The organism is Achromobacter sp. 2789STDY5608621, assembly GCF_001299375.1.
Lineage (GTDB): Bacteria > Pseudomonadota > Gammaproteobacteria > Burkholderiales > Burkholderiaceae_B > Achromobacter > Achromobacter insuavis.
This window is the reverse complement of the sequence record NZ_CYTU01000022.1, coordinates 1-56,263: the sequence shown is the minus strand read 5'-3', so window position 1 is coordinate 56,263 and position 56,263 is coordinate 1. Positions and strand designations below refer to the sequence as shown.

Annotated in this window: 58 protein-coding genes (1 of these 58 cut by a window edge); 41 read left to right on the top strand and 17 right to left on the bottom strand. The window is 58.6% G+C overall.

All coding sequences use genetic code 11. The annotated features are described in order from the left end of the window. The 6 genes in view from AOZ53_RS19905 to AOZ53_RS33590 are tightly spaced (at most 35 nt apart) and all read right to left on the bottom strand, a layout consistent with a single transcriptional unit that may run on beyond the window. Positions 1-1,857, bottom strand: the 5' portion of a protein-coding gene (locus tag AOZ53_RS19905; RefSeq protein WP_054473460.1) for an ATPase, T2SS/T4P/T4SS family. 75 nt of this gene lie to the left of the window's left edge; the window shows 1,857 of its 1,932 coding nt (coding positions 1-1,857); its start codon is at positions 1,855-1,857; the stop codon falls past the left edge of the window. Between the two features lie 10 nt (positions 1,858-1,867). Continuing rightward, the gene (locus tag AOZ53_RS19900) at positions 1,868-2,677 is read right to left on the bottom strand and encodes a hypothetical protein (protein WP_054473461.1); all 810 of its coding nucleotides are present in this window, start codon (positions 2,675-2,677) and stop codon (positions 1,868-1,870) included. Between the two features lie 6 nt (positions 2,678-2,683). Beyond that, the gene (locus AOZ53_RS35210) at positions 2,684-3,352 is read right to left on the bottom strand and encodes a type II secretion system protein (RefSeq protein WP_054473462.1); all 669 of its coding nucleotides are present in this window, start codon (positions 3,350-3,352) and stop codon (positions 2,684-2,686) included. Positions 3,353-3,368: 16 nt separating this feature from the next. Then, on the bottom strand, positions 3,369-4,412 hold the full coding sequence (locus tag AOZ53_RS19890; RefSeq protein WP_054473463.1) for a hypothetical protein: 1,044 nt from the start codon (positions 4,410-4,412) through the stop codon (positions 3,369-3,371). Between the two features lie 8 nt (positions 4,413-4,420). After that, positions 4,421-6,280: a hypothetical protein gene (locus tag AOZ53_RS19885; protein ID WP_054473464.1), complete on the bottom strand. Its 1,860-nt coding sequence runs from the start codon at positions 6,278-6,280 to the stop codon at positions 4,421-4,423. Between the two features lie 35 nt (positions 6,281-6,315). Then, positions 6,316-7,989 carry a TcpQ domain-containing protein gene (locus tag AOZ53_RS33590; protein WP_165596088.1) on the bottom strand — a complete coding sequence of 558 codons (1,674 nt, stop codon included), beginning with the start codon at positions 7,987-7,989 and terminating at the stop codon, positions 6,316-6,318. Positions 7,990-8,316: 327 nt separating this feature from the next. On the opposite strand from AOZ53_RS33590, the gene AOZ53_RS19880 reads away from it, so the two are divergent. The 38 genes from AOZ53_RS19880 to AOZ53_RS35250 all read left to right on the top strand — a co-directional run bounded on the left by AOZ53_RS19880 (position 8,317) and on the right by AOZ53_RS35250 (position 44,731). Beyond that, a complete protein-coding gene (locus AOZ53_RS19880; RefSeq protein WP_054473465.1) occupies positions 8,317-8,667 on the top strand; it encodes a hypothetical protein in 351 nt (116 codons plus the stop codon). Next, a complete protein-coding gene (gene trbB / locus AOZ53_RS19875; RefSeq protein ID WP_082385700.1) occupies positions 8,664-9,698 on the top strand; it encodes a P-type conjugative transfer ATPase TrbB in 1,035 nt (344 codons plus the stop codon). Before AOZ53_RS19880 ends, trbB begins: the two co-directional genes overlap by 4 nt. Before the next feature lie 12 nt (positions 9,699-9,710). Beyond that, complete coding sequence (locus AOZ53_RS34305) at positions 9,711-9,878, top strand: hypothetical protein (protein ID WP_156333448.1); 168 nt, start codon at positions 9,711-9,713, stop codon at positions 9,876-9,878. A gap of 52 nt (positions 9,879-9,930) precedes the next feature. After that, entirely contained in the window at positions 9,931-10,254 is a 324-nt protein-coding gene (locus AOZ53_RS19870; RefSeq protein WP_054473466.1) for a TrbC/VirB2 family type IV secretion system protein, read from the top strand. After that, a complete protein-coding gene (locus AOZ53_RS33585; RefSeq protein ID WP_082385699.1) occupies positions 10,254-10,589 on the top strand; it encodes a VirB3 family type IV secretion system protein in 336 nt (111 codons plus the stop codon). Before AOZ53_RS19870 ends, AOZ53_RS33585 begins: the two co-directional genes overlap by 1 nt. A 46-nt stretch (positions 10,590-10,635) precedes the next feature. Next, positions 10,636-13,185: a VirB4 family type IV secretion/conjugal transfer ATPase gene (locus tag AOZ53_RS19865; protein WP_054473467.1), complete on the top strand. Its 2,550-nt coding sequence runs from the start codon at positions 10,636-10,638 to the stop codon at positions 13,183-13,185. Positions 13,186-13,298: 113 nt separating this feature from the next. Further along, on the top strand, positions 13,299-14,042 hold the full coding sequence (locus tag AOZ53_RS19860; protein WP_054473468.1) for a hypothetical protein: 744 nt from the start codon (positions 13,299-13,301) through the stop codon (positions 14,040-14,042). A gap of 11 nt (positions 14,043-14,053) precedes the next feature. After that, positions 14,054-14,212: a hypothetical protein gene (locus AOZ53_RS34300; protein WP_156333447.1), complete on the top strand. Its 159-nt coding sequence runs from the start codon at positions 14,054-14,056 to the stop codon at positions 14,210-14,212. Positions 14,213-14,676: 464 nt separating this feature from the next. Beyond that, positions 14,677-16,191 (top strand): type IV secretion system protein, encoded by a 1,515-nt coding sequence (locus tag AOZ53_RS19855; protein ID WP_165596089.1) that lies wholly within the window; start codon positions 14,677-14,679, stop codon positions 16,189-16,191. Positions 16,192-16,202: 11 nt separating this feature from the next. Beyond that, on the top strand, positions 16,203-16,868 hold the full coding sequence (trbJ, locus tag AOZ53_RS19850; RefSeq protein ID WP_054473470.1) for a P-type conjugative transfer protein TrbJ: 666 nt from the start codon (positions 16,203-16,205) through the stop codon (positions 16,866-16,868). Positions 16,869-16,981: 113 nt separating this feature from the next. After that, a complete protein-coding gene (locus tag AOZ53_RS19845; protein WP_082385697.1) occupies positions 16,982-17,746 on the top strand; it encodes a VirB8 family type IV secretion system protein in 765 nt (254 codons plus the stop codon). A gap of 13 nt (positions 17,747-17,759) precedes the next feature. After that, positions 17,760-18,656 carry a TrbG/VirB9 family P-type conjugative transfer protein gene (locus tag AOZ53_RS19840; RefSeq protein ID WP_082385696.1) on the top strand — a complete coding sequence of 299 codons (897 nt, stop codon included), beginning with the start codon at positions 17,760-17,762 and terminating at the stop codon, positions 18,654-18,656. Positions 18,657-18,658: 2 nt separating this feature from the next. Then, positions 18,659-20,056 (top strand): TraB/TrbI/VirB10 family type IV secretion system protein, encoded by a 1,398-nt coding sequence (locus tag AOZ53_RS33580; RefSeq protein WP_082385695.1) that lies wholly within the window; start codon positions 18,659-18,661, stop codon positions 20,054-20,056. Positions 20,057-20,121: 65 nt separating this feature from the next. Then, positions 20,122-20,472, top strand: coding sequence for an H-NS histone family protein (locus AOZ53_RS19825; RefSeq protein WP_054473475.1), 351 nt, complete (start codon positions 20,122-20,124; stop codon positions 20,470-20,472). A 451-nt stretch (positions 20,473-20,923) separates the two neighbouring features. After that, positions 20,924-21,283, top strand: a complete 360-nt coding sequence (locus tag AOZ53_RS19820; protein WP_131726790.1) for a hypothetical protein — start codon at positions 20,924-20,926, stop codon at positions 21,281-21,283. Between the two features lie 398 nt (positions 21,284-21,681). Next, positions 21,682-22,434 carry a ParA family protein gene (locus AOZ53_RS19815; RefSeq protein WP_054473477.1) on the top strand — a complete coding sequence of 251 codons (753 nt, stop codon included), beginning with the start codon at positions 21,682-21,684 and terminating at the stop codon, positions 22,432-22,434. Positions 22,435-22,474: 40 nt separating this feature from the next. Further along, entirely contained in the window at positions 22,475-23,719 is a 1,245-nt protein-coding gene (locus AOZ53_RS19810; RefSeq protein ID WP_054473478.1) for a ParB/RepB/Spo0J family partition protein, read from the top strand. 206 nt (positions 23,720-23,925) lie between these two features. After that, on the top strand, positions 23,926-25,416 hold the full coding sequence (locus AOZ53_RS19805) for a DUF5710 domain-containing protein (protein WP_131726791.1): 1,491 nt from the start codon (positions 23,926-23,928) through the stop codon (positions 25,414-25,416). 109 nt (positions 25,417-25,525) lie between these two features. Beyond that, on the top strand, positions 25,526-25,777 hold the full coding sequence (locus AOZ53_RS19800) for a hypothetical protein (RefSeq protein WP_054473480.1): 252 nt from the start codon (positions 25,526-25,528) through the stop codon (positions 25,775-25,777). A gap of 57 nt (positions 25,778-25,834) precedes the next feature. Beyond that, the gene (locus AOZ53_RS19795) at positions 25,835-26,374 is read left to right on the top strand and encodes a KfrB domain-containing protein (protein WP_054473481.1); all 540 of its coding nucleotides are present in this window, start codon (positions 25,835-25,837) and stop codon (positions 26,372-26,374) included. Positions 26,375-26,453: 79 nt separating this feature from the next. Continuing rightward, complete coding sequence (locus tag AOZ53_RS19790) at positions 26,454-27,803, top strand: KfrB domain-containing protein (RefSeq protein ID WP_054473482.1); 1,350 nt, start codon at positions 26,454-26,456, stop codon at positions 27,801-27,803. Between the two features lie 72 nt (positions 27,804-27,875). Next, positions 27,876-29,084 (top strand): LPD7 domain-containing protein, encoded by a 1,209-nt coding sequence (locus AOZ53_RS19785; RefSeq protein ID WP_054473483.1) that lies wholly within the window; start codon positions 27,876-27,878, stop codon positions 29,082-29,084. A 9-nt stretch (positions 29,085-29,093) separates the two neighbouring features. After that, entirely contained in the window at positions 29,094-29,354 is a 261-nt protein-coding gene (locus AOZ53_RS19780; RefSeq protein WP_131726792.1) for a hypothetical protein, read from the top strand. A 14-nt stretch (positions 29,355-29,368) separates the two neighbouring features. Then, positions 29,369-30,070: a hypothetical protein gene (locus AOZ53_RS34295; RefSeq protein WP_131726793.1), complete on the top strand. Its 702-nt coding sequence runs from the start codon at positions 29,369-29,371 to the stop codon at positions 30,068-30,070. A 372-nt stretch (positions 30,071-30,442) separates the two neighbouring features. Next, positions 30,443-32,755 (top strand): DUF5710 domain-containing protein, encoded by a 2,313-nt coding sequence (locus tag AOZ53_RS33575; protein ID WP_082385694.1) that lies wholly within the window; start codon positions 30,443-30,445, stop codon positions 32,753-32,755. Between the two features lie 12 nt (positions 32,756-32,767). Continuing rightward, positions 32,768-33,238, top strand: a complete 471-nt coding sequence (locus AOZ53_RS34290) for a hypothetical protein (RefSeq protein ID WP_131726794.1) — start codon at positions 32,768-32,770, stop codon at positions 33,236-33,238. Positions 33,239-33,363: 125 nt separating this feature from the next. Then, positions 33,364-34,176 carry a hypothetical protein gene (locus AOZ53_RS19770; RefSeq protein ID WP_131726795.1) on the top strand — a complete coding sequence of 271 codons (813 nt, stop codon included), beginning with the start codon at positions 33,364-33,366 and terminating at the stop codon, positions 34,174-34,176. 24 nt (positions 34,177-34,200) lie between these two features. Continuing rightward, positions 34,201-34,953 carry a hypothetical protein gene (locus AOZ53_RS19765; protein ID WP_109421663.1) on the top strand — a complete coding sequence of 251 codons (753 nt, stop codon included), beginning with the start codon at positions 34,201-34,203 and terminating at the stop codon, positions 34,951-34,953. Between the two features lie 2 nt (positions 34,954-34,955). Next, positions 34,956-35,405, top strand: a complete 450-nt coding sequence (locus tag AOZ53_RS19760; RefSeq protein ID WP_054473488.1) for a hypothetical protein — start codon at positions 34,956-34,958, stop codon at positions 35,403-35,405. A 27-nt stretch (positions 35,406-35,432) separates the two neighbouring features. Beyond that, positions 35,433-36,737 carry a hypothetical protein gene (locus AOZ53_RS19755; protein ID WP_054489031.1) on the top strand — a complete coding sequence of 435 codons (1,305 nt, stop codon included), beginning with the start codon at positions 35,433-35,435 and terminating at the stop codon, positions 36,735-36,737. A gap of 29 nt (positions 36,738-36,766) precedes the next feature. After that, positions 36,767-37,030, top strand: a complete 264-nt coding sequence (locus tag AOZ53_RS33570; RefSeq protein WP_082385693.1) for a DUF3717 domain-containing protein — start codon at positions 36,767-36,769, stop codon at positions 37,028-37,030. A 15-nt stretch (positions 37,031-37,045) separates the two neighbouring features. Beyond that, positions 37,046-37,375, top strand: a complete 330-nt coding sequence (locus AOZ53_RS19750; RefSeq protein WP_054489029.1) for a hypothetical protein — start codon at positions 37,046-37,048, stop codon at positions 37,373-37,375. Between the two features lie 530 nt (positions 37,376-37,905). Then, entirely contained in the window at positions 37,906-38,604 is a 699-nt protein-coding gene (locus AOZ53_RS34775) for a carbon-nitrogen hydrolase family protein (RefSeq protein ID WP_165596093.1), read from the top strand. 167 nt (positions 38,605-38,771) lie between these two features. Next, positions 38,772-40,922 (top strand): type IV secretory system conjugative DNA transfer family protein, encoded by a 2,151-nt coding sequence (locus tag AOZ53_RS19745; protein WP_131726799.1) that lies wholly within the window; start codon positions 38,772-38,774, stop codon positions 40,920-40,922. Then, positions 40,922-41,641: a lytic transglycosylase domain-containing protein gene (locus AOZ53_RS19740; RefSeq protein ID WP_082385690.1), complete on the top strand. Its 720-nt coding sequence runs from the start codon at positions 40,922-40,924 to the stop codon at positions 41,639-41,641. Before AOZ53_RS19745 ends, AOZ53_RS19740 begins: the two co-directional genes overlap by 1 nt. 30 nt (positions 41,642-41,671) lie before the next feature. Beyond that, the gene (locus AOZ53_RS19735; RefSeq protein ID WP_054473807.1) at positions 41,672-43,747 is read left to right on the top strand and encodes an EAL domain-containing response regulator; all 2,076 of its coding nucleotides are present in this window, start codon (positions 41,672-41,674) and stop codon (positions 43,745-43,747) included. Positions 43,748-43,758: 11 nt separating this feature from the next. Then, positions 43,759-44,118, top strand: coding sequence for a hypothetical protein (locus tag AOZ53_RS34770; protein WP_131726800.1), 360 nt, complete (start codon positions 43,759-43,761; stop codon positions 44,116-44,118). Beyond that, positions 44,027-44,731 (top strand): restriction endonuclease, encoded by a 705-nt coding sequence (locus tag AOZ53_RS35250; protein ID WP_082385689.1) that lies wholly within the window; start codon positions 44,027-44,029, stop codon positions 44,729-44,731. The genes AOZ53_RS34770 and AOZ53_RS35250 overlap by 92 nt, the downstream gene beginning before the upstream one ends. Positions 44,732-45,626: 895 nt before the next feature. Here the strand turns inward: AOZ53_RS35250 and AOZ53_RS19725 are convergent. Together AOZ53_RS19725 and AOZ53_RS34280 are read right to left on the bottom strand one after the other, a co-directional pair. Continuing rightward, entirely contained in the window at positions 45,627-46,919 is a 1,293-nt protein-coding gene (locus AOZ53_RS19725; protein WP_231690648.1) for a replication protein RepA, read from the bottom strand. Positions 46,920-46,932: 13 nt separating this feature from the next. Next, positions 46,933-47,277, bottom strand: coding sequence for a hypothetical protein (locus AOZ53_RS34280; protein ID WP_054473809.1), 345 nt, complete (start codon positions 47,275-47,277; stop codon positions 46,933-46,935). A gap of 1,319 nt (positions 47,278-48,596) precedes the next feature. Between AOZ53_RS34280 and AOZ53_RS19715 the strand changes: the two genes are divergently transcribed. After that, the gene (locus AOZ53_RS19715) at positions 48,597-48,866 is read left to right on the top strand and encodes a hypothetical protein (protein WP_054473810.1); all 270 of its coding nucleotides are present in this window, start codon (positions 48,597-48,599) and stop codon (positions 48,864-48,866) included. Between the two features lie 3 nt (positions 48,867-48,869). Here AOZ53_RS19715 and AOZ53_RS34275 read toward each other — a convergent pair whose 3' ends face one another. Next, complete coding sequence (locus AOZ53_RS34275) at positions 48,870-49,520, bottom strand: hypothetical protein (RefSeq protein ID WP_131726801.1); 651 nt, start codon at positions 49,518-49,520, stop codon at positions 48,870-48,872. A 196-nt stretch (positions 49,521-49,716) separates the two neighbouring features. Here AOZ53_RS34275 and AOZ53_RS19710 point away from each other — a divergent pair, with 196 nt between their 5' ends. Further along, a complete protein-coding gene (locus AOZ53_RS19710) occupies positions 49,717-50,079 on the top strand; it encodes an MbcA/ParS/Xre antitoxin family protein (protein ID WP_054473811.1) in 363 nt (120 codons plus the stop codon). Continuing rightward, the gene (locus tag AOZ53_RS33555) at positions 50,076-50,597 is read left to right on the top strand and encodes an RES family NAD+ phosphorylase (protein ID WP_082385688.1); all 522 of its coding nucleotides are present in this window, start codon (positions 50,076-50,078) and stop codon (positions 50,595-50,597) included. The genes AOZ53_RS19710 and AOZ53_RS33555 overlap by 4 nt, the downstream gene beginning before the upstream one ends. A gap of 530 nt (positions 50,598-51,127) precedes the next feature. Here AOZ53_RS33555 and AOZ53_RS19700 read toward each other — a convergent pair. The 8 genes from AOZ53_RS19700 to AOZ53_RS34760 all read right to left on the bottom strand — a co-directional run. Beyond that, entirely contained in the window at positions 51,128-51,421 is a 294-nt protein-coding gene (locus AOZ53_RS19700) for a hypothetical protein (protein WP_054473813.1), read from the bottom strand. Between the two features lie 160 nt (positions 51,422-51,581). Further along, positions 51,582-52,346: a hypothetical protein gene (locus AOZ53_RS19695; RefSeq protein ID WP_054473814.1), complete on the bottom strand. Its 765-nt coding sequence runs from the start codon at positions 52,344-52,346 to the stop codon at positions 51,582-51,584. A 219-nt stretch (positions 52,347-52,565) separates the two neighbouring features. Next, positions 52,566-52,889 carry a hypothetical protein gene (locus AOZ53_RS34270; RefSeq protein WP_131726802.1) on the bottom strand — a complete coding sequence of 108 codons (324 nt, stop codon included), beginning with the start codon at positions 52,887-52,889 and terminating at the stop codon, positions 52,566-52,568. A gap of 33 nt (positions 52,890-52,922) precedes the next feature. Continuing rightward, positions 52,923-53,591, bottom strand: a complete 669-nt coding sequence (locus AOZ53_RS19690; protein ID WP_054473815.1) for a helix-turn-helix domain-containing protein — start codon at positions 53,589-53,591, stop codon at positions 52,923-52,925. A gap of 191 nt (positions 53,592-53,782) precedes the next feature. Beyond that, the gene (locus AOZ53_RS19685) at positions 53,783-54,454 is read right to left on the bottom strand and encodes a hypothetical protein (RefSeq protein ID WP_054473816.1); all 672 of its coding nucleotides are present in this window, start codon (positions 54,452-54,454) and stop codon (positions 53,783-53,785) included. A gap of 97 nt (positions 54,455-54,551) precedes the next feature. Next, a complete protein-coding gene (locus tag AOZ53_RS19680; RefSeq protein ID WP_054473817.1) occupies positions 54,552-54,875 on the bottom strand; it encodes a hypothetical protein in 324 nt (107 codons plus the stop codon). A gap of 447 nt (positions 54,876-55,322) precedes the next feature. Beyond that, complete coding sequence (locus AOZ53_RS34265) at positions 55,323-55,892, bottom strand: hypothetical protein (protein WP_109421670.1); 570 nt, start codon at positions 55,890-55,892, stop codon at positions 55,323-55,325. A 31-nt stretch (positions 55,893-55,923) separates the two neighbouring features. Continuing rightward, a partial coding sequence (locus tag AOZ53_RS34760) for a hypothetical protein (RefSeq protein WP_054489025.1) occupies positions 55,924-56,263 on the bottom strand: 340 nt, incomplete at its 5' end.

Below are 56,263 nucleotides of genomic sequence, written 5' to 3'. Positions count from 1 at the left end.
ACGGAACCTAACCAGCTCGCTGTACCTGAACGTCCGACGCTCGAACATCTCATGCAGAAGATCCTTAACTTCGCGGGTCATCGAAAGGACCTCATTGATCGGCACCACGCCCACATAGCCGGTGTGATCACACTCCTTGCATCCCTCCGGATCGGCAAGGAAGCTGTTGCCCTGGAGCGCGGCATACTGTGCGTCGGTGGGTTGTGCAAGCCCATGCTTGCGGCAATAGTCTTCGATCTGCGCGTGTTGCGTGCGGAAGGCCTTCCGGTCTAGCGGCTTCCGGCAAGCGGGGCAGATGTGAGAGATCAATCGTTGAGCAGCGACAAGGTTGAGGGCCTCGATCATGTCGTGTTCGTTCACAACTGCTGCTTCAGCGTTATCGATCACCGGATTGTTGATGTAAGCCCGCAGGGTTGGGACCGCCATAATTGAATCACCGGCGTGTATCGTCGAGAGCATGAGTGAGCCTGTGCCACTGCCCCGGACCGCAGCAGCAGCCGAAGACCGACTTCGAATTTCACCGACATACACCGTGTCAGGATCCTGCCGCAGAATGGCCGCTGTCATCAGGTCATAGCCATTGCGCGCGGTCACGGCATGCTGGAGCACATCAGGAATGTTCCGCTCCTTCGGGTGTTCGATGGATAGACGATTGCGGCTCTTCCCGAACAGGTCATATTCAAGCGTCAGCGCGCCGGCGATCGTCGTGCTCTTGCCGGAGTTGGTCGGTCCTGCCAACAGGATGAGCCCTTTGGTCTCACGAAGCGCGCTCTCGATTGCCTTGATGACGCTGGTCTTGATCTTCATCTGGTCCAGCTGCACACGCGTTGTCTTTCGAGGGATAAGTCGGATTGAGATCGACTCGGGCGCAATGTCCAGGCCAGCCGAATCCATCGGAGTGAAGGCCAGTCTCAGGAAGACCTCGGCCTCTTGGGAGCGATAGATCAAGTTGCCATCGGCTGGCGCCAGCAGGCGCCCCTCAGCCGTCGCCTGGTCGTCCGTGTACTTGGCTTGGCTTATACGGTGCAGAAACTGGGCAAGCTCGTTGCCTTGGTCAGGCGAGAACGGCCGAACGACCGGGATATCGAACATGTGGGCAGCCCGCCGATAGCGCGCAATCACAATACCGTCCGCCTGAGGCTGCAAGGCAATATTGCTGGACTGCTTTTCATGTGCGAAATCCAGCATGCGCACGAACATGCGCTGCAGGTCGGTCGTCGCTTTCTCTGGAGTGAAGACATTGGTCTGGCTGTTGAGGTCGTTTGCAACGATCTCGCCGCCGTCCAGATTCGCCAGTCGATATATCTCTGCACGCTGACCTAGAGCCAGAATCGGGCCCGCGTGGTGGAGCCCATATAAAGCGTTGTTGGCTCGCATATCGCGGGCCATCTGCTCGAATTCCTTCAGGCGCCCGTTGTCGGTGAAGACCAAGCAAGGGCGCCCGCTCGGCGTGTCAATGAGAACCGACTCGTGCCCGCACGCATCACGGACTGCAGGATCGGCCATCATGGCACTAGGCGATTCGGGCAGTGTCGTGTAGTAGGGACGTTGTTCCGTCAGTGCAACTATCCGTTGGATACTGGGACGTAGATTGCTGATTTTGTCTGACAGGTACTCGAGAGTAAGCACATTCGCGGGCTTGCTATCCATCAGCACGTCCACCTGTCTCTGGGTCGCGAATTCCAGCTGAACGACGTAGTCGCCAGCGCGCAGCCCGGGGTTGGCAACGATCTGCGACGCTACGTCTGCGAGGTCTCGCGGCGCTGTCGCAGCGTCCGGGTAGCCCCATCCATCAAGAAGCGCCGCTAACGGTGAATGGACATCTTGGATGCGCGAGGCAGCGTCTTGCTGAGTCATTATTCGAATCCTATTGAGCAAAAAGACGCGCTCGCGCGTCGAGCTGGCTTGCCACGGGCACCTCTTTGCCTGTGGCATCCTTTATGGTCGAGGTCGTCAATATTGCGACGTAGTCCTCAGTCAAATAGTTGTAGACACGTGGCGTTCCCCAAACCGAAAACAAGTCAGTGCAGTCCAACGGCACACCGGCCCAGATGTAGGAGCCCGAGCAGGTGCCAGCAGTGCCACCGAAACCGGCAAGTGCGGCCAACGTGGCAGACGAGCCCGCCGGCTTGGGGAATACCTGCCGGTTGTCTATTACCTGTGAATAGGCGCGTGCGAACTTCTGCAGGATTCGCCGCTGCGCAAGCTTTTCGAGAGAGATCTCGTTCGCGTAATCGTTGCGGCTGTCGTAGAGCCACCAGTGGCTGCGCTTTCTGCCACACCAAGGGCCGGGGGAAGAGAAAGGCAAGGTGCCACATTCGTTATCTGCGAGGTACGCCGCGGAGTCGGTGGCATCACGGGGCAACTGCGAAAACACCACCGCGCGGCGGAACTGCCAGACACCATCCGTCATGATCGGGCTGACCTGATACCCCTGCCAAGCCCTGCCAGCTTCCACGCGCAGCTCTTGATAGCCGGCACGACCTGCGGCCTCCTCCAATGAGGCTGGCGGCACCCCAAAATCCATGATCTGGTTCTGGATTGCGCCAGCCACGAATCGTGTGGCCATGGCACGGGCTTGGCCGTCGATCGCTTGGGCTTGCCCGGCCGACGTGGCGAATCCCGTAAGCATAAAAGTCAGGAAGGCGAATCCCACGCCAAGGAGGAGCAGCGGCATGATCGGTCAATAAAAGATGGTCATGGTGCGATTACCGCTTCCACCTGCCGAGAACTGGATCTTCGGGTCCGTGGTATCCGCACCCGCAGGCAGAGCTGTCGCGTTCATCGCACCAGGCGTACTCGACAAGCGCTGATAGTTCGCCAACACCACCGCGTCCGTGACGGGCGCGAATTGGACGGCGATGACGTTTCGATTGTTGATAAAAGCATCGCTCAAAGACACGGTCGAGCCGCCCAGGCGATAGTTGCCGGGCGAGCCCTGAATGGACTCGTGCATGGGTAGCGCGTTCGTGTTCGCGTAGCAGGCTGCATACAGCGGGTTCACGTTGCTGCCGTCGACCAGCAATTGCAGCGCGCCGTTGGCCCCCGGCGTCGTCGGTACTGCTGACGTGGCCACCATGTTGGCGGTCCCGCACGATTGATTGATGATTCGGAAATTATTGGCAAGCCCCTGCGCGATATCTTGGTACGCGAGGCTTTTGACGTTGTCCGTGGAACCCAACAACTTCGGGGCGAACATCCAGGCGAGGATCCCAAGGATTGCAACAACAACCAGGATCTCGAGCAGAGTGAAGCCGGCCTGTTTGCGTCGGTACGCTCGCGCGCCCACAGCGCTGAGCAGGTAGCGGGGAAAGGGGGAGAGAGTACGATTACTGCGGTGAAGTTGTTTCATAGTTATCTCGGTGCTTTTAGAAGGTCAAGACGACGTTGTTGGTGGGGTTTGAAGAGTCCGGTGCGACCCCAGCTGACACGTTGGCGTTGAGGCGGATAGCACCGTAGTGAGGAACTTTGTTGGGCCCGACGGCGGTTGGCTTGTAGTCGCGGCAATACTGCAGGGGCCCGCCCCACTGGGTCTTCCCGTACCGGGCCTGATCCATACCGATTTGGGCTAGCACGTTGACCGAAGAGCTGGAGAGGTCATACCAGCCGTCGTAGCAACCTTGGTTTGTGGCGGGATTCTGACCAGCAAGACTTGTGGTGGCTGCGGGATACCAATTCGTCGTGTCCGTGGCGGACGCCAGACGCTGGCTTTCGCGGTAGTAGTTCTGGAAGTTGTCGCGCATGAGGTCGACGTTTGTCACGGTCGTCTGCATCATGGAGCGTTGGAGTTGCAGCGTGCTGAAGATCTGCACGCCGTAGTCAGGTTGCGTAGGCGCCCAAGTTGCCACATTCGCGACGGTGAGGGCGGCACTCGCGCCCGGAATCCCCGCCACGCCAGCGCATGCACCTGACGAGATCGGGCACCGGGTGCTGTACACCGCGCCAATTTGATAAGCGAGGGTGACGAGCGGCCCACTGCGGAAGTACAAGGGAACCTGCATCGAGATGTCCGGCGTCCGCTGATAGACGCGCGCGTTCTGCGCTGCAGTGCCGTCGCTATTGATATCACGCGGCAGCAGCCCAGATTGTGAGAACAGGCTCACCAGGTCAGAATCCAAGGGATCCAGAACAGCGTTGCGCAAGCCCCCGCCGCTGTACGGCTCGGGCAACTTTCCAAGCACCGACCGGGTCCGCGCCGCGTCAAGAAGCACCGCGGCAACGTTCTGGTTGCTCAGCGCTTGACGTCCATCGGCGGCGCGTACTAGAGCGCTGTATCCGTCTCGAACCGTGGGCGCCAGTAGGTACAGCAGCCATCCCAGCAGCGCGACGCACGACAGGATTTCGATCAGCGTAAAGCCGTCCTGGCGTGAGGCCTGTCGCTCGCTTGCGCGATATTGTTGACGTCGATTCATGTCGTGACCTAATTGCGTTTTGTAATGCCTACGCGCAAGACCAGGTACATCGAGGTCTTGGATCCGCTGTTGTTTTCGTTGCCAAACACAGCGCTCAGCACCGGCACATCTTTAAGGCCGGGAATGCCACTGCCAAGGTCGTTGGTGTTCTCCTGGCTCAAGCCACCCAGCAAGATCAAATCGCCATCGCGCAAGACCACTTCGGCATTGTTCGTTTGCTTGTTGATGATTGGGATGCGCTGGGGGATCTGTACGACCTTCTCGCCGGCGGTGATGACCTGGTTGGAGGAGTCCCATCCCACGACCTTTTTCAGCAACATGGAAACCTGGGCGCGCACGATTCCAGATGTGGAGTCGTAGCGCGGGTTAATGCGCAACCGCATACCGGTGCTGTAGGGCACGAGAATGTTCTGCGTTGCGGTGGCGGCCGCTCCCGTGTTAGTGCCGTAGGCGGCTTGCTGACTGTTGATCGTGTAGTGACCGGTGGTCCGGTAGTCGAACTCAGCGGGCGAGCCGCTCGTCGTGGAAACCGTCGGCTTCTGAATAGTGCGAGTATTTTCTTGCGTGTCCATGTAAGCGTTGAAGATCTGCAGCCCATCTGCGGCAGACGAGACGCCCAGCAGCGTTGTGGGCGTCGCCGCCAGCGACGTCGACGGAACATTGACGCTGGGAATTTGGCTCCCCCCGCCCGGGAAGCTGATCGTGGCGCCACCAAGGATGTTGTTGGTGACGACGGCGCCATAGCGGCCTTTCGCGAAGCGCGCGAAGCTCGCAATATCAAGACCGCGAGTTGACCTCTTGCTAGTCGTGACCTCAACGACCTCCACGTCGAAGGTGATCTGGGTGTTGTACTTGGCCTGAATGCTGTCCATGTAGGGGCTGATCTGCTTCATCAGCCAGCCGGGGGCCTGGATAGTGATTGCGCCCGTCTCCGGGTTCATCGAAGGCAAGCCAATGCGCGTAGCGGTGTAGAGCGAGTTGCCCCCAGCGCTCTGGCCACCACAAGAGGCGGCCCCCCCGCCGCCCGCGTCGGCGCCAACGCGCCCGCCGATTGCCATTCCGGGATTGATTCCCGGGACAATTGGCGAGCCGCCTTGGATCTGCGGCGCGGCATTCAAACTGACACCGTTATTGTTGGCCGCCGTCGGGATAAGGGTGGCGAGCCGGCTGCACAACTCGTTGGAGAGGCTTTTCCAGAAATTGTCCGTACTGGTGACGGTGTTCATGTTTTTGTTGCCACCGTCGCCGTCGGAACTATTGCGCCGGTTCGCCGCGCCCGTATTTCCGACTCCGCCCATGCCTGCGCCTGTAGGCGACCCATCCTCGTCATCGATGTCCGTCGTTGCCGAGCTGTAGCTGCTTGTACGGTTCCCGATGTTGATCGTCCACGTTTGCGAGCGCATGGGAATGATCTCTACGACCTTGGCCTGGTTGTCCAGCTGGTAGTCGAGGCCCATAGGAAGTAAGAGTGTCTTGAGGGCGGTCTCGCCATCCAGCTGGGTCACACCCAGCCCGCTGTAGAGATAGTTATCCAACGGCAATGAGGTGGCAATGTTGATGCCGTGGGCGCGCAGCACCTTGAGGATCTCCATGGCGCTGACCGCATTTTTGGGCACGTAAGTGACTTTCTTGGCGCGCAGCCAAGCGTGTTGCTTGGCCTCTTGCTCGGCCTCAGACAACCGCTTGAATTCCAAAGGGACCTCTCCCGCGCGGACAATCTCCTCTTGCTTGCGCTGCTGTTCCTTCACGTCGTCCAGGCCTTTGGTGGCTCCTTCATGGAACTCGCGCGCCTCCTTGTCGTAGTTTGTGGCGCACGCGACAAGCAAAGAGGAGGCCGCGGCGGCGATGAAAATGCGGTGAATGATCATTGGGTTGGTCCGTTGTTTAGATGGCGTAGAGCGTTCTATTGCGTGGCGTCGGAAACGCGGATCTCCGGAGGATTTGCGTCTGGATAGACCTCGATATGCACAAGCGAAGCGACTGCCTGACCAACCGACTTCACGACGCTCAGAAATTCGGTGGAGTAGGTTCGCGGCGTGACGACTTGGATGTAGTTGGAAGCGTCCCACTTCAACCTGTAGCCTGCTGTGGTCGCCCATGCTTCAAGGTTGTCGCGAAGCGTCTTTTGCGCATCCAGATGCCACGTTGGCAGTGCGGGGGTGGCCGCCTGCTCAGCAACGTCGCTGATGGCGGCGCTGGTACCGTCAGAATCAACACCTACATGCGCGCCGTCCGCGCCTGGCGCAGCGCGGCTGGAGGACGCAGTGCGTTTGGCCGTGCCCGAGGCGATTGCTTCCGCCGCGCCGCTGGGATAGTCCGCCAATGCCACCTCGCCTGCCAGACGCACGCTAGCGTGCACTGTCAGTGTGGGCATTCTTGCGGCGGTTGGGGCTTCATCGCCGGCGCGTGGCGGGGAATCCCTCGACACCTGTGGACCGGTTTGCTCGTTGGTCGCCAATGGGACGTTGGGTATCGCCATGGATGCAACGGCGATCGGCAGAGCGGTTGCAGGTGCCGCTGCAATTCCCTCCGGGGCCGTGGCTAATCCCCTTCCGCTCGATTGATCGACGCTGGCCGGGAACGAGAACGCCGGCCCCACCGCGACGTATCGCGCTGCGCTGAATCCCTCGTGGCGTTTGGGTGCAGTGGTAATTCCAAAAAACTTCTCAATGGACTCGAAAGATGTTGCGGACGCGCTAGCAGCCGCAATCGCTTGGGCGGGTGGCGCCGGCGGCGTCTCCACTCGCGATGCCACAGAGGGCGCTGTGGCCCGCGCAAATGCCGCGGTGACATCGGTTTCGCTGGTCGGAGCAAGTCTGAATGCCGATGCCGTCGTGGGTTGTGGCCGAGCCACCTCGGGCCTCGCGATCGGTGTGCGGGGAGAAGATGCGACCGCGCTATCAGATTCCCTCACAATAGGTAGCGCAGCCGCCAATGATTGGCCGTCCTGGCTTACGCGCTGGGATTGCGATTGCGCCTGCTGCTGTTGTGCCCGCGCAATCGGCGCTGCGGCAGGGAAACCATCGGCATTCCGCCAATGCGGAGCTACTTCCGCTGGCCGCGAGCCTACGGTCGCCGACTGAGCACGATCGGAACGGGCTTCGCCTGCTTGTTCGGGGCGTTGGCCTTGAGGTCCCAAAAAGTTCTGCATCAACATCAGAGCCGTTTGTGGCTCCAGCTTTCCAGACTGGCTGATGGCGATTAGTCGGCTGGCAATTTCGACCTGAACATCGGCGCTGGACAGGGCGGATGCAGCCGACGTGTTGGCCCCGGTGCGCGTCGAGGTAGACAGTTGGACGGCTTGAGCAGGCGCAAGGAACACGCGGACGTAGGGCGCGGGGAGGTCATCCTCGTAATCAGCAGTCACACCTAAGGAAAACCTGCTCGGGTCGACCCCGGCATCAATGAGTGCCTGCCTGGTCGCCGCAACTCGGGCGGACACAACCGACGCTCCCATGGAACGATCGCCCTTCACCACAATCACGTAGCTGGCATTCGTTGCACCATGCCTGACAAACTCAAACAGGCCCGTCTGTGAGTCACCAGTCAATCGGTTGCTCCGCGCATGAAATGACAAGACCACATTCGGGATGGGAGAGTACCGAGGCTCCATCGTGCTAGCACGAGAAGGCCCCTGGGTCTTTCCACTACCGTCCTCAAGCGCGCGAAAGCCAGCAGTTGCCATCGATGGGCAACAAGCAATAATTATTGACAGCGCTATTGGACTCAGGCGAGTTGGAGGAAACAGCATTGAACACCGGCAGAAAGGGTGATTTTGCGTAGATTATGCAAGCTATATTGCACATTTGCAAGGATGCATAGATAATTGTAAAAATAGTTCGCCGGGTCCTTTTTCACTGGTGAAAATCTTGCAAGAAGCGAATCTTCCTCTTCCGACACAGATATGACCATTTCCGTTGAACAATTCATTGAGCAAACGCCCGCGAAACGCGGGCGACGCCGTTCGTCGAAGGTGTGGATGCACATGGAGGAGGTCACGGAACTAAAGCAGCGCGGCTACTCCTATGACCAAATCAAAGACTTCCTCGCCAAGAATGGCGTCGAGGTGAAAAGGTCGACATTAATTTCCTTCGTCCGCCGGGCCGAACAGCGGGCGCAGCGAGAGGCGGAAGAAAAGGCAAGGTCGGGGACAGCGGTGGGAATTGCCACGGAAAGCGCTATCCCGGAGGCCAAGCCCGTTTCCAAGGCCTTGCCCCAGCAGGGCAAACGTGGCCCCACGCGGCGACAATCATGAACGCCCCGCTCAATGCAAGCGTCGCCGACGCGCTCGCTCTTGATGAAGGCTTGTCGCCAGAAGAGCGCGCGAAGCGGGAGCGATTGCTCGAATCGGTCAAGCGCAATCTCGGCAGTGAGGTACTTGCCGCTCTGCGCGACCCCATGGTGTTCGAAGTCATGCTCACGGTGAACGGCACTGTCCTTACGGATTCCGTGAATCATGGGTTGAAGACGCTCTGCCATGGTGGCGTTCCCGTGCGTATACACGCAACGGCCGCACGCAACATGATGTGGACTGTGGCGCAGCTCCTAGACACAACAGTCAGCGCCGAGAAGCCAATCTTGGAAGGCGAATTTCCGCTGGGAGGAGAGCGGTTCGAGGGGCTGCTGCCGCCAGTTGTTGAGCGCCCAATTTTCGCCATGCGCAAGCTGGCGGAGAAGATTTTTACCCTAGAGCACTATGTGCGCCAAGGAATCATCACCGTGGCGCAAATGGAAGTAATCCTTAATGCGGTTCGCCAGCGCAAGAACATCCTGGTGGTGGGAGGCACCGCATCGGGCAAGACCACATTGGTCAATGCCATTCTGCAAGCGATGGCCGCACACACTCCCGAACATCGCATCATCATCATCGAGGACACTCGCGAGCTGCAGTGCAAGGCGCCATTTGTTGAGTTCCTCAGAACTTCGCGCCACACCTCGATCCAGGATCTGTTGCGAGCCACCATGCGGCTTCGGCCGGACCGAATCATGGTCGGCGAAGTGCGAGGCGCAGAGGCGTTGTACCTTTTGAAGGCTTGGAACACAGGACACCCAGGCGGGATGGGGACTATCCACGCAGATGGCGCGCTGGACGGCCTATACCGCCTGGATGAGCTAATCCAGGAAGCAGGTGTTCCGTCGAAGCTCTCGCTGATCGGGCGCGCGGTCGACATTGTGCTGTACCTGGAAAAAGACCCGACTACGCCGGGCCGGCGCGTATTGAAGGAGGTATTAGCTGTCGATGGATATGACAGTCGCAACAACCAATTCATCGTAAAACCGCTCTGATATGGAGTGCCCATGCAAGATTTAATTTGTCATGCCAATGACTTTACCAACCTTCACCAGGCGCTTGCTGGTGGGGCATTGATCGCGGTGATCGTCACTGTGTGCTTCCTGAAAAACCTGGCCCGCATGCGAGCCCGTATCCACCGCTGGCGATCAGCCCCCGCCGCGGTCCGCGTCTAAACGGCGCAAACGCTTTCCCTTATGTTCAATATTTATTGAAGGATTTACGACCATGCATAGCGATATCGTACTTGCGAAGAAGCAGGGAGGGTCCCGATTCCTGACGCTCCTCATCATGTGCGTGTACACGGGCGCCGCGCAAGCGCAGTCTCTTCCCTGGGAAGGGCCACTCTGCACGTTCGCCAACGCCCTTACGGGCAAGACTGCATTCGCCCTCGCAGTCATCGTCTTCTTCGCGACCTCCGTCGCGCTCCTGTGGGGTGAAGAAATCAAGGGCGTCATGAAAGCCCTGGTCGTCGTCTTCATGCTCATCTCCGTCCTCATCGGCGGGTCTGCGATCATCCGCTGGCTCTGGCCTTCGGTAATTCCCTGCTGATGGCTAGCGAAAGCGAAGACCTGCTGCCGCTTAGGCCGATTTACACCAGCCTCGCGCGACGCATCATGGTCAAAGGAGGAGAACGAGAGCTGGTCTACATCGTGATTCTGCTGGGCATCATGGTGGGCTTCGTGGACTCGGTTGGCTTTGGTCCGTTTGTGGGTGTGCCATTGGGGGCCGCCGTTGGTCTCGGTGGGTTGTGGGTCGCCCGTAGGATGGGCAAGGCTGATCCTTTCATGACCGTGGTGGCACGTCGCGCACTTACTTATCGCCGCAGCTATTCCGCGCGCGGCAGAGCCTCGGCGAAAGTGCCCAAAGCAAAGAGTTATCGCTGATCAGAGGCCAGGCCGCGTGCCTGGCCAACGCGCTTGGATTGACGACATGATATTTGAACGAGAATTTCGCGACGAGCTCGAGGGCTACGCCGATCTACTTCAGTACGTCGCGGTTATCGACCGCCGGCGCGGGATTGTCATCGGAAAGGCTGGGCAGCTGATGGCGTCATTCGCGGTTATGGGGCGCGACGCAGATTCGAGTTCAGGCCGCGACCTGGAGGCAATCTCGCAGCGCGTCAATGCTGGTTTGAAGCGGCTCGGCCACGGCTGGATGCTGCACTTCAACGCGTTTCGCTTCGAGAGCCGGGGATATCCAAAGGCCGGCTACTTTCCGGACGCTGCTACGCGCGTTGTGGACGAAGAACGCCGTCAAATGTATGAAGGGGAGGGCCGCCACTTTGAGAGTCAACGCGTGCTGACCTTAACCTGGCTGCCGCCGCCGCCCTTGGAGAACAAGGTAAAGAGCCTCGTTCGCGAGGCCAGTGAGGACATGGTGCCCGAAAGCGTGCCCGCCGAGCAGAAGAAGCACTTCATCCAAACCATCGACGACATCGCCAGCGAATTGCGCCTAGAGTTCGTTACCGTCGAGCCGTTGGTTCCTCAGACCATAGAGTATCCGCATCTGGCTCAACGCACGGTTATCGACCCGCAGCTCGGCGTCTTCCATTGGTGCGCCACCGGCCTCCGCCAGCAGATTGCACTCCCGCCTCCCGACACGGCACCTTTTGCGATCGACTACCTGATTGGCAATCAGGATTTCGTTGGTGGCGATCAGCCGCGGGTGGGAAAAAAGCACATCAAGATCATCGCGGTCGATTCATTGCCTTCCGAAGGCACACATGCCGCTATCCTTGAAATTCTGAATCGCCTAGGAGTTGCATACAGATGGTCAACGCGGTTCATCTTCGTGGACGATGAGCACGCAGAAGCAGTGATGGATCGCCACTATGCGAAGTGGAACCAGCAGGTTCGTAAATTCCTCGACCAAGCTCTCAACAGGGTGGGCGGCAGGATAAACGAGGAAGCATTGCGGATGAGCAATGACGCTCAAGCCGCGAAGAACGAACTACGAAGCAAAGAAGTGAAGTTTGGGTACTACACCGGGGTAATCGTTCTGTATTGCGAAGACCTCGGCGAGCTGGAAGCCGATGCACAGCAGGTCATTGACGCTCTACGCCAGAAGCACTTCGTGGCAAGAGAGGAAAACGTCAACGCCGTGGAGGCCTTCCTTGGAAGCCTGCCTGGCCATGGTTGGGAGAATGTTCGGCGGCCAATGATTCACACGCTGAACCTGGCCGACCTCATCCCTACCACCGCGCCGTGGCAGGGCCTCGAACAGAATCCGTGCGACAAAATTAAAAGCCAGTATCCCGACCAGCACGCGCTCCATGTTCCCCCGCACTTCTACGCGGTCAGTTCGGGGAGTACACCGTTTCGGTGCTCGCTGCACGTGGGTGATGTCGGCCACACGTTGATGGTTGGCAGGACCGGCGGCGGCAAGAGCACCATGTTGGGATTCTTGATGGCTCAGTGGTTTCGCTACCCGAACGCCAAGGTGTTTGCCTTCGACAAGGGTTGGTCCGCATACGCATTGAACCAGGCGTGCGGAGGCACGCATTACAACATCATGGGCGAGGGCACTGACGTCGGCTTCTTCCCCTTGGGAGAAGTCCATAAGATCGGGGAACGCGCCTGGGCGGAGTCTTGGATAGAAGCCATGCTCGTGCTGAACAAGGTCGAAGTGACATCGTCGCGGCGCACCATGATTCGAACGACGCTAGCGGCCCTCGGGCGCGAAGATCGCGACCTCCGCACGCTTACTCATTTCGCAGGCATGCTGCAAGACACTGAAATGGCGCAAGCCCTGCGCTACTACACTACCGGCGTAGGGGCGGGAGGGATCCTGGACGGTACAGGAGACACCGTTGACCTGACGCGCTTCACAGTCTTTGAAATGGAAGCGCTGATGGAGCTAGACGACAAGCACGTCGCTCCCGTGCTGATGTACCTGTTCCGCGTCATCGAACGGCAGCTCGATGGATCGCCGGTCATGATCGTTTTGGACGAGGCGTGGCTGATGTTGAAGCACGCACTTTTTCAGGAGATCTTGCAGAAATGGCTCAAGGTTCTGCGCAAAGCGAATGCATTCGTTGTGTTTGCCACGCAGGAACTTGCGGACCTGGACCAGTCCCCGATCCGCGACACGATTTACTCGGCGTGCATGACGCGGATCTTCCTGCCCGACCGTGACGCAGATACCGATGTTTCCGTACCTTATTACCAACGCCTCGGTTTGACGGCGCGGCAGATCAAGCTCGTGACGAAGGGTGTCCAGAAGCGCGACTACTACTACACATCCCCCTATGGCTCGCGGATGTTTCAGTTGGGGTTGGGGCGTGGTGCTCTGTCCCTTGTGGGGGTGGCAGGTATCGAGAATACAAGGCGCATCCAGGACCTGCAGCGCGAGTGCGGTGATACCTGGATTTCACACTGGATGCGTGAATACGACGTAGCGGAAGAAGTTGTCCAACTGTTGGAGCGCTACCAGAGAGACGCCGGCACCTTTCGTCACGACCAGGTCAGGAGCATGGCGTGAGGCGGATAGTCCTTGCATAGCGCTTGACTATCCATCGTCAGAATTTTCACTAGTGAAAATTCTATAAAGATTGCATAATGCTATAACGTCAAAACTCAATTCTTGGAGCTGAGATGTCCTTGTTCTACATGTTCCTGGTGGGTTGCTTCATCGCACCCAAATTGACCATCGGTCTTCTTCAAACCGCAGTCAATCTGACCGTTGCGGTGGTGCATTCGCTGAGAATCTCCGTATTGCTCGTCGTACTCGCCTATCGACGCTGGGGCGCACGGCGCACCCTCGGAGCGGGAGTGGCGCTTATCGCCACAACCGCTATGGGGGTCTTGTTCATGCAACCAGCCCACGCCGCGGAAATCAAGTGCATTGGTGAAGCGCCATACTTGGTGGAAAACTATCGTCTTCCTACTCAAGGGCAGCCAGGAGCGGTATTCGTCGGTGCGCACGATCCCGGCGAGCGAATTGCCTACTTCTTGACCGGCAGCGGTTGGGAGCGCTACGACGGCGGTCTGTTCCCGATTTATCGTCGCTTTGACGGGGGCTTGCCTGCCGAGGTGCCCGTGCGGACGCTGCTCCCGTTAGCCAGCGACAATACCGCTCCTGTCGAAAACTGGTCGATCTACATCGGCTATGGCATTCTCACGCCGGCCGCTATGGACATGATCAAAACGCGACGAGAGGCCCTGAACGAACTACGGCCCCAACGAGTAGCCGAGGGAACTTGGAACCCGAGTTACGATAGCGATGACCAGTTCAAATGGGCGCTGGTTCACAAGAACTTGGTGGACAACAGCCAGTACCTGAAGGCCATCCCCCAGATACCGCTGATGTTTTGCCGACAAGACAATGGCAATAATTAGGAGTCGATGTAATGGGCATTTTCACGAAGGAAGAAGCCGACAGCATGGGGGCATTTGAGGAGACGGCGCTCGACACCGTCGACGCGCGTGCCGCAGAAGTAGCGTTGCCTGAGCACGGCGGCGCCACTGCCGTACCAACTGCACCTGGTGGCCCTGGAGACGGTCAATGAGATTCATCGGTAGCCTGATGCTTATCACGGCGGTCTTCCTGTCGGGATGTCAACAGGACGAGCCCCCCGCCCCGAAGCCACAGCCAAAAGACGACGTGCAACAGTTCATTCCGAAACAGGAAATGCAGTTCAAGCGATAACCCAATAAGTTAAGAAGGGCACGCTCTCGACTACGTTCCTCGAGAGCGGCATTCCAAATGTCGACAACGTAGGTCGACGATCGAACTGCAGACTTTTCGTACACGGCTACCCGCCAGAGAACGGCCGCGATTTTGTCCTGCCGATCCCAGGCGCCCGAGCGCCACGAACCAACCGCCGAGCGGTGGAATTCAAACCTAACGCCGTGCTTCATGAGCGTGTAGTAGCACTTAAGTAGCGGACACCAGGTACGCATTTCCAACACGTCGTCGATCGAGTAGCCGGTACTATGATTTATCGGGCAATAAATTATGCATGGTGAGCCAATGAAAAAGAATTTGCGCCGTTGTTTGTGCATTTCGGCCGCGCTAATAGGTCTGGGGGTATCGCACACAGCGTCAGCGGTGGACGATGTATTCCCAGCGATGGCAGCGCAAATGCAACAGTCCGCGAGCAACGTCGCGAACCAGTTGGTGCCATATGCGCTCCGCCTTCTCGGAGTGCTGTTTCTCATTCAGTTCGCGTTGCGGAATTACAAGACAGCGTTCTCGGTGGACGATCCCAAGCAACTGCTAGCCAAGCTCGTATTTCCGATGCTGTGGCTAGGGTTCTTGATGTACCTGATCGGCAACAGCTACAGCCTATTGAACGCGATCTTCAGTTCCTTCCTAGCCCTCGGGCGGATAGCGTCCGGGGGTGTCGACCTGCAGCCTGGCAACATCATGTGGAACGGCATAGCACTGCAGAACAATATGGTGATCGCCTACAACGAGGCTACAGGCGCAAGCGATGGCTTGCTGAACGCCTTCAAGTATTTCTTCCCATCGATGATGTTGTCGGTCGCATGCTTGGCTATCCTCCTGTCGTTCTTCATGATTGCCCTCGCGGTCGCAATCGCAACGTTGGAGTTCTTTCTGATCCTCGCCGCGGCCCCTATAGCTTTCGCTATGGGCGGCCTGGAAGCGTTAAAGCAGAGCAGCATCGCGCCGCTGCAAACGATGTTATCCATCGGCTACCGTCTCATCATCCTTGGTGTGATCGTCGGCGTGATGAACGACCAGCTGGTGCCCTGGAGCAACAACTTCAAGACGGTCACAGCGTCCAACCTCGCACCTATCTGGATCGTCGTCTTTGGCTGCCTGCTCGGTGCAGTTGCCTCCTTCTCCGCCGGCAAGATTGCCGGGGCGTTGGCCAGTGGTCAGAGCAACATCAGTGGCAACGAAGCAATGTTTGCCGGCCTCCAAATGATGCAAACGATCGCCACGACGATGACTGCAGCCGCCTCTGCCGGCCAACTCGCGGGCGGTGTTGCCGACGCGGCGTCCAAGGGTGCCGGCGGGGCTGGAGCTGCGGCGGGCCGCGGCTTCGCCAATCTATCTGATGCATTGGGTGGCGGCTCAGGTTCCATTTCGAGCGCTGGAAATGGCGCCAACAACAGCAGTGGGGCAGGGGGACAGGGTAGGGCAGCCGGCATGAACTCAGCCGATGCTGCCCAGTCTGTACTTGGCCCTATGGGCGGCGACCCCGTGGGTGCCTCCGACCAGGCCGGCGATGCATCCGATGCAGGCGTAAGTGGGGGCAGCGCTTCAAGCGAGGCCGGTGGTGGCGCCGCACCTGGGAGTGCTGGCCAGGCCAGCACCTCTGGAGACTCATCGCCGGCCACTCCTCAAACCAGCGAGGATCGCATGTCACAGGCCCTGGACAATATGGCCGAAGCGATGCGCGGACAACGGCCTGGTACCGGCACGCAGCTGGGCAGGGCGGCGATGGGCAGCGTTCAAGGCATGCAACATGATAGCGGTCACGTGCAGGTGCACGTCGACACCCACAGCAGAGACTAGGAGAGAGAGTAATGAAGAAGACGATTTTCGCTGCGTTGCTGTCGGCGGCAGCCCCCGCATTGGCCGGCAGCGTTGCAGGCACCGGTGGGTCGACAGAAGTTACGCAGATCATGAACAACACAGAACTGCTATCGCAGACTGCCCAGCAGGCAAAGCTCGTTCAGATTGAGTTGCAGAACGCGCTGCGCGATCCGAACACGCCCTGGGCACAGACGATGAACGCACTGCAGGACCTGAGGAACGTTTACAACACCGCCCAGTCTATGGGCTATTCGCTGGCTAGTGTCCAAAGCCGGTTCAATAACACCTTCAAGGGATACGCGCAGGGCGGCAATATGCTGGACAAGTTGATCGCCTGGGGCAACCAAACGAAGGGGTCGCTCGAAAGCCTGCTATCCACTTCCGGTTGGACAATGGACCAGGTCCAGAGCGAGGCGAGCCTAATCGAGAGCCTGCGGACCAAGGGACAAACCGCTCAGGGTCAAATGCAGGCGATCCAGGCCGGCAACGCAATCTCAGTGCAGTTGGTCCAACAGGTGCAGCAATTGCGCCAATTGCAAGCCTCTCAGGCACAGGCCATGGGGTCATACCTTGCTCAACAGAATCAAAAGGCAGGAGACGATGAAGTCAACGCGCGCGCCCTGGTTCCCACGACCGAAATGACTTTCAAACGGTGAAGACATCCATAGCCTGCAAAGTGCAATTTAATTTGCAATATTAGTTGCACTTTGCCTAAAATGAATACATGCTGCATTTTTGCATTAATTATTGCTTTCACTGGTGAAAATCCATGGGACTGAAATCCTTGTTGACCGGACGATTCGGTAGGCCGCGCGCCTCTGACGAATCTCGTGTCACGGCGGCGAGCGACGCAGCCGGCCCAGCGGCGCTTCAACACGGAGACAGTGGCGACTGGCTCGACGGCCAAAGGGCCTATGACGATCGCATGATGCGGCAAACCATTCGTGCGAGGAATTGGCAGCGAGCGTGGTTCTGCCAGTTCCTGTTCAGCGTGGCATGTTTGGGGGTGGTGGTATACGCACTCAAGATCCCGAAATACATTCAAGTGCCGATCGCTACCAGCAGTTTGGGCAGGTCGGTGCTTGTGAGAGACACCGCCCCGGATGCCGCGCTGCTGGCACAGCAGGAATACACCGAGGTCGGAGACTTCATTGAAAACTGCCGCACAGTCCTCGGGGACAAGATGGGCCTGCGCAAGCTGCAGGCAAGGTGCTATTCCAGGCTGCCGGACGAGTCAGCAGCGCGACGCTGGTTCGTCGACCAGATGCGGGGTGAAAACGACCCCTTTGTCGTTGGCGAGACGCATTCTGCGGAAGTGACCGTGATATCTCGCCTGAAGCTCTCGGCACAGACATGGGAAGTGGAGTGGCTTGAACAGTTCATCGACCTAAACGGTGGACGCGTCGGCCAACCGATCAAATATCGAGGCCATCTAGAAATCGAGTTCATCCGCGGCTCCAATTCCATGTCGCAGCTCGAGACCAACCCCAACGGCTTCTACGTCCAGAAGCTGACTTGGGCCAAGAAGATGTAAGGCGGATCAAAGCATGCGACGAACCACACTTCGACTTCACGCAATCGGCGTGCTGCTGCTTGCCACGGCTTGCCTGGCGCAAGCTAGGCCAGGCGCCAACTACAAGACGCTCGACGAAGCCGTTATGGCCCAGGTGCAGCAATGGCAGCAAACCAACACCATCAAACCGATCGTGTCGGATGAGGGGCGCGTACTGTACCCCTTCGGTCAATACATGCCTACGCTGACCTGCGGCATCATGCGCGCATGCTCCGTCGACCTGCAGCCCGGTGAGATCCTCATGGATTCGACGCGAGGAGACACGATGCTGTGGAAGATGGACCGGGCCAAGTCCAAAGATCCCAAAACTGGTGCGCTCTGGACGCACGTAGTCTTCAAACCGACACTGCCGGATATCGAAACGAACGTCATCCTCTTTACCGATCGACGCGTGTATCACATCAAGCTTGTCTCAACCAAGTCTGACAAGGAGTACATGAACCAAATTGGCTTCTACTATCCCGATGAGATCGTCCAGACCTGGGAGAACGAAGCGCAAGCAGATCAGGCGGCGCAAGACGAGGCTTCGCGCAAGGCCGACCTCCCTACGGTATCGCTCGACCAAATGGACTGGGGCTACACCGTCCGCGGCGGGGATAAGGACCAGCGTCCGGTTCGGGTCGGCAACGACGGCCGAAGGGTTTGGATCCAAATGTCTCCCATGATGGATAGAACCGAGGTCCCCACGCTCGTTCTTCTCGACGACGACGGCAAGCCGCAAGATGTGAACAGCCGGCGCATCGGCCGTGACGGCGAATTCTTTCTTGTGGACAGACTGTTCAAGAGGGCACAACTCCTGTACGGCGGGAGCGATGGGTCGGTTTCCAAAATCACAATTATCTGGGACAAGCACAAGCGGTGGAGTTGGTAAGCATGGCTGACAACGAAGCCAACGAGGCACAACCCAGTTTCAGCGCGGCTCCGCAGTCGATACCGACGCGCGGGAAGATATCCGGCAATCTCAAAGGGAAGACAAAAGGCTACTTGGGTTTGAGCAAGCGAGCGAAGCTCTTTGCCTCGCTCGCCGCCGGTGCAATCGTCGCGTGCATTGTCCTTGGCATAACAGCACTGCCAGATCCTGCGGAGACTGCGGCGCTGCAGAAGGAGAAGGAAGAGGCGGCCAGATTGGCAGATAAGGCCAAACGTGACGGTCCCAAGAGCACTGTGCCCAACAGTGTCGCGAATGCTGGGGACGGCGTTTCCAAATCGGCGGATGTCGAGGCAGCCCTGGCGTCTACGCGCCCCTCCCAGGGCACCGAGGGCCCAGTTGTCCCGGGGGTACGGTCCGGGTCGGACCCGCTCGCAGCCGCCGCCAGCACAAACGCAGGTCACCAAGCTGGAGCAAACGGTACGCTTTCACCAGAAGAGCAGGAGGCCCAGCAAGAGCGTAGAAACCGCCAGCAAATGCTGCGTGAGGCACGCAATGCCGACCTGCGTGACGGCTCGTCTCAGCAGGGGCAGCAAGCTGACGGCGCTCCGGCCGGAGGCCGCAGCGTTGTTCCCGCGATTGGAGGAGGGCAGCAGGGAGCAGGTCAGCCCAATCCTCAGGGCATGCCCAACGGCATGCAGGACGATCAGAACAAGCAAGCACGCAAGGAGGCGTTCTTAGGCGGGATGGCCGGCAACGCTGGGGCCGTTCCCGCTACCTACTTGCCCGCGAGCGTTCAGAAACCCCGGTCACCATATCAAATTGAAGCGGGGTGGCTAATTCCGGCCATGATGGATTCCCAGATGAACTCTGACCTGCCTGGCACCATCCGCGCGCATGTAAGCCAGAACGTCATGGACTCTGCGACCGGTCGTTTCGTCCTAATACCCAGCGGGGCCCGATTGGTTGGCCACTATGACTCGCAAATCGCCTTCGGGCAGCAGCGCGTGCTGGTGGTGTGGGATCTGTTGAAGTTCCCGGACGGTTCTGAATTGGCCCTACTGGGGATGCCGGCAGTCGACCAGGTCGGCGCCGCAGGCCTCACTGGGGAGGTCGACAATCACATGTGGACAGTGATTAAAGCGGCCACGTTCATGTCAGTGATCACTGCGGGGGCCCAACTCTCGCAGCCCCAATCCCGCAGGTCAAACGGGGATAACGAAGGCCCCTCAGTCAACCAGACGCTCTCAGCGCAGCTGGGCACACAGTTGGGCCAGGTCTCGGGAAACATGATCAACCGGTACTTGAACATTCAGCCGACCATCACCACGTCTCAAGGGACGCGCTTCAACATCCTGGTCAAACAGAACGTGGTGTTTGAACGCCCCTGGTCGTGGAAGTAGCCGGCGCGCGCCATACCTGGTGGCGCAAGCCGCTCAATGACATTTCTACTAAGGAAACGACGCTCATGGACAAGACAATCACGCGCCTACGTTCGCAGATCAAGAAGCTGCAATCGCAGCTCGACCGTGCGCTGGTGAAACACCGCTCGATCGAGGTTCAACGGATTGTGCAGGTCATGCGCGGGCATTCGTTGACACCCGACGATATCCGGCAGGCCCTGGAGTCGGCTCCGAAGGCGAAACGCGCGCAAAAGATGCCGCGCACCGACGATGCACGCAGGCGCGCGCCGGTTGCGCCGAAGTATCGCGATCAGGCCACCGGCGACACCTGGACGGGAAGGGGTAAGCCACCGCGCTGGCTGAGTGCGGCCGAGCGTGCCGGCACATCACGCGAGGCATTCCTCATCGCTCCTTGAGGTAATTGAACAAGCGCGTCACGTTCAAGCCGAACACGAACGGATTGTTGCGCAATCCGTTCGTTATGCATCTCGCTGCAGCCGCTTTCCGCTGCATACCAAGACCGGCCCAATCTGCTAGCCGGCACCGTCTCCCCATAGGTCCAACTCAAGATAGCGCAGCCGCGCAGGGCGTTGGAATCCGAGCACCCACAGACCAGCCCCGGGCTCCTCATCGCTGCGGCGCGGCCGCGGAAATGCGGGGCGCACACCGATCGCAGCAGTGTGCAGAAAATTTTCTGCACAAGACATTTTTCTTGTCACAATGCGGGCTTTTAGCGGTGGACAAAAGATGTTGTAGTGTTCTAATGTTGTCTGCAAACGACTATGGACCTTTTATAATGAAGTGGCGGCGTCCTACAAGTCCATTGTCCCGCCCGCAGCGCCGCCTTTCACCTCCACGTTAAAGCATATGCAACAATCGCTCGGCGAGAGTCCCCTGGTCATCATCCAAACACGTTGTCCAGTGGAGATCATTCGCTATCTGAAGGGGCTTGCCATGCTCAAGTATGGCAAGCTGATGGTGATGAACGAAGAAATGCTGAGGCAGTTCATCATGTACCAACCGTGGGCGGCGAGCAGTCCACTTACCTGGCGGCGCCCCAAGCCGCGAACGGTGCTTGGTTGGAACACCTTTAACCTCCAAGTGTCGAATGCGCTCAAGGACCAGGTTGAACGCCTATGCACAGAGTTGGATGTCTCCATGTCGGTGTTCTGTTACACCGCAATCTTTTGGTGGGTCAAATACATGTACCCGCCGACCAATGCCTAATCGCCATTCCGACACAAGCCTCGCACATGCGAGGCTTTTTTTTCACCGGTGAAAATCGACGTTGCATTATTTTATGCAATGCTCTAACATCACAGCATCACAACACTGTACGGTGATTTTATGGCTAGGAGCAAGACCCCGGGTGAAACAGAAGCACTCACCCTCCGCTTGAACGGTGACCTAATCGTGGCGTATCGCTCGCTCGCAGCGCAAACCACACTCCAGCAGGGCAGTGGTAGTACGGTAACGGCTCAGGATTTAATGCGCGACTGGTTGGGACGCAACCCGGCGCTCAAGTTGCTGGCGGGTAAGGCGGAAACGAAATAGATCCAGACCAACGTCGGCCATGCATTAATGGGTGACGGGTGAACACTACGCGACAAGAAGGATGCCAACGGATGTTTATTTACACGTTCATCAATCGCAAGGGCGGGGTCGGGAAGACTGCTACTGCCTTCAACCTGGCGCGCTACACACAGGAACAAGGCCTGCGCACAGGCGTGATTGATCTTGATACGCAGGGCAGTCTCAGCCGCGCGCTGACCAACGAGTTCGACATACAACACGACTATGTGGGCGGCGCCATGGAACTGCTGAAATCTGGCGGCACGGCGAAGCCCTCGCGGACAACCGCCAATGGAATCGACGTGTGGCATGGCCACGAGCAGTTGGAGGCCATCGACAGCGATTCGAAGGTCGAAGATCTTGCCTACTCCTCCAAGATGAAAGAGAAGCTGCGCGAACTACCGTACGACGTACTGATCATCGACACGCCGCCGGCGATCGGCTTGCGGCATGTCGCACCGTTATATTGGTCGGATCGGGTAGTCATCCCTGTTGAACCCGATACCGAAGCAGTGATCGGCCTCCAGAACGTCTACAAGACCTTGGAGTCGGTCAGGTTCGAGAATCCCGGGCTCGTTACGATGATCGCCATCAATAAGTTCAAGGCATCGTCAAAGTCGCATAAGACCATTTGCGCGGTCGTTCAGCAAAGCTATGGCGACGAAGTGATCGCGGTGCTCAACGATCGCGTTGCGGTCGCCGACTGCCGCCAGGAGGACGTGCCCGTGCCTGTCTGGCGGTATCGGCGCGCGAACAAAGCTACCAAGGACCAGTGGCTCGGCTTTGTCCGCGCCGTTGTTCAGTAAGTCAAAGCACAGAAAACACAGGTACAAGAGAGGTAATCGCATGACGTCGTTGTCCACATTGCAAAAAATCGCAGCGAATGCGGAAAAGTCGAAGGCGTCGCAAGCCGTTTCCGGCGCCGGCGTGCGGGTCGTCCCGCTGCATCTCATCGACTTCGACTCGAGCCAGCCGCGGCAGGACTTTTACACGCCCGATGGCGTGATCGCGCCCGAGGTGCAGGAAAAGCTGCAGGAACTCGCCTCGAGCATGAAGATCCACGGTCAGCAAGCCGAAGTGACGCTGATCGAACTCGACAATGGCAGGTTCAAGATCGCGGTCGGGGAACGCCGTGTCCGAGCCGCCCATCTGCTCGAATGGAAAGAGATCCGGGCGAACATCCGCAACGACTTGAAGGGCGTAAGCCTGCGGCTGTATCGCCTGGCCGAAAACGTCGACCGTGCAGATCTGTCCGAACTGGACACGGCGCGCTACATCGCCGACATTGTGGCCGCGGGCGAAATGAAAAAGCATGAACTCGCTGCGCATTTCGGCAAGAAGCCTGCATGGGTCACTCGCTATCTGGCCTTCGCGGACGACGTTAACTACCAGAAGTGGGTGAAACCCGGCTACATCCAGAAGGCCTGGATCCTCTACGCGGTCACCCAGCTGCCCGACGAGGTACAAGACCAGATCTACGCTATGTGCGCTGCGCGCGACTCCGGCGAGCTTACTTCGCAAGAACTGCGACGTTTCGAAGCCATGGTGAAGCGCGGGCTGCCCGTCACGCCACCGGGCGACGGCGGTAGCACGTCTCCCGGCGCTACGTCGCAATCGAACGTGCTTGACCCTGCCGCCGCCGCGCAGCGAATGATGATGAATGCCGACACCGCGGAGATCCCGGACGGCTACCGCCCTCCTGACGGCCTTTCGGCTGAAGGCTTGGAGCCGCACGACGGCAAGCTCAGGACGATGGATAACACTCCGGGTAACGGCATCAGCACCGCTCACCGTGAGGAACACGACTCGGCGCCGGCAGGGCAGACGTCAGGTGCGACGCATGCTCCTGGCAGCATCGTCACTTCACAGCTCTCCGTCGGGCAGCTATCGGCCATTCTGGTGCAGCTCCAGAAAAAGAAGGCAAAGGCCAGCGGCACGCTTCAATCTTTGTCGGTCAGTTTCCGCTTGCCTGAGCTGGTAGTGCGTGAGGTTCTGAGCGCACTCGGTGAAGGCGAAGAAGTCGAAAGCTTGCCGCCGATGATGCTCGGGCTAAAACTGGCCGAGGCTGGACACAAGTTGGCCAGCAAATAGGCCAGCGGCCTGCTAGCTCGAGAATGCCCAGGCTCCTAGGACCTGGGCATTCTCATTTTGCGGCGAAGGCGAAAGGGGATATATGCCGATATATGGCATATTGTTCGCAATATGGCAATATTTGTGTTATCTTGAAATACTTGCACAAGCATTGCAAATGTTCGGGTTGCCTTCCCTCTCTAGAGGCGGCCTTTACGGGGAAGTAGATGCGGTTTCCGGTTGGAGTGATTCAGGACAAGTGGGAGCGTGAAAGAGAGCAAATCAGCGTCTTCTGGGACGAGGCGCGGGTCGTTAACTCTCACATCATGTTCGCGGGCAAGTCCGGTGCAGGCAAGTCAGCTCAACTGCGCCGAGCGATACGACATGCTTCGGCCAGCGCCGAAGGGCGTGTGCGCTTCTATGTCTTCGATAGGCACAACGATCTAGACACGCCAGGAGAGAGCGTCGTCAAGTTCAGCGAATCAACCCCCTACGGTTGTATCAATCCGCTTGCGATCAATCCCCATCCTCATTTTGGTGGAGTTCGCAAGCAAATCGCCAAATTCATCACGGGCATTACGCGCAGACACGCACTAGGGGCGAGGCAACAGGCGGCGCTGCGTCGCCTGCTTCAGGATCTCTACAAGAGCAGAGGATTCTCAGCCAAGGATCCCCGCACCTGGTGCCCTCTTGATCCCGCGGAGGTCGCAGCGCGCATGAAGGGGCGCGAGAATCGCGTGTACCTGGACGTGCCGTTTGCACAGAAGGATCTCGCCAAGGCGGCGGGCGCTGCGTTCGATGTGGACATGAAGGGTTGGTGGGTTCCGCGCGAGCGCTATGAAGGTGAGTTGCTGCTATGGGCACCGAAAAGCCTCGCAAAGGCTAATCCCACGCTTGACGATGCTGTTGTGTTTGCACGACGACGACTCGAGGCGGCTTACCTTGGGACAAATACCGCCGCTGTGCACCACTTGCAAGACGTGAATAAATACGCCACGCGCTACCACAAGTTGTGCCTGGCGCAACAGAAGAATGAAGCGCTTGGCGAGGAATTGGAGCGACTACTTAAAAGTCGCAATGACGCGCAGGACAAGGCAATCGAAGCGTTCCAGGCGTATCTGCAACAGGTGCAAACCGGCCGTGAGCTGGATGAAGTTTTGGAGCTCAAAAGCGCTGAAGTGATGCACAGCGTTTACGACCGCTTGACCAACTTGAACGACGTCGGAATTTTCAGACCCGAGCCCCCGCCATTCGATCCGGAGGCGTCCGTCTGGCGGTACGACATCAGCGCGTTGCAACCCGCCGAAGCCGAAATGTTTGTCCATTTCGTCTTGGCCGATCGCTTTGACCAGGCAGTAGAAAGAGGCCAGCAGCAACAGGTGCAAGAGATCGTCTGTCTAGACGAGAGCGACATCTTTTTCTCCGATGACGAAGACAACATGCCCAACAAGATCGCCAAAGAGGCGCGAAAATTTGGCCTTTGCTTGTGGGCGGTAAGCCAGTCCCCCAGCAACTTCACCGAAGCATTCCTAGTCAACATCGGCGCCAAGTTCATCTTCCGCCTTGATGACACCTACTGGGAGAAGGCAGCGCGGTCGCTGAAGATTTCGAAGAATGAACTTGAGCGTCTGAGGCCCAAGTACAACGGCCTGGTCCAGATCGACAATGCCAGCGATGAACGCACGCAATATCAGCGCGTCATCTTTACCGAAAGTTAGTCTGCAATATTTAATGTGATTTTATCTGTTAATTAACTGTTAAATTACTGTTGACTTAGTGTTAATCATCAACGACACTTTGTCGACGGCTGCACGCGAAGGAATGCGCATGTTTGTGCCGGAGATTGCTGTTGGCGTCGCCAAAGGGCGGCTAGGAGTCAAGATGAGTGCCGTAATGAATGGTCGAGCCGTCGAGAACAAGGCGCAGGTACACTACACGCGCGATGACCTTGAAAAGGCTGAACTGGAGCCCGCAGATGTGTCGCTCGCGATGCAACAGGCGTCATTTACGTCGGACGACGTTGAGAACTGGTTCGAGGGTGTTAGGTTGAAGGCGCAGCAAGCGCTTTCAGACATGTAGAGTCCGGTTAGATTTTCACCAGTGAAAAGCCGGCTTGGCTGCTAAAGGAAATAAGGCATGGGGATTGCTCCGGAGTTGTTCGAACGCTTGGCCCAGGAAAGGCCCCGACTTTCGGATAAGTCTCTCGCGGCCGCCCGCCTTGTAATGGTCGATGGGGTGCGGCCGGGCGATGCGGCCACCAGGGTCGGTGTCTTGCCCGCACAGGTCTCGCGGACCACTCGCGCACTGTATGAAGCAGAAGCCGAGTTGCGTGAGACTGGCCAACTCGCCTCTATCAGCACTGACCTAGTAGAGCGAAATCTGGACGCGAGCTACACATTGGCAGTTTCACAATTGCGCAACCAGATGGGCGACGAAGTCCTCGTCAGTACTGCTGAGGCCAACCGTACATATTCTGGCTCCGTAAAGGTCCGCACCGATCTGCACTTGGTGCAGGACGTTGGACGTGGCAAAGTCGTCGTCCACGAGTTGGCCAAGCTCGATCGCGTGCCGCAGCTGGGGCAATCGCTCGATATCGCATATTCGAATGACTTGCGCCGCCCGGCCCATGTCTCGATACAAGGGTTAACCCAAAAGCGCGGGGGAATTTCCCGCTAAATCCCGCGGCCGGATCCTGATGGCCGCACACGGTAGATCCGTGGAAATGTTTCACCAATATTTATTGGAGATTGAAAAAATGGCGACCAAGAAGCTGGGCAAAACGGATGTGGAGTTCGACCCGTCGGGTATTGGGTTCACCATCAAGGGCGCAGATCTGCAGGGGCATTTTCAAATCCTCGAGGACTTTCGCATCGCCGCGGGCACCGCCGGCCTCGACGGCAAGAAGCAGGACGCGATCGTGGCAGCCGTACTGCAGCATTTCGAGGCGCAAGACGTCGCAAGCCCTCTCGATTCCGATAGCCTGCCGCCGGTGTTTGTGAGCTTGAAGGACCGCGTGTCTGTCCAGTTCAACCGCGGCGCTATGACCTACGAAGTGGGCCTCCCATTTCATCCAGACATCGTTCGCTCCATGCGCGGCCTGCCTGGCGCGCAGTTCCTCACCGAAGCGAAGGTTTGGTCGGTTCCGCTGGAAGCGCGAAACGCGCTTCTGCCGGCGCTGGAGTCCGCCGGACAGACACTGGCGGACCAGGAGCAAGCCCGCGAAGCGGTAATCGCTCAGCTGAGCCCCGCAGCGGGAAGATTCCCAGCCGGCGAAATAGTCAAAGTCTCGGACTTCCACCGCAAGGACTGGATCTACTCTGGGGAAATCGTCGCGGCCAATCGCCACTACGCGGCACAACAAACTGGCCGCTCCGACGGCGAAACCTCAATTGTCATACACCAGCAATCGGCACTGGACCGCCAAGTGTTCGTTGGTGACAACATGGGTATCAAGTACAACGACAAAGGCCGCGCGTCTGTACTTACCCAGCAGCAGACCCATGCCGAATTCGCCGGCATGAGCTACGACAAACTGATCGCAACGATGGGCGAGAAGATCGACGGCGTCACGGTGACGCGGCGCGAAAACGGCGACATGCTGGTCGCGTTTGACCACCACAATAGCCGGCCCGCGCAGGCGTTGCATCGAATGGACAAGTTCCTCAACGGGGCAGGCAAAGTCTCCTTCGATGCCGCCCTGAAGTCCTTCGTGGTGCCCAACGGCGCCCTTGAACAACCTGGCGCGCCGGAAGTCTTCGGCCGCGCAGTGGCCGACGGCCGCCGCGAGATTCGTGAAGACACCTTCGCGCGCAAGGAAGTGCTGGCCGCCGCTCAGGACCGCCTGGCCGGCGCCAAGGTGAGCTTTCCGGTGCCGAAGGCCCCCGAGTGGCAAGAGGGCACTATTCTCTACGCCAACGATCGCTACGCCCTGCAGGCAAGCGGACGTGAATTCATGAAAGCACATGAGTTGCGCAATCTGGCGGAGATTCCGAAGGTGGGGCAGATGGTCAAGATCTCATACCAACCGAGCGGCAAGGCTCTGGTGGAAGAACGACATCAGACGATCAACCAGAGCCAGCGCGTGGCCGGCCGGCGCCAGGCTTAGCGAACGAATGGTCTGCTGGGGGAAAGATTGATCCAGCAGACAATCTTTATTTAGAAATTGGAGCGACAAATAATGCCCCGTGTGGATCAATCTACAAAGCTGTTCGACGCCGTGAAGGCGGGGGACCAGGGACGCGTCGAGGAAATGCTTCGCGACAAAGCGACGCTCTCCATTCTGGACGAACGCGACGCCGAGGGCTTCACGGTGCTCCATCACGCCGGAATCCAGAACGGGCGGATTGCCGAGCTGCTGCTCGCGGCAGGCGCCGATGCAAGGGCTAAGACGCCGGCCGGCATGGCGCTCCAGGACTTGCGGGCTCTGGGTGGGTTAAGCAGCGCGGACCTATTGGGCCCCCAGGCTCTTGAGCTGCTTCGGTTGCAGAAGCACCATGAAGATTTCGTGAGATGGTGGCGACCAGCTACGCAGGTCGAAGCCGAAGTCGCTGAAGAATCATTTATCCGCCAGGGCAAGCCTGCGGCGGCGCAGCCGCGCGCTGGCCAGGCAACCGACATGCCTCCACCTGGCTTAGGCGCCCAAGCAAAGGAGATGGGCGCTGAGCGTATGTCGACTGGCGGCAGGGCGACCGAAGAAGAGGGCGAAGGGCTGATTCGCGCAGGCACCAGCCAGTCCAAAGCGCCAGTCAAGACGCCGCCCGACGTCCTTCTCGGCGGACTCTACATCCGTGATGGGACGGGCGCATACACGCGCGTTGGCCAAACCAAGCCAGCCCTAATCGACGGTGGCGCACAAATCACGTTGAAAAACCGCGACATCGACACCTTTCGAGCGGGTATCGAGCTTGCAAAGAGCAAGGGGTGGACGTCGATCGAGGTGGGCGGCACGCCCCGCTATCGACAGGCTTCCTGGCTCGAAGGCCGTCTCCAAGGGCTGGAGGTGCAAGGGTACGAGCCTACCGAGAAAGACCAAGCGATGCTGGACAGCCGGCTCGCAGAACAGGCCGCTCAGCAAAGCGTGGCAGAGGGCCGCCCGGATGTAGTGGCGAAATCCCTTTCTGACGCCAAAGAGCAGATCCTCAAGTTCAAGAAGGACATGGTCGCGCCCAATCTTCAAAGCGGGACCTATCACGGTCGAGTTCTGGCGGGCACGTCGCACCACATCATCGTAACCGTGGACGGCCGCGCCAATACCGCTACGGCGATCGAAAAGGCTGCAATCGACGGCGTCGACTACAAGATAGGCGAACTGCTCAACGTGCAGTTTTCAAATGGAAAGCTCGTTCCCGGGCGCGACCACGGCCTCGGGGTACGACCCAAAAGATAGGAGTGTCAGATGCATGCCGCGGTAATTTCTTATGCACTTCCTGACGTTGGCCGAGTCATTCAACGACTAGACCAAGCATCAACCATGCTCGGCCAACTCAACCCCGAGTTGCGCCAAGCGGTGCTTTACGCAGGATTCCTCACTGACGTTCAAGCCGGCAGGCTTGATGTTCGCGAGACCCCGGTCGCGAAAATGGTCCACCTCGTTGACCAGTTCTGCAATTTGGTGGAAAGCCAGTTTGCTGAACCTTCTTACCCATCCTACCAATAACGTCGGGGCACACCATGGATGATTTTTCGAAGCGTGCAAGCGATCTCTACGACCAATTCACACAAACGCTTAGCGGCGTCAATCTCTCTACGGCTGTCTCCCTGCCGCACGCCATGACCAGCCTCCTGGCCATGACCAGCACAGTGGCTCATCACAATCAGCAGGGCTTGTTGCCTCCCTCAACCCAGAACCAGGTCGCGCAAAGCCAAAGCACGAATCAAGCCAGCACTGTTGATCAGTTGACTTCTGCACTGTCGCGCGGCTTCGCCAACATGAAGGCGCTGCTAGCTTCAAAGGGGCAAGCGTTGCTGTCAGCGACGTCGCTCGTCGAAAGTCAAAACATGTCCGCGCCAGCAGCGAAAGTTGCGCTTGCTCAAGGATCGGCTATCACGCCCAGCCGCGCGCCGGCACCAGGCTTTGGATTGCACAACGCAATGGATGCGTTGTTCGCATTGCAACGGAACTACGTGGCGCCGGATCTGCAGAACGGCCGCTACAGCGGTCTGGTCTTGGGTGAAACGGAAAGCCATGTGCTGTTGTCTGTGAACGGTCGCGCTCAGACCGCGACGGCGATCGACAAGTCAGTCTTGGGCGGAGTGACCTTTGCCGTCAACAAGGTACTGGATCTGCAGTTCAAGAACGGGCAAGTAGTGGACAAGGGCAAATCTCAATCACAAACCGAACAGCAGGCTATTCGGCAATCCCATCGACGCTGATCGGCTCTGACGGATTTTTCACCAGTGAAAAAGGAAGATGCAGCAATGATCTCGATTGAGGTATTTGTGTCCGCAGCCGGGGCCTTCATTGCTACCCGACACGACTGTCCATTCTTCGACGCACCGTCGCTGCACCTCTCCAGGAAGTCTCGAACCCTTGGGGCGCCGGACGGTACATCAAGGACCGCGAAGCTGTCTCCGATCGCTCTGGACGCTCTGAGCGGAGTATCCCATGTGCCAATCGCCGCATTTGCGCTTGGCGGAGTAACGCGCGCCGCCGTGAAAAGCCTGGCCGTGGTCGACTAAAGGCCGTCACCTGTGAGTAGCTACCCCGATTCAGAGAGGCTGTTCCGGCGTGACCTTGTCACCGAAATGGTGAGCCTCATGCGAAAGCAGCGTGCGCCCTGGCAACGGTCGGACCGTGCAGACTTGCCTGCACCCGCGATGCCATACAACGGAATCGCCGGAGCGGAGCGCATTTTCAAGAGTTCTAATGCGCTGGTGTTGCTATCGGCGATGCAAGTTCACGGCTGGAACGACCCCCGCTTCATAACCGCGCGACAGGCAGAGAATGCAGGCTGGCGCGTCCGTCCAGGCGGTGGAACAAACTTGATCTTCTGGCAAAGGGAGCCGGCGGGATCTGTGGGCAATGAGCGCGAGCAGTATCGCTCGTCCGTTATCAAGCTCTACAACGCTGCCGAGGTGATCGGCATGCCGGATCTTACGCCCGGCGCACGGCCGGCACCGATAGATATCAACGCCTTCGCAAACGCATTGGGAGGGCGCATCGAGCGTGCACACTTGCTTAGCTCGAGCGCGCTCGCCAGACGCGCAGCCGGTCAATTGCTGGATTCGCCGCACAAGGGGGCAGAATGGCAACACAGTCTGCGCGTCCAGCTGGCAAGCTATCTGTTTGTTCGCGAGGCCGGTGACTGGTATCGACCAAGCATCGAGTCGGCCTCGTTGCTACCACTCACCAGCAAACTCCTGGAAGACCCGGACGAGTTCTTTCGTGCCGCCCGAGATGCACAGGCGATCGCAGTAAATATTGCAAAACTCGCGAGAACTGCCAGTGTTCAAATGGGAGCAAAGCCTGTCCGGGAAGCATCCCAATCGACCGCTGTTCCAGCGCCGCGCCGGACCTTGGATGGCTCGCCTGCCGCACCGAACGCTGGCCGACAAGGGCATATTTTCTTGGCGGTTCCGCCCAGCGAGATCTCGGCCGCGAAGGCAGCCGGTGTCAAGTGGCACCCCGAATTTCGGGGCTGGTATGTGCCACAAGGGACTGACCTTGGCAAAGTCGATAAATGGATGCCCCGTGGTGTAGCGGTTTCGCGAAACGACGTGCTTGATTCGTTTGCCGAGGCGATGCGTGCGCATGGCCTGGTTGAGCCTCTGGGAGGACCGGTGGACGACAACAAGTGGCACTATGTGCCCACATCCGATGCCAAGGGAAACAGCAAGAAGGGGTCCTATATCCTTTGTGTAGACGCCGTGGTGCCCTACGGATTCATCAAGAACTTTAAAGGAACATCCGGTCCGTGGAGATATGACGGGAGATCCATCAGTCCCGAGGCCCGCGCGGCTCATGAAGCCCAAGCACGCGAGCAGTCGGCGCTGCGAGATCGGGAGCTTGCGCACCAACAAGGTGAAATTGCGAAGCAGACAAGATCGATCCTGCAGGAGCTCAAGGCAGTCCACGGGCAGGATCATCCATATCTGAAGCGGAAGGGCGTCGACGCTCATGGACTGTTCCATTGTGGCGATGAGCGTCAATTGCGCGAGCTACTGAACCTGCCGGAGTTCAAGAGCTGGAATGATCAGTTCCTGGTCGTCCCTGGCCAAGACGTCGACGACAGGATAAGGACCGCCCAAGTTATATCCAGTCGGGAGAAGGGCGGTAAGGTCTTTGTCGCCGGTGCCGGTAAGAAGGCGGCCTTTCACCTTATCGGTGTGAATAGCGTGGCAGAATTGGCTGCTGCTCCAGCAGCAATCTTCTTAGAAGGCTATGCCACCGCAGCAAGTGTTTATGAGGATCTGGGCCGCGGTCTTCCTGTGGTCGTCACCTTCGACGCTGGCAACCTGGTTGAGGTGGCCAAGGCTCTGTCCAAGCGACTTCCTTCCACGCAACCTAAGATCGTCTGCTGTGACAACGACCAATTCATAATCGAGCGGGCGTTAGACCAGGTGCGTGAGGTAATGCCCGACCTGCCGCAGGTGAACACCACCGGTAGGGAGGTGCACGTACAGGCTGGTGATGGTGCAGGCCTGCGCAGTGTGTTTCTCGGATCCGCAATCGCGGATGACCGTTGGCATGAAACCGACCATGGGAAGTACCGACTATTCATCGAGACGCGGGATGGCGCCGGCGTTCAAAAAGTCCGTGTCGATGTGGTCCGCAAGGGATCAGATCGCCATGTTCAACTGGTCCTGGAGAATAAAGGCCGCACGTGCGGCGAAGAGGCCGCGAAGATACTGGGTGGCATCGCTGTTGTGCCTGTCTTTGCATCCCTTGACGGTCGCCCCACGGATTTCAATGATCTGAAGTTGAGGGAAGGCGCTGCCCACACTCTCCAACAACTCGCTCCCAGGCTCAGAGCGCTAGGCCTATCCGCGCAGCAGATATCGCTACCTGCGAACGAATCGATTTCAGCGAAACACGGCCAAGGGCCGGTAAAGCGATAAGAGCATGCACCTATGAATAAATTGATCGACTCCATCGCTTTGAGCGCTGTCCAACAAGTGCTCACAGCGGATACCGTATGGGTTTATACGACCGGAAGAACACCGCTGGCCGATCGGGCCAGTCTACAATTTGTCGCTGACCAGGCAATGGCCCACCAACGGCCGGGATTTGAGGTGGATCAGCCCGAAAAATTCCAGTTGCCTGGTGGCGTTGCGCAGGGCGAGCTTGATGATTTGTTCAACGCTACAGCTGGAACCAGGGCTGAATTTGCGTTACGGCAGAGCGTCTTAGCGTGGGCGCGAGACGGCAAGACGCCTTCAGGTGATTCGCTCCCACCAGTCATGTCAAACGAGATGGCGAAACCGTTCAGCGTGGCCGGTTTACAGCGAGTTTGCGAAGCCCTCGACGCAGGCATGGCGCGCACCTTCGGTGAAACAGCGCCTCGACCGACGGCGACACCACATATCCCCCGCCGCGGTTGAACAAGCGCAGCCCCGGCTGGCCGGGCGGCCTCCCAGCTCCTCTCGAGCGGAATTGGCATTCTTAGGCTTAACAAAGTACAACCGTATGCTATAAATATTGCACTATTCAATTTACGGAGTGCAAAATGGCTAAAAACGGTTCTGCTTCTGTGGACGGCGGCGCGACAGCATCGGAGGCACTTGCTGCGTCCGCCAAGCCCTTCCAACAACGCGTGTTTCTCTTCCATGGCGATAAGGGTGGCGTAGGCAAGTCGTTCGCTTTCCACGTGTTCGTTGACCGCGCGCTGCAGCGCGGGCACAAAATGGCCGTAATCGAAGCAGACACTCGGAACCCTGACGTCATCCGGATCTTCTCCGGACAGACCGTCTGCCAGATGATCAACCTGCGCCGCGACGACGGTTGGATGGACGTAATTGACTTCGTTCGCGCGCACCCGGATCACCACATCGCTATCTCGTTGCCAGCCGGCATAGGCGAAGCCATGCAGAAGGACTTCGAAGACTTCTGCGGTTACCTCAAATCGAAGGTACAGGGAAAGCCCGAAGTCGTGATGTTCTGGCTGATCAACCTGTTCGCAGACTCGGTGAATCTGTTGCACACGACATACGAAAACGTGGGTTCCTTGATCGACAAGATCATCATCGTGCGCAATCTGGTTTTCGGGGCGCCTGACCAGTTCTTCATCTGGGACGAGTCACCGTTCCGCGTCGAACTTGAGCGGAAGGGGAAGGCAATTACAGTATCCCTGCCGGGCCTGCATATGCGGGTAACGACGAAGCTCGCAGCCGATCCGGACGGCATGATGCCGTTCTCGCAGGCAGTCCAAAACGCCGCGGCATTCAAGTTGCTGGAAAGCGAGCAGTGGAAACTGGAGAACTATCTCAGTAAGGACCTCGCTGTTCCGATGGAGCAAGTCTGGTCCTACGTGGACCTTTAGGCCGTAGCCGTGCCTACAGTGTGGATGGTATCTGGCAACAAGGGTGGTGCGGGCAAGTCGGCAGTTGCGATTGGCCTTGCACAAGCCCTGATGCAGGAATTCGGCACGCACGAGGTATCCGTGATCGACGGAGACGGGCGCACGCCTGACGTGCACAGAATCTACGACCGCAAGCTTCCTGCACGGCAACTCGACTTTCGGCGCCTGCGGCCCGACTCACATTCGAGCATGACCGAAGATGAATACTTCCGCATCGTGATGAGCTACGTCAAGGTATCGGAGCACGTCGTCATCAATACGCCCGACGGAGCGGACGACCAGCTGATGGGGTGGTTCGATTCGACCCTCCAATGCACGGAGAGCATGTCGGAGGAGGTCGACGTCCTATTCAAATTTCTTTTCGTTATGAGCCCAGCGGAGGACGGCTTGCGCTACCTCGAAACGCTCTCCATGCGCTTCCAGCGGCTCTATCCGATTCGCAACCTCCATTTCGGGGATGCACTGCGCTTCCGCGCATTCAACGAAACATACGCTCCAGGTTTCGAGCATGTCATCGATTTCCCGCGGCTCATGGCCGGCGAACTTGATCGGGTCAAGCGCCTGCGCCTGCCGCCCTGGGAATATGCAGAACTACGGTGCGACCGCGAGTCGCCTGAGGTGGTTACGCCGCGAGCACTCTCCCGCAAGCGTGTGCGGGACTGGATGTGTGACGTTACGGAAGCTCTGGCCCCGGCCATAGCGAATGACGCATCGAACCTCAAGCAAGGAATCATTTGACAATGGCCAATCAACAGGCTTCCGCCGGCCAGGGCACCGCGCTGCACACCAGCAAGAGCGGCCTGGTCAACAGCGTCGAGCGCATCCTCCAACGCCCGCTCACCGCCGAAGACGCGCAGCATTGGAATGCCATTCAAGATCAATACGGAATAGCCGATGACGATCCGATCGTCATTATTCTCGTCATATTGGGTGTTCACCAGCACCTGGTCAACGAACTGCCCGAAAAAATCAAAGAGGCAACCGCGAGCGCAATCGCCACGCACCGCACAACACTCGAAGACCAGGCAACCATCGTGTCAAAGGGCCTTATCGCCAAGCTGGCCCCGATGTTCCTCGATGCCTCGGCCAAGCCCTCCCCTGGGATGAAGGTGCCTGCATGGCTAGTAGTGGCCTTCGGCCTGTGCTGCGGGCTGGCTGGCGCGCTCTTGTCGCATTTTATCGGCCGCTAACAGGCCTCAGTTTATGTGGAGAAAGAAATGACCCACCAGTTTGTGGAAAACTATAACGAATACGCCGCGGTCCTACTGCGTACTGACAATCAACTGGCGAAGGAAGATCGTTGGATCTCGAGATGCTTCCTGACATGCGGCTTCGCCGATGTTGAGAGCACTGACGAGCTGGTGTTCTCCCACGCGGAAAGCGGCGTGCAGATCACTTGCGACTCTGACGCCTTGGCGATCAACGCTGGGGCTTCATCGCAGGCCCTCCGTCAGTGCTACAGCGACCTTTTCACGGTGCTGAAGAACATGGGGTGGGTGAAGGTGGAAGTGCACACTGACGCCGATGTCGAAGAGGTCATCGCGGACATGGCTGCATACATCCCGGCGTCCTACGATCTCACGATGGAGGCCGGGGCCGGGGCAGACCGCAAAGCCTTGGTCGACGACCTCCGCGCCGAGATCGTGACCCGCCAGGCCGCGCAAGACCACGACCTGGCACGATCGAGCGAAGCAGCTGTACCCATCGCCGCCTTGCACGGCACGCCCGCGGTGGAGGAGCGCCCCTCGTCGCCGGCAAGCAAGCAAACACCCCCCCAAACCCCTGCGGTACCAGGCGATCGACTCCTGACGCTGCAGGGGCCGGGCAATGCCGCGGCGGGAAGTCTGGAAGAAGCAGTGCGGCTGTTGGCTCATGGCCAGCAGCAAGTTCAACAGCAGTTCGCGGGATTGATGGCACTACTCGCAAGTGGTCAGTTGGGCGGGAACCGTTTGGCACAGTCCGAAGGGATCATGGAGGCCGCTTCGAACGCTCAGGCCACCACACACCGCCCTGTGGAGGCCTCCGCAGAGGAACAGGGTCTGTTGGACGCTCAGCAGGCTCAAGAGAGCGTGCAGGCCCGTGGCGCTGGCCAGGTGCCCCTGGCGCCGACTTCCACCCCAACGAGCGACGTCGGGCTTATTCCCGCATCTCCCGACGTGGAGAGCGATGCTCGCACGTCGGCGGATACGATCGGCAGAGTCCCTCCGCATCCGGACGATGTCCCCGTTGCAGCAGTTGCGCCTGCAATCGCGGCTCCGAAGGAGGAGGGCCTGCAGGCCGGGGAAGCACGCGCGCTGCAGCAGCCGAACGGCTCGGAGACCACCAACGCCAAGTCCATGTCGGCCGGCGCCACGCAACTCGACTGGGGAAGCACAAATGCGCTGCACCAGCCGCTCACCGATCAGCAGCAGCAGTTGATCTCGGCGGTGACCATGGTCGTACAAACGGCGCTGTCCGAAGTCTTCATGTTGCGCAACGCTGTAGACAGGCTGGGCGGAGCACATACGTCCACTGGCGCTTGACGCAGTTAGACACGCCAAAGGAGCGCCTCATGTCCGAAGACCAACAGGTGGTGAGAATCGCGGCGCTTGAAGCGGCGATTAACCGGTGCAACGCTTCTCAAGGACGCGGCTCAATCCGTAAACAAGGAAGCTCGGCAGAAGGCGATCGCAATCGGGTCGTCCTCTGCCGCGATTCAAGCCTCATGGCGGAAGTCTACGGCGTGATGATTTACACGCGTAGCGAAACTTGGCCGCTCGACCAATTCACGTCGAACCAGCGCGCAGCCTATTTGCGGTGGCATACCACTTCATAGGGCTGCTCTTTGCATATGCCGCCGACCATCAATAAGCGAGCAGACGAAGAACTCGACCAGCTGCTCGTGCAGGTGACCGAGGCGGAATTCCAGCTTGGGCAACGGGAGCTTTCAGCGTCGAAGAAGACCGAAGTGGAGTTGGTCTTGTTAAACCTCGCTGCCTGCAAAGCGGATCTGATAGAGCTACTGGACCAGCCAGAGCGAGGCAGCCTATTACCCGAAGATACAGAAATGCTTGTGAATCATCTCCGAAGCGAGATACAGATGTTGAGCGCCCGCGTGCAGGTTCTTACCACATCACGACGTGCGGCGCAGCACCGTCGCCTATTGGAGCCGCGGCAATGAATCGGCGTTCTACATACCTCGCCTTCTCGCTAGCCCTAACAGCGGGCCTCGTTGGATACAGCGGCATCTGGTGGGCACTGCCGGTAGCCATGCTCGCGGTGGCAGGATGGGGCATGGCTGGAAGCCGTCGCGCCGCGTTTGCGGTCATGCTCGTCTACTACTTGGCGGCCAGTCGTGGCCTTCTACACGGAGGGGCCGTTTTTTTCGCGAACGGATCTTCTCCAGACTCCCTCTCTTGGCAGTGGGGCTTGGTTGTCTGGACTGTACCCGCTCTCGTACTCGCCGGCGCATGGAGCCTTTGTTGGGGCCTCCGTTGGATCATGGTGCGAGCGCTCTTTGCGATCCTGGTTGTGAGCGCGCCACCAGTAGGCTTTATCGGTTGGACCAACCCTGCAAGTGGCATCGGGGTATGGCTGCCTGGCCTGGGGTGGTGGGGTGGGGCGATCGGCCTAGCAGTCGCTGCCTCGGCATCACGCCTGGGCCAGTTGTTGGCGCAACGCACGCAAGGCCGACAGAAAAATTTGTCCCGCTTGGAAACTAGATTTCTCGCCGCGTGCGGACTGCTGGCCGGCGGCGCGATGATCCTTGCGGCGTTCCGCCCAGCGCCTTCAGCGCCCGAAGGGTGGGTCGGGTTGAATACTAGGTTGGGGCAGGCCGATGACTACCAGGTCATCCGAGGCCTTCAAGAAGCAGCTGAAACGGCAGCTAGGGCCGGAGCAGCACTTATTGTGCTGCCGGAAGCAGTAGGCGGTAGCTGGGAGATAAACAAGCTGTATTGGACTGACGTTAGCCGCGCGCTGCGTGCGCGCGGTGTAGCGTTGCTGGTGGGTGCGGAAAGCCCCTCTGGCGGTGGCGGTGTCGAGCGAATCAATGGCCTGTTCGGACTGGGGCAAGTCGACGGCACGCAAATTGCCCAGCGTATCCCCGTTCCTTTGGGGATGTGGGCCCCATGGTCTTCCATTCGACACGTCGTCTCGGACTGGACCGACTCAGGAGTTGTAGATGTCGCAGGACATCGCGCAATGATCCTTATTTGCTATGAACAACTGCTTGTCTGGCCGGTCCTGCAAAGCGCAGCTATATCGAATCGTCCGGACGTGGTGATCGCCACAGCAAACGTCTGGTGGGCAAGCCAAACGTCCATCCCGGCTATCCAGGAGGCCACGGTCCGCTCTTGGGCTAGGCTCTTCGGTCTCGGCGTCGTGCAAGCGACGAACTCAGATCGATGAGCGTTCACCGCGTGATTGTGGTGCCAATTGCCTGAGTGAAATCACCCCCCCTTTATCAAAAAAAGCCCGCTGGCCAGTTCTTTCACTAGTGAAAAAAACTCCTAATATCACAATAAACTATGCCTTATGTATTTCACATGGCTACACTTGTGGTTTGCACTTGATTCTTGAATTTCACCGCGACTATGGCAGATAAAAAACCTCGTTTGCAGACGTTTAAAGCGGCTCGCACGCCGCTGCAAAACGTCATGTTAGGCATTCTCGCGATGATGTTCATTGTGATGGTCGCCTCAGTGTTTGCCACGCAGTTCTTCGCGGCCAAGATGAACTACTCGCGCCATTTAGGAGCGCCCCTTTTTTCATTGGGCGCGTGGGCCGTCTATCTTCCGTTCGACTGGATAAGTTGGGGTTGGCGATTTGCTGACCTAGTCGCCGTAAAGCCCACTGTGTACCAAATGGCCGTCATCGCACTATCTGGCGCCGCAATGGGTTTGGTTACGGGGCTGCTAGTGACGTTCTTTGCGTTTAAACGCACCGAGGGCATGGAGTCGCTACACGGCGATGCCCACTGGGCAACTGCGGAGGAGGTTGATACGACTGGTTTACTCGGCCATCCGGGCGCTGAGCTGAAGGGCATCTGTGTTGGGTCGATCATGTTGGACAAAGAAGGGGAGACGGTAAATCCCGCGCACGCCGACTACAGATCGAGGCACGTGACCCGCAAGAATGGTGGCGTCGTAATGCGGGATAGCGAGGGCCGTCCGCTCTATGACGTGAATCCCAGCGTAGTGCTGGCTTTGCAGTACCTGCGAGACAACGCACCTACCCATGTTCTAGTTTTTGCGCCGACGCGTTCTGGTAAAGGTCGAGGGTTGATCATTCCCACGTTGTTCGCATGGAACGCATCAGTTGTGGTTGCGGACCAGAAAGGCGAGAACTACGCCCTTACGGCAGGAATGCGCAAACGAGCGGGACAGCGTGTTGGAAAGTTCGCTCCCACCAGCAACGATGGATCCACGTGGAAGTGGAATCCCCTTGATGAGATCCGTAAGGGCACCGACCGGGAGGTTGGGGATGCCATGAACATATGTCAGATGATCGTGGATCCCGAGAATAAGGGGATGGAAGACCACTTTATATCGACGGCGTGGATGCTGCTTACCGCCGTGGCGCTACACCACGTGTATGCCGAGCCCGACGCCTCTATAGGTGGAATGGTGATGTATCTGTCGGATCCGCGGTTCGAGACCGACACGCAGATGTGGCAGAGAATGCTAACTGCAGAGCATGACCCCACCTTGAAGATGGGATGGGTCGACTCTGCCGACGCACCCACAAAGACTCACCCCTTGGTGGCAGCACAAGCGGCATCGATGATGAAAATCGCGGAGGAGGAACGGGGCTCCATCTTGTCGACCGCCCGCCGCGTGCTTGGCCTCTGGTACGACCCGCTAGTTGCCGCCAATACCCGGACAAGCGACTTCCTGTGTAGAGACCTGATGACGTCCGATGACCCAGTCAGCCTCTACTACATCCCTACTGAAGAAGACAAAGACCGGCTGTTGCCACTCTCAAGGCTCTTTTTCTCCATGATCATTCGCCGCAATACGGTTCCAATGGCGGCTGAGAACGGCCGCCTTGTTGGAGGGTACAAACACCGTTTGTTGATGTTGATCGACGAGTTTCCTGCGCTTGGACAGCTCGAGATTATTGAAGATGCGCTGTCTTACGTCGCAGGATACGGGATCAAGCTGATGCTGATCTGCCAAGATCTGAGACAGCTTCAAGATAAGTATGGCGACAACGAGACCATTGTGGCCGGATGCCATATTCGCATTGCCTATGGTCCCTCGGACGAGCGGACGGCGCAGCGACTGGAGGACATGGTAGGCGAGACTACAGTTGCGGAAGAAGAAGAAAACGTATCAGCGAATCGAATGGGTATTTCGGGTGGCAACGTGTCCGTCTCCCGTAAAAAAACAGGTCGGCCGCTGATGACTGCAGGCGAATGGATGACGCTGTCGAATGAAGATCTGGTGGTGCTGGTGGCAAACAATCCGCCAATTTATGGGCGAAAGATCAAATACGACGAAGTCCCCGATTTTGCTGCCTGGTCAAAACTGCCAGCACCGCATTCGAATCCACCTCTTCGGGAACGCTTAGCTCGCACAGCGCCAGCGGCAGCTCCAGCTACTGTCACCATGTTAGAGGCAATGACCGGCGGTCCTGCGCTTACCGCAGCTGACCAACGAATTGTCGACCAATTATTGGCGAATCACATTGCTGTCCAAGAGATCCAACAAGTGAGGGCGTTCTGATGATTTTTACCAGTGAAAATTTTTTCGCAAGGCTGGCATTATTTATTGCTATTGCGACAATCAACGCGCGGGCGGTAGCTGCACCCGAAATGCCTATGGCGGAACTGCTTGCCAAATGTGCGCCTACCGTCGCCGTGAGCACGATGGCGTCCATTGTGAAAGTCGAGTCGTCCGGTCACGTGTACGCGGTGGCAGACGCAGGGCCTGTGCACCTTCCTTGGAGCGTTCGCAAAGACATGGTTCGCTCTCATTTTCCGACATCGAAAGATGAGGCTGTTGAACTAGTCAAGTCGTTGCTGAAGAAAGGGCACACCGTCAGCATCGGCCTGTCGCAAGTGAACGATCGCAATCTCAAAGGCTTGGGATTAAGCGTGGAAGAGGTCTTTGATCCCTGCACGAACGTGTCTGCCGGCGGCAAGATCCTCACCAACTTCTATCAACGGGCGGCCAAAGAATTTGGCCCCGGCGAGAAAGCGCTGCAAGCGGCCATCTCCGCATATCAATCCGGCAACTGGGAACGCGGCGTAGCCAACGGCTACGTCGGCCTCGTCTACAAGGCCGCCGGGGTTGTGCCGGACCTAAAAGTGGGAACGGGAAACCGCGCGATGAAGGTGGCTAGCGCTGATAGGCCGACTAAGTCGGCCGAGCAATGGTGGGAGTCCCGCGCGGAACTACTGCGCCAAGCGCGAGAGTCGGACCTCAAGGCCTCAAAGGAATAACCCTCCAGTAGGGAACAAAAAGGACATGTCATGAAGCGGAAAATCTCAGTACTTGTAGTCGATTCGAATCAGGCTGAACTGGGCACCTTGACGGCTGCGCTAGGTAGCTGGGGCTTCGAAGTGCAGGCCTGCAGCTGCCTTGACGCGGGTGTAGACGCATTCGTTGCACACAAGCACGACATTGTGGTGTTGAGCTATGGTCTATCGGCGCTCTCGACCGAAAGTGTGTTGGCGTGCTTGCGCTCGTCCGTGGCGCCGCGGTGGACGCCCATCGTCTTCATCATGGACGACATCGAGCTGGATGAAGCCCATGATCTTGCTGAGTACGACGGCGCCGACCTCGTCGTTCGACCAATTGCTTTGCCGCTGCTCAAAGCCAAGATGAAGTCGCTGTCTCGTCTGATGGATGAAAACCGTTCAGACCCTGCAGAACAGTTCCGTGCAGTGCTGGAAGGCTCTACGGACGCAGTCGCAGTGGTCAACCAGGCGGGCCACCTCGTTGAGTTCAATTCGCCCGCAGCGCAACTGTTCGGCTGGGAACGAGACGAGGTGCTCGGCTGGCATATCCGCGATTTCATGCCAGCGCAAATCGTTGAGGTTCATGGCGACGTCTTCAAGGATGATAAGGTCGCGGCGCTTTGGAACTCGAGGCGGCTAAAGGTGAGAGGGAAAGACAGCCGGGAAATGGTGATGGAGATCCGCTTTGGCTTCATCAACCTGCCGACGCGTCGTCTTTGTTCGATCACCATGCGCGACGTTTCGGACCGGGAACGCGAAGAAGATGAAATGCTGAGGGCCTCTCTATATGACGGCCTGACCGGCTTGCCAAACCGGAACCAGTTCCAGGAGCGCCTTTCCCAGCTGATTGCGATATCCAATCGCTACAGCAAGCTTTTGGGCGTGCTGTTCATCGACCTGGACAAGTTCAAGGAAATCAATGACACGCACGGCCATGATGTTGGCGATCGGGTTCTGATGGAGATTGCCCGCCGCTTGCAGGGCAGCATTCGTGACTCCGACACGATCGCTCGCCTTGGCGGCGACGAATTCGTCGCACTCCTTTACGATCTGCGAAGCTCGGAAGACGCCAGGCTCGTCGCCGAGCGCTTTATCTCAGCGTGCGAAAGGCCCGTGATCGTCAACGATCGCAGCCTGGAGTTGTCCGCCAGCATCGGTATTGCCATCTATCCGGACGGCGCCAAGGACAAAGAAGTCCTCCTGCGGCAGGCAGACGACGCGATGTACCACGCCAAGCGCGCCGGAGGCTGCCGCTACTCATTCTTCAGTCACGAGATCAACAAAGCGGTACAACAGCGACAAGAGTTGGAGCAAGGCCTGGAGTTGGCCTTGCGCCGCAATCACTTCTTTCTCGTGTACCAGCCGCAAGTCGACCTGCGTACTAGCCAGATCGAGGGCGCTGAAGCGCTGATCCGCTGGGAGAAAGACGGCAGCGTAGTTCCACCGAACCTGTTCGTCCCGATCGCAGAAGAATCTGGTCTTATCGTTGAAATCGGTCAATGGGTATTGCGTGAGGCGTGCCGGGAAGCAAAAAGTTGGTACGACACGGGCTTGCGAGGTCCCAATGGTCACGGACTGGCAATCGGCGTGAATCTATCAGTACGCCAGTTCAACTTGCGCCTGCCAGGCGTAGTCTTCGACATACTGCATGAGACGGGTCTACCCCCGCATCTGCTAAATCTTGAGATCACCGAGAGCTTCCTGGTCCAGGACGTCGACCAGGCACGCGTCATCCTAGACAAGCTGGTCTCCGCCGGCGTCCAGCTCTCCGTCGATGACTTCGGTACGGGGTATTCCTGCCTGGCCTACCTCAAGGAATTGCCTGTGACGACCATCAAGGTCGACAAGAAGTTCGTGGACCGAATCCACACCGGCGGCAAGGATCTGAAGATGGCTTCAGGCATTGTGACTCTGGCCAAATCGCTGGAAATGAAGACGCTCGCCGAAGGGGTGGAAAAGGCGGAGCAGGTCCAAGCACTCATTGAACTCGAATGCGACTCGTGTCAGGGATACTACTTCTCCAGGCCCATCCGAGCAGCAGAATTCCGAAAGATGCTTGTCGAATCTTCGCTCCCGGTGATCGCCTGACGGTGGGACTCATGTCTAACAATGAAAAGCTCCAGGCACTACTTGCGTGGCATCCCAAAATGAACCTGGTGGCGCTGCTCGACCAGCTCTACTTCAACGACGTTCATGGAGTTCCGGTACTCAGCAGGGACTCCTGCTTGGCGCAACTCCTGCTCGTGGCCGTCACCGAGCGATTGTTTGACGAACAAGCTTTCCACGCCGCGGCGCTACGGGGTGCGCTGCTGAATCTCGACGACAAGACCTTCCTTGCGGCGTTCGCGAGTCCGCGACTAGCGTCGAATGTCGTCCAGCAGGTTACACCGGAAGAACGCACGGGGGCCCGGCTACAGGCCGCGCGCAAACTGTTCGGTGAGCATATCTATCATGCTTAGGCGGCGACCATCCGGCCGCGGAAGGCTAGCCCGCCCGTGGCGCCTCTGGTTTTGGTCGGGCCTTGCGCTGTTTGCAGCGCTGCGGGCCGCAGCGTGGTGGTTGGCCATACATAGCACCGCACCATACCCTGTAGTCGAGATTGTCGCCGGCGCCGCGTGGATTGCGTTGACAGCTACAGCAATCAAATCCCTTGCCGCGGGGCGCGCGTCGCATCGACGTGCGGCTTGGGTCAAATCGCAAAGCAACCTCGAAGCGCTACGTAAACTGTCTTGGGATCAGTTTGAGCGCTTAATTGCGGAGTTTTACTCAAGCCTGGGCTATACCGTCGACCTGGTCGGCCAGGGAGGCGCTGATGGGGGAGTGGACATCCGGCTCCGTGGTCCCGGCGGCGAACTAGTCCTCGTTCAATGCAAACACTGGAAGTCCACCCGCGTAGGGGTCGCAGTTGTTCGTGAGATGGTCGGCCTGGCCATGCATCACGGTGCCTCTGGGATTGTGATCGTGGCATCAGCGGGCTTCACAAAGGACGCGACACAGTTCGCGCGAGGCAAGTCAGTCAATTTGGTCGACGGCCCGCTATTAGTGGAAATGATGCGCGCCCATCGCGCCTAGCGAGGACTGGGGAGGGTTCATGGCGAAAATAGCAACTACAAAGCGGTCGGGAATCGCGGCACCAACCCATCGCGAACTGTGCTCAGCCGCCGTCGAATGGTTGATGCGCCCCAACAGTAAGAATGGGGCAGGCTGCACAGTCGCCTTTTCAGAGGTGCAATCCCCTTGCGGGCGAGAGGTTATGGATGCCTTTGGCGTACGCTCCGTCGGTTGGGAGACATATTCAATCCTGATCGAGGTGAAGACGTCCCGGGCAGATTTCCGAGCCGATTTGGCGAAGCCCCATCGACAAGATCCCGCTCAGAGTGGCGGCACCTACCGGTACTATCTTGCGCCGGCAGGCCTCGTCTCGGTCGACGAACTTCCACCTCGATGGGGACTGATTGAGTACGGCCGCCCGCGATTTCGCGTGTTGGCCGGGCACCTAACTGTGCGACCGGGCCCAGGCCTGCCCCATGACCTGGTCACCGATCGGAGGTTGGCCAACTGGGCCCACGTCGTCAACCACGGTCGAGAGCTTGGCACAATCGCCAGACTGCTCGGGCGCCTGGGGGACGTGGAAACGCTGCAAACCGAACTCAAGCGAGTTCGAGGGAAGCATTCGCGTCAGCAGTACCTTCTACAGCAGCTCCATGAACGTGAACGCCATGCCAGAGTAGAGGTGCAGACCCTGCGCTGGGTATTGGGGGAGAAGGGTATCGATTACGAGAAGGTGGTGGCCGAGCTGCAGGAGTGCGAATCCGCGAGAGTCCGTCAGATCTTGCGCCGGCGGAGTGCACAGCGTGACTAGGATGTTTAAAGCTGATCGCCAAGGACATCATTCACAGCAAGGCGTCAACGCGAAAGGGGGGTGATTTCACGCACCCCCGTTACCTTCGAATGTACCGCGGCGGCCCTACGCCCGAAGACGCCGGGGCGCGATCGGCGGGGGGGATGCATCGAACTGCAGGCCGCCGCGGATCTTCTTAATCTTCGCCGCGGGGTAGGCCTGCATCACGTCCTTGAGCGCCAAGAGGAAAGTCTTCTTGAAATTCTTGTCAGCATCCGGTCCTTGGTATTCGTGACCGAACTGCTCGCGCAACTTCGACCATCGCATGAACAGGCCATCAGTGGTGTCAATACGATGCAGCCGGTGCGCCATCCAGGTGTAGATGTCGAGCTTCAAGCTACTTCCCTTGAGCAGCAACATGGCCCGGTTGTCAAGTGGGACCGCGCTTTCGATCAAAGACTTGTAATAGGTCTCAGAGAGGCGCAATACTCCAGGCCACAAAGGCCGCTGGTTGGAATCCCGGTTGTTGATCCAAGCGTCGAATTGCTCGACAGGCTGGCCGTTGTAGGTACGACCGTTTACCCCGAGCTGGATGCGGCATGCGGCCAACGCATGCATTTGCGTGCGGAGTGTCCGGTAGCGCCTGCCCTCACGCTCCATCCCCATGTTGGCCAAAAATTCCGCCGCACTCGAACCGATAGGGACCTCGCGATCTCGGTTCATCACGGCATAAGACGAAATCCAGACAAGAGCCAAGCGGGGAATAGGGCCATACGGAATCGGCTGGGGGACGGGACCTGACCCTTCGTCGATCATCCCGGCCTGAACGTTAATCCAGTTGGGCCCGGATTTGCGCATGAACTCTTTGCCATCGAAACGTGAGTGCGGCAGCGCGACCTGGCAAAAGATGGCGTGGGTGAACGCAAAATCCTCGCTAGAGGGAAGGTTCTCACGGATCTGATGGCCGATATCGAGCACGCGCGAAGTCTGTTTTGTCTGCAATAACGGGTAGTCGACCTGGCCGGTCGACTGGATGTATTCGACTGGCGTACCCTTTCGCTCCTTCGACTTCGGCGCGGCTCTAGCCGGCAGCTGTGTTGCACTTGCCAGAACTGAGGGATCACCGAACGCGTACCAGCGCGAGATCGTTTTGCCCACCTTTTGAGGTGTGGCCAAGCACGCATGAAATGCCTGCGCCTGGTGGTGAGCTACGTCTTCTGCGATGCCTGCTTTGACCAGGTTGACTTCAAACTCTTCAGCGCTTTTCGATTGCGAAAACGCCATGTCAACAACGCGGGCTTGAACAGCTGCGCGCTTCGCGGGAAAACCCAAGAGCTGCAGTTGTTCATCGTAGGCTTCAACATCAAAGCGCATCTTGTGGCTCTGGTCTACTAATTCGAGGGGGGCCTGCCGGTTCATGTTTGCTCCTCGGTTACGCAGCGCGCTTGTGGGCTGCTGCGGCCTCGTGCGTAGCGCGCAGTGCGGCAGCACGGCCAGGATTGCCGCGCTCGTGCTTGCGCTCAGTGGGGTGCCAATCGCTGATATCGACGTCGACGGCCGTGATGCCAATCCGCCGCAATGCGGTCAAGGCGGCATCTGTGCTCGAAAAGCGTCGCGGCTTGTCATTGCTCCGGAGAGTAACGAGAAAGCCTCGAGCTTTCTCTTGCTGCAATTGGATATTGACGACGAAGGCGCCGCCTTGCCCCGCAAGTTGCACTGTGCGAACGCCGCCGTTCGTGTGGAGAAGCTTCAATTGGTCGAGCGTTAACGGTTGCATCGAGGGCTCTCGAGGTATTGAACGTTGACCAGTATGCAGATGACCGGGCTTTTGCGCAAGCAAATGATAAGACATGCGGCAACGAATGCGTGGTGTTGCTTGGGCGAAGACTGGAAGCGAATGAAACGGCCGCTGAGCGATTTGAACCAGCAGCAGTACCCACCCCCGCAGGACACTGACGTTATGCGCTCTGAGGCCCTGTGCGAGCTCTTGGAGCGCCATGCGTTTGGTGGAAGGCCTTACTGTTGGTTACTTGGGTTGGGACGTTGTGTTTTGGGATCGGGTTGAAGCAAAGGTGCTTGCCTGGGCGTCCGGGGGACGCCCAGGTCTGCCGGTAGGAGCCGGCCCGGAGGGCTTGGCGCCGCTTAAGCGGTGCCAACTCCGTATCCCGGCAGACAGTTTGCTGATGAAAGGTGGTGGTGTGCAGGGGGTTGGGGGCCCGTTCGCCCCCCTTAGGGGGGCTCGATTTTCTTGTGGGGGGCTTCGATTCGGCCCCCCCTCTGGGGGGGCTCTAGTTATGGGTGTCGGCGCGAAGCGCCGGGATAAGTTGGCAAGTTGTCCCCAGGTACTGGGGGCTCATACAGGGAGTAGTAGAGGAAAAACTAAAGGAAAAATACAGGATATATATGAGAGGGGGTGATTTCACGCAAAAAAGGGGGCAGATATCACGCGCTAAAAGTGGGCGATTTCACTCATCAAGGGGGGGTGATTTCACGTGGATAACTTTTGAAAAATGCAGACTTATCCACTTATCCACAACCGGTTGAGGTTCTCTGCCCAATAGGGGGTGATTTCACGCACGCAACTCCAAAAATAGGCCGTCAACTAGGGGGGGTGATTTCACGCACGGAGCAAGCTGCAACCCACGCCCCTGAAGGGGGGTGATTTCACGCATAGATTGCGTGCGCAAATGCGGGATCAAATAGCTGTCGAGAGATCATAAGGTATCAATTTTAAAGGCTTTTTATTGATAGTGGGCACTAACTAGCCATCATGACAAGAGGACGAAAGGGGGGTGATTTCACTCGGAAACCGGGCAAGATCCGTGGACAAAAAAAGGGGGGGTGATTTCACTCCAACCATGTCGATCATGCTGAATCTCATTGCGGGAGACAGGCCTGCTGGTGATCGGCGCCATCGCACCGAGAGCCTCTTTGTCCAAAGGGGGGTGATTTCACTCACATGGCTCAACCGATGCTCGCCAGAAGAGGGGGTGATTTCACTCAGCGACCTTTACCTTCAAGCAATATCTCTTGTAAAATTTTCACTAGTGAAAATCCACCGTATCCCTTTTCGGGATGCGAACCAGGAGTGCTTCGGTGCAAGACAATCGGGCCGACTCGGCAGACCTTCCATCCCTCGAGGTGGTGCTTCAGACGCTTTTACAAGCGCAGCAAGACCTCACGAGCGCGCAGGAGCTGCTTGATGGACTGGTAGACCGGCTGTATTTTCACGGCGAACTCAAATGGCGCGACGCCGCTGGGGAACTAGCAGGTCAGATAGCTGGCCGCGCGGAGCGCAGGTTGGAAGCTGTTGCCGTCTTACTCGAGCTCCAACGTAAAGGCGCATTTGAGAAGGGCATTGACTGACTCCTAACGCCGGACGATGGGCCGGCGAGCGCCGCGGCCGCCCTCCAGAAACTCGCTTTCCATCTCGTCATGGGCACCCGGCCTGCGCACTGCGTCCTCCTTCGGATTCAACGTCCGCTCAGAAGCGCAAAGTAGCAGTTCACTATGCCACCGACGTTGCCACATGACCGCAGGCTCTCGGTCCAACATGTCGGACAGTTCCTGAATGGCGGGCCCGGCTTCGTCGAGTTGCACACTACACATCGATCGAACCAACTGATCGCAGCGACAAGCAAATCGTTGTAGCCGCCATATCTCCCACAACAATTTGCGCACCAAGCCATCGCCCCGCCAGGTGTCACGTGTTTGCCTCAGCTGCTCAAGAGAGAGAGCGCATGGAAAGGCCTTCTGTGCCTCTCCCTGCCACGGCGTCCGGACGGCCGGCTCCGCCGCGAGCGATTCCCGAACAGTGCCGAGGATGACATCGATGCCGTTCCCAAGCGATCGGCGTATCCCCTCCTGTGCTTCGTTAGCAACCAATGCCAATGCTTGCAGGCGGCTGATTTCGCAAAGCAAAGAACGGACGGTTGGATGCCGCGAATACTCCTCGGCAATTTGCGCCAGTTCTTCGAGGGGGAGGGGAGGAGGGCAAGGCCTCTCCGAAATGCTGTTCATTTGTCCAGTATATAAGCACAGCACCAGCTTTGCGCCTGCTTCTAACCCACACCGCGTTACCGATGTCGCAGCGGTATTCAGGCCAAGCACGTCCTCTAAGGACCTGCAGGCACATAAATGATAGTGGCCAACTTGTCAAATGATGCATGATTGGTGCATACTTAGTGCATCACCAACCGGATGACAAGGAGCCACCATGACGGTTCTATCTTTCTCGGAACAATTCCGTGACGGCAACACAAGCTTCGTGTCCCCAAAGAAGCTGGGTAGCCTGTTCGGGTTCCAACTCCAGGATCTTGCTGATCGCGCCCACATCCACCGTAATACGGTCACGCGCAACCCAAGATCTCCTGAGCTTCAGAACTATCTGAGCCAGATGCTGCGCGTTCTATATGTCGCCACGTCGTTGACTGGTAGCGTGGAGCGAGCTGCGTATTTGGTTCGCAATGAGCCCCTTCCCGCATTTGAAGGAAAGACTGCAGACCAGCTGATCCAAGAGGGTAGGGCGCAGTCAGTCATCGACTATCTCATCTCGTTCGAGGGCGGAGCAGCCGGATGATTGTCAATCAGCTATCTGGCAACCTGGCCTATTTCCGGCTCCTCTCGCCGGCATACGCCCATATGCCTCTTTCCGGAATGGGGGCTGCGGCCAAAGGTGGGCGCTTCAATCGCCCGGGCCAAGAAGCGCTATATCTCGCGAGCGACGTTCAAACGGCCGCAGCAGAGTACCAGCAAGACAACCCCTGGCTCTCGCCAGGGGTCCTATGTTCGTATGCTGTCGACGGCTTACGTGTGGCGGACCTTAGCGCAGGCTATAACTCTCAACATTGGACACCACTCTGGGCGCAACACGCGGTCGACTGGAGAGCGATCGTCTTCAATCTCGGCAAGACCCCACCCACTTGGCTAATGGCTGACCTGGTCGTGACGGCCGGATTGGATGGCCTTCTGTTCCCGTCGAAGGCTCATCCCGGCGGCATCAACCTGGTCATCTACGGCAGCTCGTCCCGGTCGCCAACGCAGCTTACTGTTCACGATCCAAAGAACATTCTGCCCAAGGTTAGGGTGCAACCGTGAAACAGATCAGCCTTGTCGCCATAGATCCGCACAGCTGAATGTCCGTGCACCGAGACCGCAGGACGTCGACTACCGTCGACGAGTTCTCTGTAGTATGCTCAACGAACAACACTCCATTGCGAGGGAGTCCTAATTATGGTGAAGCAAGGTTTCCAGTTGCGCGATAAGCCCACTTTATTCGGTCAACGCCGCGTGAAAATAATTCTGTTCCAGCTGCTGCTGTTCTACGGGACTATGTTGTTAGTAACGGGGGCAATGTACCTTGGAGCCCGATACGACGGGGCAGCATTCAATTGGCCGGCTGAGTTGAAGTCGAACTTCCTTATCTTCACTTTGCTCCTGCTCTTCTGCAACATACCTTGGAAGCGACTCCTGCGACGAGGCCAGTTCGGTCGGAATTAAGACAAACATATTTAGCCTGTCGCGACCGACAAAAAACGCCACGACTGTGGCGTTTTTTTCTGCCGCCCGGAGGCAGGCCAAGTCCGCACTGCGCTTAATCCGGCGCCACGGCCCATGCGCCGGCGGAGTTACTTATAGAACCCACCTTTCTCTTTCCAGACAAGGGGGTAGACTTGCACATAGTTCGCCCCGGTATTGACGGTCTTCGTGGGCCCGCGGTCGCTGCGCCCGCAGACCATGTCGTTCAATCGAAAGCCTTCGGAATAGGCGCGATTCTCGATGTAGCAGAACGAATAGATGTCCATCGGTTGCTGGGCCGCAGCCTGTTCTCGCAGTTGTTGCTGTTGCTGCGCCGGTTGTTGAGGTTGGGCAACGGCGCCGGCGCTGGCCAAGCTAAGGATTGCCAAGAAGAGTTTCTTCATGCTTCTTTTCCTTGCGGTACAGGGTGGTTGACGCACGCGAAACAAAGTTCGCGGCAATGGCTACATTGACACAGTTTGTAATGAAATTGCAAGCAGCCACTTCATAACCGCCCAGCAGCGGCAATAAGCCGCGGACTGCGTTTTGTCATGCTGGGCATTGTTATGTCTCCTTGATGGGACGCAGCTGCGGATCAATGCCCGCGGCATTCTCGAATGCCGCGCGCTCTTGGCGGATCGCCTCCAGGCATAGGCGCCCTGGCTCTGAGGCCAGATACTCGATGGCGACGGTCAGCCCGTCCATGGACCTAACCAGTTCGTCCTCGTCGGCGGCCACCAACAGGGTGTGGACCAGGTCGCTGTTTTCCCAGGGCGCTGACACGCCTTCGGGCATGACCGCACAGCGCGCGCCAGCCAGCTCTAGCGCGGCCTGGCAGGCGTCAAGCGTCTTGGCTACGGTATTGCGCAGCTGCGCCTGCTTCAGCTCGCCGGCCGGCCGGCCCGCCTGGCTCCGATAGAAATGCAATTCTCTAGGGAGCCCGGCCGGTAGCCAACGGCCAGCGGCCGCAAGCAATGCCGCGTTCGTCGCCGCGCTGACGCGCTGCTCATGCAAAGCAGGCCCCAGGTCGTTGCGATCAATGGCCAAAGAGGTCAGCACGAGGCCATCGTCGGCCGTTGCCTGGATGTGCAAGAAATGCCTCCTGGCCAGAACGTCGACCACGCGTTCGTCCGACTCGCCATAGACGGCTACGGCGTCGATCCCGCCCAGCTCCAGGGCCATCAGCAGCGCGGCGGCCATAGGCCGGGTGAGGGGCGTGCCGGCGGCTTCGCGCGCCTCCCAGGTCTTGCGAGACACTCCTACGACGGCCGCCGCCGCGCTGGTCGTCCAGCCCAGTCGGCGCCGCACGCGGAACATTGCATCGTCCATTTCTGACTTCCTTTACCAAGATGCCCCGATATTCCCACAATGCGTAAATTGACTCAAGCAGGAATTTGCGCCGCCAGCGAACTGCGCCGCGTGCGCTGCTCGCTGGTCGGCGGCCAGGTCGTGGTGCTGTGGTTGCAGCACCACCACGTCGCCGGCATCGGCAATTGGCTGTTGAAGTGCACGTGCATTGTGATCGGGAAGACGTTTGTCCACACCGCTTCAACGCGGGCTTGCTTTAGGCCAGCGCCTACGCGACCCAACAAATAGACTCAATGGGACCCACACTCCGCCAACGAGGGCTGCAACGGCGAGAACGAGAGCGATCAGCTGGTCTTCAAACAGGCCTGCACTCAATTCCCTGATGCGCCAAAAATCCGGGCCAAGGATGAGGAAGCCGCAAACGAAAGCTGTCCAGGCAAGACACACAAGCGCCGTGGTGATGTTGTGCTTCTTGTATATCTCGGCTTGTTGGCGCTCGATAGCTCGTTCCCGTTCTATAAGCTCTTGCACGTCGAATGACGGCCGGGGGGACTTCACGGTCATGGTTTCACCTGTCTGTGGTTGAAGAATCAATGCTTAGGCCGCACGCAGCGGGAGGATGTTGCGGATGAACGCGCGGCGGGCCACGTCGTCGGCGAACGGGAAGGCACGCAGCTGCTCGACCAGGCCGTGCTCGGTCGGGCCGCCGTCGGCCGGGCGCGTGAAGCGCACGCCGATCTTATTGCCGGGAGCGGACACGCGCACCAGCAGGCTGCACCAGTCGTTGACGATCTCCAACATGGTGCGCAGGGTGTCTTCGCCCTCGATCCGCACGCCGCACCCCTTCAGCAGCGAGAGCAGGTCGGCCAGGTCCAGGGCACGCGGGTGCATGAAGCGCACGCCTTGCGGCATCGTGGGGTCGATGGTGACGCCGATGTTGGTCTTGTCGATGTCGGGGTTGTAGCGCAGCACGATTTCACGCGTGCCGGCCATGAACTCGATGCCGGCGTTCTCCAGGTATTGCTGCACCTTGGCGCAGCGGACCAGGTCGCGGAAGGTGCCTTCCTCGATCTTCTTGATATTGGTGTGATGGATACCGGTTTCAGTGGCCAGATCGCCACGCGTCATGCCCAGCAGCGCGCGGCCGCCGACGACCAGGTGGCCAAACACGTGCAGGTTGACGACCTTGCCATCGGCCGAGTGCACGCTGGCAGGCAGGCTTTCGACGGTGGAAACAGGGGATTCGGGATCGAACGGATAGGGCATGATGAGTGACGGTAAATTGATACCACTGACAATTTACCGTCAATTCCCTGGCGTGTCCAGCGGATCCCGCATGGCCAGGGCAGGGCGGTGAACGCGCGGATGCCGGCCGAAACGACCCCGCCAATCTCTCATCGAATGCCGTACCGCTGGTGTCGCTAGAATTTAGGCGCCGACGACGGCTCTGAGCGGACTTAGTCGATCGCCACAATGTTCCGCACGAAAACACGGCGGGCCTCGTCATCGGCAAAGGGGAAATCGCGTAGCCGCTCGACCAGGTCGCTTTCGGACGGGCCGCCGGCGGCGGACCGCATGAAGCGCACGCCGTTCTTACGGCCAGTTCGTGCCAGGCCCACCAAGACGCCGCACCAGTCGTTGGTCAGATCCAGATCCAGGATCTGACGCAGCACCGGCTCGCCTTGAACCTGCACGCCGGCCCCTTGCAACTCTTCCAGTAGGTCATCAAGATTCAAGGCGCGGGGATGAATGAAGCGCGTCCCGGACGGCATGGTCGGGTCGATGATGATGGCCACGCCGCCGCCGGCACGGAAGTTCGGATCGAAGCGCAGGGCGATCTCACGGGTGCCTGCCACGAATTCGACGCCGCGGTGCTCAAAATAGCTTTGCACCTTGGCGCACTTCTGCAGGTCGACAGGTTTGCCCTTGTCCATCTTGGACAAGGTGCTGTGGTGGATGTTGGTGTCGGCCGCCACCTGGACCAAGGTGACGGGCACCAGCACGCGCGCGGCCAACATGAGCTTGCCGAAGATCTCAGCGTTGAAGGTCTTGCCATCGGCCGAATGCACGCCGGCCGGTAAACGGGTCAGGGCTCGGCCGGGCGCGTCGGAATCGAATTCATTGGACATCGGGGACACCTTTGCGGATCGTTTGCAGCATTGGACACCAGAGGCTGGCGCCGGCGCCAGTAGGCCCGCGCGCGCCGCGCGCGGGCCCCGCTTCGGATTAGAAATCGAGCTCTTCGAAGATCACGCGGCTGGGCTGGCCATCCACGCGCAGGCGATGCGGATAGACCTTGACGTCCACCAGGTTGGGGTTCCAGGGCACGTTGCTGCGCCCTTTCAAAGTGAAGCCCGGGGCAATCTGCAGCCAGATCTCGTCGGACTCCGCCTTGTAGTACACGCGCCCCAAGGGCGCTTCCGCCGGCGGCGGCGCGTTGCTCGGTACGGCGATGCGCTGCTCAACGGCCAGGACGACCAGGTCGGGGTGGTCGGACTCGTACTGCTCGATGCGGCGTTTCAGGGCTGCGTATTCACTTGCTTTGGACATGCTGGATACCTCACGGTGGGTTCTTGGAGCTGGGCGGGCAGGGGCTCAACTGCGCCCCGGCCGATGGGGGCTGCTGGTGGCCGCGCGAACTGCCTAGCTGCGGGGCTCACGTCGGCTGGCCCGGCGCTGCCCCCCCGCACTTCATCCGCTGTGGACCACGGCGCCGGCCACAGGGCCAGCGTCTGCAGGCGGTTCAGATGCCGAAGTTCAACGCGCTTGGGAATGGAAATGCCGTCAAATCAATGAATTCCGAGAAATGCGTCATTGACTTTGGTCCCATCGCGTCACTCAAGTTGGGATTTTGCGCGGAAAGCTTCATCTAAATTGGGATTTTGCGATGTTGCCGCATTCGCATAACCACAGGCCGGTGGGCCTGGTTCAGTTCACCGGTCGGCAGGCTCGCCCCGCTGTGATAGCTATGTTGGAATGGCGATACGAGGCTATGCGTCATGGCGCACGCTCGATCCATACCGGCCGCTTTTCGCCGTCCTTGGCATCCAGCGGGTGCTTACCCGGCCGCCACGCGAATCGGTGCACGCCAACGATGTGAGACACAATCGACTCGCCATCCGAAGGCCGAATCCGAAGCTTGATTCGATGCTTGTGATCGGGCATTGCGCGTCCTATCACGGATACGTCAAATTCAAGATAGACGTCGCGATAGCCAGGTGCATCCCCGTATGTGATCAGCTCCGAATCCAGGTGCAGCGCTTCAGGACCCTGAGCGTCGACCCGGCCGAATAGGTCCGCGACTCGGTGGGCGCGCGCAGCGATCGAGGCGACTTCGGCCTGAGCGTCGCACTGCGCGCGCCAGAGCTTTTCTGCACGCGACAGCAAATCCGCGTCCCCTTCGTCGAGCCGGTCCAGAGCCTGCGCAATCGTGTAGCCCAAGTCTGCCAGCCAGTCGGCACGATTGAGCACCAGCGCGGCGGCCAAGGCTTCGCCCGTCGACATCGGGCCAGGCCCGTTATTGGCAGCGGCGCTGCGCACGACACGCATCAGATGATCGAAGGTCATGATGTCTCCAGGAAAAAACGAAGAAGGGCGATTACGCCACGTCCAGCGAGATGATGTGGCGTACAAAAGCACGCCGGGCCGTATCGTCGGCGAACGGGAAGGCGCGCAGTTGCTCGACCAGGCCGTGCTCGGACGGCCCGCCGGCGGACGGGCGGGTGAAACGCACGCCGATCTTATTGCCGGGAGCGGACACGCGCACCAGCAGGCCGCACCAGTCGTTGACGATCTCCAACATGCCGCGCAGGGTGTCCTCGCCCTCAATCTGCACGCCGCAGCCTTTCAGCAGCGAGAACAGGTCGTCCAGGTCCAGGGCACGCGGGTGCATGAAGCGCACGCCTTGCGGCATCGTGGGGTCGATGGTGACGCCGATG

Excerpts from the sequence above, each read along its gene's own strand:
- AOZ53_RS19800 (WP_054473480.1), top strand. The coding sequence starts at position 25,526 with ATGTTTGTGCCGGAGATTGCTGTTGGCGTCGCCAAAGGGCGGCTAGGA.
- AOZ53_RS19825 (WP_054473475.1), top strand. The coding sequence starts at position 20,122 with ATGGACAAGACAATCACGCGCCTACGTTCGCAGATCAAGAAGCTGCAA.
- AOZ53_RS19880 (WP_054473465.1), top strand. The coding sequence starts at position 8,317 with ATGACCATTTCCGTTGAACAATTCATTGAGCAAACGCCCGCGAAACGC.
- AOZ53_RS19885 (WP_054473464.1), bottom strand. The coding sequence starts at position 6,280 with ATGATCATTCACCGCATTTTCATCGCCGCCGCGGCCTCCTCTTTGCTT.
- AOZ53_RS33570 (WP_082385693.1), top strand. The coding sequence starts at position 36,767 with ATGTCCGAAGACCAACAGGTGGTGAGAATCGCGGCGCTTGAAGCGGCG.
- AOZ53_RS35250 (WP_082385689.1), top strand. The coding sequence starts at position 44,027 with ATGTCGTCCAGCAGGTTACACCGGAAGAACGCACGGGGGCCCGGCTAC.
- AOZ53_RS34270 (WP_131726802.1), bottom strand. The coding sequence starts at position 52,889 with ATGACCGTGAAGTCCCCCCGGCCGTCATTCGACGTGCAAGAGCTTATA.
- AOZ53_RS19680 (WP_054473817.1), bottom strand. The coding sequence starts at position 54,875 with ATGTCCAAAGCAAGTGAATACGCAGCCCTGAAACGCCGCATCGAGCAG.
- AOZ53_RS33580 (WP_082385695.1), top strand. The coding sequence starts at position 18,659 with ATGGCTGACAACGAAGCCAACGAGGCACAACCCAGTTTCAGCGCGGCT.
- AOZ53_RS19695 (WP_054473814.1), bottom strand. The coding sequence starts at position 52,346 with ATGGACGATGCAATGTTCCGCGTGCGGCGCCGACTGGGCTGGACGACC.
- AOZ53_RS34300 (WP_156333447.1), top strand. The coding sequence starts at position 14,054 with ATGGGCATTTTCACGAAGGAAGAAGCCGACAGCATGGGGGCATTTGAG.
- AOZ53_RS19685 (WP_054473816.1), bottom strand. The coding sequence starts at position 54,454 with ATGTCCAATGAATTCGATTCCGACGCGCCCGGCCGAGCCCTGACCCGT.
- AOZ53_RS34265 (WP_109421670.1), bottom strand. The coding sequence starts at position 55,892 with ATGACCTTCGATCATCTGATGCGTGTCGTGCGCAGCGCCGCTGCCAAT.
- AOZ53_RS34770 (WP_131726800.1), top strand. The coding sequence starts at position 43,759 with ATGTCTAACAATGAAAAGCTCCAGGCACTACTTGCGTGGCATCCCAAA.
- AOZ53_RS34275 (WP_131726801.1), bottom strand. The coding sequence starts at position 49,520 with ATGAACAGCATTTCGGAGAGGCCTTGCCCTCCTCCCCTCCCCCTCGAA.
- AOZ53_RS34290 (WP_131726794.1), top strand. The coding sequence starts at position 32,768 with ATGAATAAATTGATCGACTCCATCGCTTTGAGCGCTGTCCAACAAGTG.
- AOZ53_RS19865 (WP_054473467.1), top strand. The coding sequence starts at position 10,636 with ATGATATTTGAACGAGAATTTCGCGACGAGCTCGAGGGCTACGCCGAT.
- AOZ53_RS35210 (WP_054473462.1), bottom strand. The coding sequence starts at position 3,352 with ATGAAACAACTTCACCGCAGTAATCGTACTCTCTCCCCCTTTCCCCGC.
- AOZ53_RS19710 (WP_054473811.1), top strand. The coding sequence starts at position 49,717 with ATGACGGTTCTATCTTTCTCGGAACAATTCCGTGACGGCAACACAAGC.
- AOZ53_RS19740 (WP_082385690.1), top strand. The coding sequence starts at position 40,922 with ATGATTTTTACCAGTGAAAATTTTTTCGCAAGGCTGGCATTATTTATT.
- AOZ53_RS19755 (WP_054489031.1), top strand. The coding sequence starts at position 35,433 with ATGACCCACCAGTTTGTGGAAAACTATAACGAATACGCCGCGGTCCTA.
- AOZ53_RS33555 (WP_082385688.1), top strand. The coding sequence starts at position 50,076 with ATGATTGTCAATCAGCTATCTGGCAACCTGGCCTATTTCCGGCTCCTC.
- AOZ53_RS19770 (WP_131726795.1), top strand. The coding sequence starts at position 33,364 with ATGGCTAAAAACGGTTCTGCTTCTGTGGACGGCGGCGCGACAGCATCG.
- trbB (WP_082385700.1), top strand. The coding sequence starts at position 8,664 with ATGAACGCCCCGCTCAATGCAAGCGTCGCCGACGCGCTCGCTCTTGAT.
- trbJ (WP_054473470.1), top strand. The coding sequence starts at position 16,203 with ATGAAGAAGACGATTTTCGCTGCGTTGCTGTCGGCGGCAGCCCCCGCA.
- AOZ53_RS34305 (WP_156333448.1), top strand. The coding sequence starts at position 9,711 with ATGCAAGATTTAATTTGTCATGCCAATGACTTTACCAACCTTCACCAG.
- AOZ53_RS19725 (WP_231690648.1), bottom strand. The coding sequence starts at position 46,919 with ATGAACCGGCAGGCCCCCCTCGAATTAGTAGACCAGAGCCACAAGATG.
- AOZ53_RS33575 (WP_082385694.1), top strand. The coding sequence starts at position 30,443 with ATGGTGAGCCTCATGCGAAAGCAGCGTGCGCCCTGGCAACGGTCGGAC.
- AOZ53_RS19870 (WP_054473466.1), top strand. The coding sequence starts at position 9,931 with ATGCATAGCGATATCGTACTTGCGAAGAAGCAGGGAGGGTCCCGATTC.
- AOZ53_RS19845 (WP_082385697.1), top strand. The coding sequence starts at position 16,982 with ATGGGACTGAAATCCTTGTTGACCGGACGATTCGGTAGGCCGCGCGCC.
- AOZ53_RS33585 (WP_082385699.1), top strand. The coding sequence starts at position 10,254 with ATGGCTAGCGAAAGCGAAGACCTGCTGCCGCTTAGGCCGATTTACACC.
- AOZ53_RS19750 (WP_054489029.1), top strand. The coding sequence starts at position 37,046 with ATGCCGCCGACCATCAATAAGCGAGCAGACGAAGAACTCGACCAGCTG.
- AOZ53_RS19735 (WP_054473807.1), top strand. The coding sequence starts at position 41,672 with ATGAAGCGGAAAATCTCAGTACTTGTAGTCGATTCGAATCAGGCTGAA.
- AOZ53_RS19855 (WP_165596089.1), top strand. The coding sequence starts at position 14,677 with ATGAAAAAGAATTTGCGCCGTTGTTTGTGCATTTCGGCCGCGCTAATA.
- AOZ53_RS19765 (WP_109421663.1), top strand. The coding sequence starts at position 34,201 with ATGGTATCTGGCAACAAGGGTGGTGCGGGCAAGTCGGCAGTTGCGATT.
- AOZ53_RS34295 (WP_131726793.1), top strand. The coding sequence starts at position 29,369 with ATGGATGATTTTTCGAAGCGTGCAAGCGATCTCTACGACCAATTCACA.
- AOZ53_RS19805 (WP_131726791.1), top strand. The coding sequence starts at position 23,926 with ATGCGGTTTCCGGTTGGAGTGATTCAGGACAAGTGGGAGCGTGAAAGA.
- AOZ53_RS19795 (WP_054473481.1), top strand. The coding sequence starts at position 25,835 with ATGGGGATTGCTCCGGAGTTGTTCGAACGCTTGGCCCAGGAAAGGCCC.
- AOZ53_RS19890 (WP_054473463.1), bottom strand. The coding sequence starts at position 4,412 with ATGAATCGACGTCAACAATATCGCGCAAGCGAGCGACAGGCCTCACGC.
- AOZ53_RS19700 (WP_054473813.1), bottom strand. The coding sequence starts at position 51,421 with ATGAAGAAACTCTTCTTGGCAATCCTTAGCTTGGCCAGCGCCGGCGCC.
- AOZ53_RS34280 (WP_054473809.1), bottom strand. The coding sequence starts at position 47,277 with ATGCAACCGTTAACGCTCGACCAATTGAAGCTTCTCCACACGAACGGC.
- AOZ53_RS19785 (WP_054473483.1), top strand. The coding sequence starts at position 27,876 with ATGCCCCGTGTGGATCAATCTACAAAGCTGTTCGACGCCGTGAAGGCG.
- AOZ53_RS19780 (WP_131726792.1), top strand. The coding sequence starts at position 29,094 with ATGCATGCCGCGGTAATTTCTTATGCACTTCCTGACGTTGGCCGAGTC.
- AOZ53_RS19820 (WP_131726790.1), top strand. The coding sequence starts at position 20,924 with ATGCAACAATCGCTCGGCGAGAGTCCCCTGGTCATCATCCAAACACGT.
- AOZ53_RS19900 (WP_054473461.1), bottom strand. The coding sequence starts at position 2,677 with ATGCCGCTGCTCCTCCTTGGCGTGGGATTCGCCTTCCTGACTTTTATG.
- AOZ53_RS19790 (WP_054473482.1), top strand. The coding sequence starts at position 26,454 with ATGGCGACCAAGAAGCTGGGCAAAACGGATGTGGAGTTCGACCCGTCG.
- AOZ53_RS19860 (WP_054473468.1), top strand. The coding sequence starts at position 13,299 with ATGTCCTTGTTCTACATGTTCCTGGTGGGTTGCTTCATCGCACCCAAA.
- AOZ53_RS19760 (WP_054473488.1), top strand. The coding sequence starts at position 34,956 with ATGGCCAATCAACAGGCTTCCGCCGGCCAGGGCACCGCGCTGCACACC.
- AOZ53_RS19840 (WP_082385696.1), top strand. The coding sequence starts at position 17,760 with ATGCGACGAACCACACTTCGACTTCACGCAATCGGCGTGCTGCTGCTT.
- AOZ53_RS19815 (WP_054473477.1), top strand. The coding sequence starts at position 21,682 with ATGTTTATTTACACGTTCATCAATCGCAAGGGCGGGGTCGGGAAGACT.
- AOZ53_RS19810 (WP_054473478.1), top strand. The coding sequence starts at position 22,475 with ATGACGTCGTTGTCCACATTGCAAAAAATCGCAGCGAATGCGGAAAAG.
- AOZ53_RS19690 (WP_054473815.1), bottom strand. The coding sequence starts at position 53,591 with ATGCCCTATCCGTTCGATCCCGAATCCCCTGTTTCCACCGTCGAAAGC.